This is a genomic window from Emticicia aquatica (genome assembly GCF_923079645.1).
GTDB classification, from domain to species: domain Bacteria; phylum Bacteroidota; class Bacteroidia; order Cytophagales; family Spirosomataceae; genus Emticicia; species Emticicia aquatica.
The window spans coordinates 2,125,068-2,182,738 of record NZ_CAKLPY010000001.1; the positions used below are offsets into that span (position 1 = coordinate 2,125,068).

Genomic DNA, 57,671 nt, shown 5'->3' on the forward strand with positions numbered 1-57,671 from the left:
ATTATGTTTGGTGCTGAAAACATGCAACCACTCATTACTCAAAAAGACGGTAAAAACATGATTACTCCAATCATGCAATACGGTATCAAAATGATTTCGATAGGCTTTCTGACTCCTGCTGATAGTGCAGTTGTATGGCGTGGGCCAATGGCAAGTCAAGCATTACGTCAGTTCTTTGGTGATGTAGATTGGGGCGATTTAGATTATATTTTAATAGATTTACCACCTGGCACAAGTGATATTCATTTAACATTGGTACAAACAGTACCATTAACGGGTGCAGTTGTGGTAACTACGCCACAAAAAGTGGCATTAGCTGACGTCACAAAAGGAATTTCGATGTTTCGTCAACAGCAAATCAATGTTCCGATTCTAGGAATTGTTGAAAATATGGCTTACTTCACACCTGCCGAACTTCCAGACAATAAATATTATTTATTTGGAAAAGATGGTGGAAAAGAAATGGCCGAAAGATTAAATGTGCCACTTTTAGGACAAATTCCTATTGTACAAAGCATCAGAGAAGGTGGAGATGATGGAAGACCAGTGATGATGGATGATGAACCAATTGTTAGTGAAGCTTTCAAAAATGCGGCCGAAGCTCTCGCTCGACAAGTGGCTATCCGAAATGCCTCAGGCGAAAAAACAGTTAGAGTTGAAGTGCGATAAGTACAATTTTCAAGAAATATGGCTTTTTTCATTAAATTTAAAAGCTATCTTTCAAAAAAAATACAAATGCAGAACTTTTCTGACTTTTTATTAATTTACAAATATATCTTTGCTGAAAAAGGCTTTAATGGAAAATTTAATAGAAAAAGTAGAAACAGCTTTAAATAGCGTTAGACCTTACTTACAAACCGATGGCGGAAATGTAAGAGTTGTAGAAATAACCGAAGACTTCACGGTAATGCTTGAACTGCTGGGAGCTTGTGGTACTTGCCCAATGTCATCTATGACGTTCAAAGCAGGTCTAGAAGAAGCTATTTTAAAAGCCGTACCTGAAATCAAAAAAGTTGAAGCTATAAACTTAGTTCCTGCATTCTAGGTACTAAAATATGCTTTTATTGATAATTTAAGCTTAAAAATTCAAGCCACTTGTTTTTGCAAGTGGCTTTTTTATTATCTTGCAATCGGAATCAGAATCTTGAAATATTAGACTTTTTTTGCAGTAAAAACTGCACATAAAATTAAATAATGGCAAATAAAATCAGAGTCGGTGTTTTCTTCGGTGGACAAGCACGTGAAAGAGAAATCTCGTATTTAGGCGGAAAAACTGCCTTCGAACATATAGACAAAGGAATTTTTGAGCCAATTCCTATTTTTGTCGATAGTTTAGGGCATTTCATTCAGATAAATCCAGAACTACTTTACGAAGAATCAATTCGTGATTTTTTCCCTTCAAAAAATCTTAACCGTGGTTTTAGGGTTTATATCGAATCACTTGGTGAATTGAACGAAACCCAACTTTATAAATTAATTTATAAAGTTGGTAAGCAAATTCAACCAGCCGATTTCTCTCAAATAATGGATTTTGCATTTACCATTATGCACGGCCCTCAAGCCGAAGATGGTGCGATTCAAGGTTTATTGGAATGGTACGGAATTCCATATATGGGGCCAGGTCTAATGGGTTCGTCGGTTGGTATTGACAAGCCGATGCAAAATAAACTTATTTCGCTAGTAACGGGGCAAAAAAAGAAGATGATTACTTTCACTCGTGAAGAGTGGCAAGTAGCCGACCGCTCAAAAATGTTTACCGATTTAATTAACAATATTGGGTTTCCATTTGTGGTAAAAGCTCCACATCAAGGCTCGTCGATTGGTGTGGCAATTGTAAGAAAAAGAAGCTTAGATGAGTTTACAAAAGCCATTCAACAATGTTTTTTTGAAACTACTTTCTTGAAAAAAGAATGGGAAAAAATGACCGACCGTCAGAAAAGACATTTAATGGAAAAAACATCCAATCTTGATGAAGGTATCGGATTTCCACTCACCGTTAACGGAAAAACCTTACACCATCCAATTGAATTAATGGAAGAATTGGATGCACAATTATTTACATTAGAGTCTGTAACAGCCATTTCAGCAAATGCAGAAGACCATGTGATGATTGAAGAGTTTGTGGTTGGACAAGAATTTTCTTGTGGTGTTATTCAGCATGACGATGGCACGGCAGTTGCCTTACCTCCAACCGAAATTTATGGCGAAATTCAAACATTTGACTTTAAATCAAAATACAAATCAAACGTTACCAAGAAAAGAATTCCAGTAGAAACAAGTCTTGAAAATTTGCATAAAATCCACGAAAGTTTACTCAAAACTTTCAATAATTTAGGATTTAGTGTAGTAACCCGAATTGATGGATTTCTTACACCTGATAGTCGTGTGTTATTACATGACCCTAATACATTGCCTGGAATGTCGCCTTCGTCTTTGATTTTCAAGCAAATGGCAGAAATAGGCTTGACGGTTACACAATCAATTACGTATTTTATTCGTCAATCTGTTCGAGAACGCATCAGAAGCGGCAAAAATACGGTTGCACTCCGTCATTTACTTGAAAAAATTGATAGTTTAATCGAAGAACGTGTAACCGCTAGTAGAAAAAAAGTAGCTATTATTTTTGGTGAAACTGACGATGAATATAAAATGGCTCAGAAAAAAATGGGCGAATATTCATCTTCACCAATTTATGAAGCTGTGCCAATTTGTGCTGCTAGAAATGGACAAATGTACAAAATTCCAGTAAACTTGATGTTTAAAGCTGATATTCAAGATTTCGGACAGAATATTGGAAAACCGAAACATCCATTTATTGCTGAAATAATGAGAAAAGCTGAAAAAATAACCGAAAAGTACGCAGGAAGTTTTGATTGGCAAGTAAGAAAAATCTCTGAATCTGATTTAGCAGAAAGTGTTCAATTCATTTTTCAATGTGATTCAGAAACTTTATTAGAATTGTGAGAACGCACTATTAACATTTTATAAAACAAAAAAACTCCGCCTTCCGACGGAGTTTTTTTATAAATATCATTCTACTATTAGTTACAATATTCACGGATAACATTATAAGCGGCAGAATAGCCTAACTCACCTGCACGGCTTAGGTCATAGCATCCTGCATTTTCATCGCCTAAAGCATGTTTGATAATTCCTCTTACATAATATGCTTCGCCGTATTTAGGATTCAATTTGATAGCATTTGAACAATCTTGCAAAGCTTCTTTTTGTAATCCCATTGACGAACGCACTAAACCACGAGAGAAATAAGCTTCAGCATAAGTTGGATTCAATTCGATTGATTTATTCAAATCTGAAATCGCTCCTTTTCCGTCGCCAGTTTTAAATTTAGAAATTCCACGGCTATAAAAAGCCTCAGAACGGTCATCAGAAAACTCATTGATTCTGCTTCTTTCTTGAACAACATTGCGTAATTCATCCAAAGTATTTTTAGTCATACGACCAGTATAATACACTTTAGAGTCAATATTAACATTATTAACTTCGATAGCTTTTGTTAAATCGTTAACTGCATCACGTTGACTTCCTAATTTACTATTACAAAATCCTCTTCCATAATAAGCACGAACATTTTGCGGGTCAAGCTGAATCGCCTTATCATAATCGTTCATTGCACCACGGAAATCTTCAATTTTTGTTTTTGCAAAACCACGGTTAAAATACGACTCACTATCTTCTGGATTAAGTTTTACAGCTTCATCAAAATCTTTAATTGAACCAGTAAAATCATTAATTTTTAAACGGCTAAAACCTCTACTAGCAAATGATTGTGAACGTTTTGGATTCATATCAATGGCTTTAGTAAAATCTACAATACTACCTTGAAAATCATCTAAACGTGATTTACACGCACCACGAGAAAAATAAGCTTGGTATTTTTTGTCATCTTCAGTATTCAAATCAACAACTTTCGTAAAATCTTGAATCGCACGACGATAATCTAATAATTTAGCTCTTGTCATTCCACGGTACAAATACGCAAGTGCATCTTCTGGATTTAATTCAATGGTACGATTGTAATCCTGTAAAGCCGAACGATGATCATCTTGGTCGCTTTTGCTTTTTCCACGGTACAAATAAGCCAAAGCATTTTTTGAATCTAAATCAATTGTACGGTCAAAATCCAAAATCGCACCACGATGGTCTTTCAATTGTTGTTTGGCTAAACCACGGTTATAATAACTGGTTGAGTTTTCGGGGTTCATTGCAATCGCAGTACTATATGCTTGCGAAGCTCCGATATAATCACCTGCTTTACTTTTATTAACACCAATATCAAAGAATTCAGAAGCAGTTTGTTGAGCCTGTGTTTGTAGTGAACAAATGGTTAAGCAAAGTGCAAAAAAAGGGTAAAATACTTTTCTCATAAGTTTTTAGATAATTTAGATTCATGCGTTTACATGAAATTACTTGAATATTGCTTTGGAAGAAAAAAACGTTCATTTTTTATTTAGCAAAGATAAATTTTATGCCTGTGTACTCAATACTTTTTACCAAAAAGTTTTTACTAAAATATTAATTATGATACCGTTTGATAATTTTTTAACCAAATAGCTTGCCAATTACATTTTTTTTTTGCCAATTTTACACATTAATTATTTTGCTTTCAGCAAAGTTATTTACTTACGTTGCTTATAAACCTTCTTGTCGTATGAAATTATTGCGTCTATTCGCAGGGATTGCCATTTTAATGGCTCTGCTTGTTTCTTGTAATTCATCAAAAAAAATTACCAAAAACGAAAAAAATAATCGTAAAAAAAATCCTGCTGCTGCTGAAGCTGCCGTTAAAATAGGAAAAATGCTCGACCAATTGGCCACCGATTTGATTGGAGCGACTGCCAATAAAGCCGAAATCGTTCGTACTGCCGATGGTATTAATATTACTTTTCAACCTGATTTTTATTTTGAGTCTAGCTCTGAAAGTTTAACTGTAGATGCCAAATCTACTTTAGATGATATTTCGAGTGTTCTTAACCAATATCCGTACACCGAAATTTTTATTGAAGGTCACGCAGACAGTAGCGGAAATCAATTAAATAATAAAAAACTGTCCGAATTGAGGGCAAAAACGGTAGCGTTATACTTCAAAAGTCATGGAGTTGTTGCTGAAAGATTGGCTATTGCTGGCTATGGGGCAACTCGCCCAGTTGAGACCAACTCAACTCCAGAAGGACGCAGAAAAAATAGAAGAGTGGTAGTTAAAATACGAGCAAATGAAATGAAATTTTTGGAAAGCTTGAAACAAAAAAACATTAAATAAAACATTTTTCCACAAAAGAAATTGAAGCAAATTTCTTTTGTGGATGTAGATTAAAATAACTGAGTTACTCCAAAAACGATTACAAAAACTAATGTTGAAAGGGCCATTTGTTTAAGCATCGGGTCAGGATTTGGCAAACGAGAAACTTTAAATCCATTCATTAAAAACAAAGGAAAACATATCATATATTGAAATTTGTATTCACCTTGTAAAATACTAAAAACCAGTATACTACTCATTCCTAAAATGAGTAAAATCCAATGATAAGCAACTGCACTTTGTCTACCTAACCGTGCTGGAATAGTCTTTTTGCCTGCACGTGTGTCAGATTCAATATCTCTTATATTATTAATATTTAAAACTCCTGTTGCAAAAAATCCACAACTCAAAGCAGGCAAAACATTCATCCAATCGAATGTTTTAGTGAATAAATAATTACTTCCCAAAACCCCAACTAATCCAAAAAATATCAAAACTGAAATATCTCCTAAACCTGCATATCCATAAGGTTTTTTCCCTGCAGTATAGGTATATGCTGCAAGCATTGACAACAATCCAAGTGCAAAAAAGCCTAAAAATTCATTTTTTGAGGCATCTTTAAAAGAAAAATACAACAATGAAATGCCAAATAACAAACAAAGTATTGCCAAGAAAATAATGCCATTTAACATTTGTTTAGGTGTAATTGCACCTGATTGTACCGCACGTTCTGGGCCAACTCTTCCAGCCAAATCAGCTCCATTTTGGGTATCGCCATAGTCATTGGCAAAATTAGAAAGTATTTGTAAGGCAATAGTGGTTAAACAGCATAAAGCAAATATCAACCAATCGAATTTGGCAACAGATGCCGCCAAAAAACTACCCATAAAAATACTCGCCAACGCTAATGGAAGCGTACGTGGGCGAGCTGCGGAAAGCCAATGCTTCATAATTTCAATGATAAAATAGGTGAATGATGGTAAAATATATTACCATCATTCAAAATAGATTATAAGCCGACTGCATTCAAAAATTCAGGAGAATTTGGTTTTACACCTGAAGCAAAAAAGTGACTCACTTCACCTTTTTCATTAATAACATATTTACAAAAATTCCAAGTTGGAGCTTTGTCATTCCAACCATTTAAATCTTTGTTAGTCAACCATTTATATAAAGGATGTTGGTCATTTCCTACAACACTTACTTTTTCAAGCATTTGAAATGTAACACCATAGTTTTTTTGACAAAAAGTAGCAATTTCTTTGTTACTTCCTGGTTCTTGTCCACCAAAATTATTAGCAGGAAAACCTAAAACTACAACTTTATCGCCATGTTCTTTATGAAATTTTTGCCAATCCGCATATTGTGGCGTATAACCACATTCGGAAGCAGTATTTAAAACCACTACTTTTTTGCCTTTATATTTAGCAAAATCAATTTCATCTTTACCATCTAAAGATTTCAATTTAAAATCATAAAAAGAGCCTTTTCCCATAATTCTAGCTGGTTTTACTAATACCATTTTCTTGTTAGAAAATAAATGTTTGATAATACGAAAACTCATAAGACTAGTCGCTGCTAAAATGGAAATAGTTGTAAAAACAATAATTTTTTTCATCTGTTGTAATGTTTACATACGAGTTGGAACCTTTACACCTAATAACTCCATTGCTTTGCTAATTGTTCCAGCAACAGCCTTAATTAATGATAGCCTAAATTGTTGTTTTTCAGAATCAGTTTCATTCATAATTGAAACCTCAGCATAAAATTGATTGAAGGTTTTGGCTAAATCATAAACATAATTGGCAATAACAGCTGGTGAATAATCATCTCCTGCTTTTTTAACCGCTACTGGATATTCATTCAAAATATAAATTAATTCAGATTCAGGTTTCAATAAATCTACAGCTTTAACTTGCTTATTTACAGGCACTTGAATCGATTCTGCTTTACGCAAAATTGAACAAATACGAGCGTGAGTATATTGAATGAAAGGCCCAGTATTTCCTTGAAAATCAATTGATTCCGCAGGATTGAACAACATTCGTTTCTTTGGTTCTACTTTAAGTAAAAAATATTTTAATGCACCTAAAGCTAACATTTGAAACAGATTTTCGGCTTCTTCTTTGCTAAAGTCATCAATTTTACCACGTTCACGGGTTGTTTCAGCGGCAGTTTCAATCATTTCAGCAACCAATTCATCGGCATCAACCACCGTTCCTTCACGAGATTTCATTTTCCCAGAAGGCAAATCAACCATTCCGTAGCTTAAATGATAGCAGCCATCAGCATAGGCACGTCCAAGACGTTTCATGATAGCAAATAGCACTTGAAAATGATAATCTTGTTCGTTTCCTACTACCCAAATTGATTTGTCATTGTGATAATCATTAAATTTCAAGTCCGTTGTACCTAAATCTTGCGTGATATAAACAGAAGTCCCATCAGCACGCAAAACCAATTTTTCGTCCAATCCTTCTTCTTTTAAATCAATCCAAACGCTACCATTTTCTTTCTTGAAGAAAATACCATTGGCTAAACCTTCATCTACCACATCTTTTCCAAGCAAATACGTGTTTGATTCGTAATAAACTTTATCGAATGAAACACCAATTTTTTGATACGTTTCGGCAAATCCAGCAAAAACCCAATCATTCATTTTTCGCCATAAAGCCATCGTTTCTTCATCACCTTGCTCCCATTTTTGCAACATTTCTTGGGTTTCAAGCATCAATGGAGCTATTTTTTTTGCTTCTTCTTCAGTTTTTCCTTCAGTTATTAATTGAGAGATTTCGGCCTTATATGCTTTGTCAAATTCTACATAAAACTTGCCTGCTAAATGGTCACCTTTAATACCTAAAGACTCTGGCGTTGCACCATTACCAAATTTTTGATATGCCAACATTGACTTGCAAATATGCACTCCACGGTCGTTCACCAAGCAAGTTTTAGTTACGTCAAATCCTCCTGCTTGAAGAATATTTGAAACGGCAGCTCCTAAAAAATTATTACGTAAATGTCCCAAATGGAGCGGTTTATTGGTATTTGGCGAAGAAAACTCAACCATCACTGATTTTCCGTTTGCTGGCAAAGTACCAAAATTATCGTTTGCTAAAATGGCATTTAAAGTATCAATCCAAACTGAATCATTCAATACAATATTCAAAAAGCCTTGCACAACGTTAAATCCATTGACAAAATCATTTTTTTCTTGCAAATATTGTCCAATCGCATTTCCTATTTCGGCAGGATTTTTTCGCAATGATTTTACCAAAGGAAAAACTACATACGTATAATTCCCTTCAAAATCCTTTTTAGTTGGTTGTAAAACAACTTCCTCATCAACTTGATACAATGCCAAAAGTGCTTCTTGAATGGCTTTTTTTAATGATAATTCGATATTCATTTGGTCAGATATTGGTCAATCGTTTTTGTAAATTAACTTTTTGATTTACACTCTATTCGTTTGAAAACTAAACTGCAAAAGTACGGTTTTTTAAGAGAAAAGCCGCCAATAATTTGGAAATAAGACATTACTAAAGCTAACTTTACAAGGCTCAACCTTATTTATGATGAAAAAATATATACTTTCGCTCATATTCTGTTTTCTATATATTCGGCTCATCGCACAACGACTTAATTCAACAGCTGAGTCGATTTTGACGGCAGCACGCCTTTCAACCACAAATCTTAACCCCAAAAGTCATATCAAACAAGGTGGACAACCGACAACAGAAGAGTTCATTTTTAGGCCTATTCAGCAAAGTAATATTATTCCAGTTGGTGCAAGCGGAACAATCATGTCGGATTTGAATTCAGACGAAAAGTTTACTTTTCTACGAACGGAAGGATACGATAAAAATGTAAAAAATATTTGGAAAAATGAGTTCAAGATTGAGTCAAAATATGATTTCATTGGCGAACAAACTGATTCTGTTTTCCATTATGCTCTGTTTAACCGTTTTTTACCAAAAAACAAAACGGTTCTCCTCCGAACATCAATCAAAACTGGTATTCAAGAAAAAATAGAAGGTTCTTTACCCGAAGGTATCAAAATGTTTACTTTTCGTGTGGTAAATGAAGATTGTTTTATTGCTTGTAAATACAAAGAACGCCCCGTTGTAATGGTATTTCATGTGAAAGACGGAACGGTTAAAGTATTACCAAATTTGCTCAACAAAAATGCTCAATTTTTGTCACTTTATGCTGATAATGAAAGCTTTACGGTTATTTTGAAGCAACAAAAAGGCGGAAACCTTCTCATAAAAAAATACTCAAAAGAAGGTAATCAACTTAATAGTTATACTATTTTGAATGATAAAAAGCAATTCAACGAAGCAAAGACTATCAGGATTGGTGATAAATTATTTGTCATTGGCACTTACACAACTGGACTTTCCTTCCGTGTGAGAGGTTTATATGCTGCTTGCTTAGATGAAAACTTTTCTCCTGAAAAAGTTAAATATACCGAATTTTCAGCATTCACAAATTTGTTAAATAAAAATCAAAAAACACCTCCTTATGCGATTGTTCATCAATTAAAACAAGTTGATAATGGACTAATGTGTGTCTTTGATTTCTTCGATGCAGCAATTTCTAACCAAGAATATACTGGTAAAATTAAATATGATTACAGCATGGTTTGCAAACTCGACTATGAAGCAAATTTTGTATGGAACTCGGTCATTGTTTTAGATGGTCTAACCAATTTTATTAATACACTACGTTTACGCACCCAAACTTCAAATAAAATTGATATTTTAGAATCAAACGTAAAACCTGCTATGCGTTTTTTAGTGACTAAAAATCGAATTATGGGTGCTTGTCAATTTGGAAATGTAATCTATACAAACCTGCTTGATACAAATACTGGTGAAATTGTAGCTAAAGGCGTTTATGAAGAATTAGGTAATGAACAAATTACAGGTTTTTTGCCTTGGTTTGACGAAAATTTCTTGGTTTGGGGGCGAGAAAGGAAAAATTTATTGGCTCGTCCGACGCTTTATATGAGAAAGATTAAGATTCTTGAACAGTAAAAAAGTGTTCATAAAAATTAGTTTATGAACACTTTTTCTATAAAATTATTCTTTAACCCAAATATCAATCCAACCATCGAAACCGTCTTTTAGTACTTTTTCTTCGTATTCATTCAAAGATGTTTTGCGAGATTTTATATCGTTGATTTTCACAACATTTACTTGCAAAATACGGTCGGCTGAAAATTCGTTAGCTGTTTTTGCATCAATAATTTGACGATTATTTCCAACTTTCAAAGTATAAAGCTGTTTCCCTTTTATGGTAAAACTTGGTTCATCTTTTAGTTGCGAAGCCTTTTTTGATGTTACTATGATCACACCATTTTTCCCTTTTTCACCATAAATTGCTGTTGCAGTAGCATCTTTTAAAACTGAAATGGACTCAATATTTTCAGGTTTTAATTGTTTAATTTCGCCATTATTCACTATTACGCCATCAATTATCCATAATGCGTCATTTTTTTCTTGAACCTTAATATTAATCGGATTTTCGGCTGCTTTGCTAACAGGAATTGAAGAATTTGACAAATCATCTTTTGGCGTGTCTCCATTTTTTGTTTCATTCGCTAAAATAAAATTAACAGGAAGTGTAAAAAACACATTGACAGGTTTGCCATTTTGCTTGCCTACATTCCACTTAGGCAAAATACTAATGATTCTTACAACTTCTTCATCACAACCAAATCCAATTCCTTTCAAAACCTTAACATCAGAAGTTGAACCATCTTTTCGAACCACAAATCTGACAAAAACTTTGCCTTGAATACTTTTATTTCTTGCTTCAGTTGGATACCTTAAATTTTGTCCAATAAATTTGAATAATTCGGTATTCCCGCCAGGAAATGTAGGATTTTCCTCCACCATCGTAAATACTTCTTCTTGAGTATTTGATTTTAATCCAACAATAACGGTTTCTTCCAAACGAGTTGTATTTTGAGATTCAACGATGTTTGTATCTGCATTTATGCTTAATATTTTTGAGGTTGTCAATTCCAGAACAGGCATTTTTGCTGACGTTTCAATGATACTTTCAACTTTTTTAATACTTTGGTGTCGAGCAATACTTGCCGATGCAATCACGAGCATCAAGGCAAATAATGGAGCAGTAAAGCCATATTTTAATAAGGCTATTTTGCGTGAACGTGGTTTTTGAAGCATTTCGATTCTGCGTTTTAAGGTTGAATGATTAATAAATTGATTGGTGAGTTGGTGTGGATTTAGACCAAATTGCTGTGAAAAAAGTAGCATTGCATAATCTGCCTTCGTTGGTTCTAATCGGCTAGCAATGTCATCGGCAATAAATTCATGGATATTTTTGACTGATTTTTTGTAGAAATAAACAATCGGATTGAACCAAGAAAGTACAGCAATCAGCTCAAAAAGCATCACATCGGCCGAATGTAACTGCCGAATATGTACAAACTCATGTTCCAAAACTACTTCTCGCTTTTGTAAATCTTTATCCACGAAAACAAAATTAAAAAACGAAAAACCTACTCCTTGCTCTTGATGAGCGTGTGTATTATCTAAAAGTTTTTTCAATTGTAAAAGATTAAATACTAGCTTTATAGCTAAAAAAGTAGTGCATAAAATGTAGTTTATTTTCAATAAATCATACCAAGTAATCGGATTTTGAGAACTTGGTCGCACCTCAAAAACTGTCGGACTCAAAACGGAATAAAAAACTTCATTGATTTGTTGAGTAAAGAAGAGCGATTGAATATAATCAGAATACCAAAATGGAATACCGAAACTCAATACCGCTGAACCAACCAAATAAGCTCGATTAAGTGTATAAAAAGTTTCGTTGTATAACAGCAAACGATAAAAGCCATAAAACAGCACCAAGTATAAATTGACTTGAACGAGATAATGTAGTAAATTCATTTCTCAGACCCGCAATTGGGTAGTTTAATAAATGATTATCAAATATTTATTCTTATTGAAATCTCTACGATTTTGATTCTTTCATTTTATCAATCATCTTCAAAATTTCGTCGGCTTCTTTCACATCAATTTTCTTTTCTCGCACAAAAAAAGAAAACATTTCTTCGACTGAATTTTCAAAGTAACTTTCCATTAGTTTGCCTGTTGCAAAGGATTTATATTGTTCTTTACTCACCAAAGAAAAATATTGATGCGTCTTTCCATAAGCTTTATGTCCAATAAATCCTTTTTGTTCAAGAATTCGGACAATCGTTGAAACAGTATTATAAGCAGGTCGAGGTTCTGGAAAATGTTCAAGAATATCTTTCACAAATGCGGGTTCTTTTTCCCATAATATTTGCATGACTTCTTCTTCTGCTCTGGTTAAATCTCTTAATTCCATTTTTAGTGGTATTTAATTTCGTTTCAAATGTATAACTAAATATTTAGTTTCAAAACTATTTTTATAGTTTTTTTTCAATACTATTAATTTCTTGATAAAAAAACATAAAAAAACGTGATAAATTCGCTTTGACGAACTTATCACGTTGTGGATTTAACACTAATATTTCTTAATGAATTACCTAGAAATTTTAATTTTTTGGCGTATTTGGCTGTCCGCCACCTTCTGGGCGAGGGCGTGGTCCTTGTGGACGTGGGCCATCGTGCGGTGGTTCTTTCATTTCGTTGTGACACGAGATACAACCCATCGTAACAGGCTGGCGAAAACCTTTCATTTGCGATAATAAATCACGGTTGAGGCGGTCATTCATCACAATCATTTCACGGGTACGAAGGTGATTACGGCTTTTTTCTGATGCCCAGTTGTTCATCTCATGGCAAAATTTACAGGTTACACCCAGAGCGTGTCCCCAATTATTCATAATACTTAATAATTGTTCGGTAGATTTTCCTTTCAAAGATTTGATATTTTTAAAAACAGAATCGGCAGGCAAACTTTCTTTACCTTTCAATGAATCCTTTAGAAATGATAGATACTTTTCTCGGTCAAGCATTAAAGTATCTTTTAAAACCACAGAAGCTGGCTGATTACTTGTCTGATTATTCATCGAAATAAATGAAGTGATACCGATGAATACAAACAAAATTGGTACAAAAATTTTCATAGATTTTGGTTGTTTTTATTATTAAATAGAAGAATGATGCAATATATAGAAATCAATAAATAAACACAAAAAAAGCCCCACTATTAGTAGGGCGTTTTAAACATAGATTCTAAGCAAAATTAAAACCTATTCAACCTTAATACTTAATTATTAAACCTATTAAAAACAAAGACAAAAATTCATCTTCAAAACTAAATTGGGCTTCCAGCTAAGATTTCATTATCTGCAAAATCAGCATATTTAACAAAATTTTGTTGAAACATCTCTGCCAATTTTTTCGCCGTAGTGTCATAAGCGTCTTTGTTTGCCCAAGTGTTTTTTGGATTCAAAATATCAGCAACAACATAAGGGCAATTTTCAGGAATCAACATTCCAAAAATTGGGTGCCTCGTGAAACTTACTTTATTCAAATCACCATTCAAAGCAGCGGTAATCATTGCCCTCGTATTTGCTAATTTCATTCGTGTACCAACTCCGTAGCTTCCACCTGTCATTCCAGTATTTATAAGCCAAACATTTACTTTATTGTGATGAATTTTTTCACCTAACAATGAAGCATATTTTGTTGGATGTAATGGCAAAAATGCCGCTCCAAAACAAGCTGAAAATGTTGCTTGTGGTTCTTTTACACCCATTTCAGTACCAGCAACTTTTGACGTATAGCCAGAAATAAAATGGTACATTGCTTGTCCAACTGTTAGCTTTGATATTGGAGGTAAAACCCCAAAAGCGTCATAAGTTAGAAAGAAAATATTTTTTGGAATTCCTCCTATTGATGGCTCAACCGCATTCGGAATATAATGAATTGGATAAGCGGTTCGTGTATTTTCAGTAACTGAATTATTATGGTAATCTACTTCACGCGTTCCTTCATAAAAACGGGTGTTTTCAACGATTGACCCATAGCGTATTGCATCAAAAATTTCGGGTTCTTTTTCTTTACTTAAATCAATGACTTTAGCGTAACATCCTCCTTCAAAATTAAACACACCAGTTTCTGACCAACCATGTTCATCATCACCAATGAGTCCACGATTTGGGTCAGCAGAAAGCGTTGTTTTTCCTGTTCCAGACAAACCAAAAAATATTGCGGTATCATTTGAACTACCAATATTTGCCGAACAATGCATTGAAAGTACGTCGTTTTCTTGCGGAAGTAAATAATTTAAAACCGTAAAAATCCCCTTTTTCATTTCACCCGCATACCCAGTTCCGCCAATTAATAATATTCGACGAGTAAGGTCAACGATGGTAAAATTAGCTTGTCTAGTACCATCAATATCTGGATCAGCTTCAAATTCGGGTACACAAATAATTGTAAAATCTGAGTTAAAATGCACTAAATCGTCTTCTGAAGGACGAATAAACATATTATTACAAAACAAATTATGCCAAGCTTGGGTATTAATAATATCAAGACTCAATCGGTATTGAGAATTAGCTCCTGCAAATGCTTGACGTACATAAATTCGTTTGTTTTCAATAAAAGCAAGCATTTTTGCCAAAAGGGCATCAAACTTTTCGGGTGAAAACTTAAAATTTACATCGCCCCACCAAACTGTATTTTCAGTTTTTTCGTCACAAACCAAAAATTTATCTTTTGGCGAACGTCCTGTAAATTTTCCTGTATCGCACATCAAAGCACCAGTGTCAGTCAAAACTCCTTCTCCATTTTGAAGTGCTGCCTCAATTAGCTCTGCTGGACTAAGATTATAAAATATTTCTTTGGCTTTGATAGACAATTTCGTTGGTGCAATGTCAGTTAAAAGTTCCATTGAATTAGTTAGTTTTATTGATGAAGTATAATTGTGAAACAAGTAACAAAATATTGATTTCTACACAAATGACATTTGTCATATTGACGTAAATCATTAATTATAAGTCAATTAGTTGATCAAAAATGTAACAATAAATCTTTCACCATTTTTGCATCAATGTATTATCGACTTCTTTTGTGTAACTCATGGGGTTCTATTTCCAATGTATGTTATTAAGTATAAATTGCAGATGTTCCCGCTTTTTCGACCATCAAAGCGAATCGATGCACAAAAGTATATTACAAAAATTTGCGAAACAAATGTTTTTTGCGAAATTTCGCTAATATTTATTAATTCTTTGAAAAGTGCAATTTTTTGATAAATAAAATATTATTTTTAAAAACCAATATATATGGCACTTTTGGCATTAATTACTCAATTAATCACAAAAAACTCTGCTTGCATACTATTTCAAGTGGTTATCAAGTAAACAAAACATATATATTATTGTGTAGATTTATTGGAATAATTCAAAATCAAAATTCAAAAAATGATTTTTATCATAATTTCTAGTCTCTATAAACCTTACATTTGTATTTAATTATCATCAAATATTATTTTTCTAATGGTTATTTTAGCTTTTTTTGTGTTTCACTGGTATTTCTCCATTTTGATGCAAACATTCTTTTTGCATCGCTATGCTTCTCATCAAATGTTTACGATGAGTAAAAACTGGGAAAAAGTATTTTACACACTGACTTTTATTGCTCAAGGCTCATCATTTTTAAGTCCAAGAGCGTATGGCATCATGCACCGTTTGCATCACGCTCATGCTGACACCGAAGAAGACCCACATTCGCCAAGTTATTCCAAAGGAATTTTTGATATGATGTGGAAAACTAGAATGATATATAACAATATTTTACATAATCAAGATAGCGTTGAAGCTAAATTCAAAAAGGGTGTACCTAATTGGGAATTTATGGAATGGTTAGGTGATAGATGGGTAATCAGACTAGCATGGGGCATTTTATACACCTTATTTTATATAAAATTTGCCACTGCTTGGTGGATGTTTTTACTTTTACCTTTCCACTATTTAATGGGGCCAATCCACGGAGTAATTATCAATTGGTATGCACACCGATATGGTTATGTGAACTTTAAAGTAGATGATACTGCTAAAAATCTTTTACCGCTTGATTTCTTAATGATGGGCGAGTCTTATCACAATAACCACCATAAATATGGCGGCAGAGCAAATTTTGGTATCCGTTGGCATGAATTAGATTTCACTTATCCATTAATCAAAGCATTAAACGCAATGAAAATTATTAAGCTGAAACTCAATAATGATTTGAAATACATGTAATTTATCTCAATACTCTGAAAAACAAATAATTTAGGTGATGCACAAAGTTGTGTATCACCTTTTGTTTTGATTTATTTTCAAGAAAATAGTATTTTTTTTTGTTTACTTACACATTTTTCTTCATTTTGCCGTTAGTGAAGTCAATTTCATGTGTAATTTTTGAAAAATAGGCATTACATTTGACAAACACATTACAAAAACCATCATTCTAACTAAACTAAACCTTAAATGCAAGAAAGAAAATTCTTTGGACATCCCATGGGTCTCATGGTATTATTCCTAACAGAAATGTGGGAGCGATTTGGCTACTACGGCATGAGAGCCATTCTACTTTTATTCCTAATCAGTCCAACATCAATAGGTGCAATGGGCTTGGCCGAAAGCGAAGGAACTTCAATTTATGCCCTTTACGTTGCTTCTGTTTACTTACTTACACTTCCTGGTGGTTGGATTGCTGACAATATTTTAGGTCAGAAAAAAGCCATTCTTTACGGTGGGATATTGATAACCATCGGTTATGCCGTTTTAGCTATTTCACATTCAAGTAGTATATTTTATACAGGTTTGGTACTTGTTGCTTCAGGAACTGGGCTTTTAAAAGCAAATATTAGTTCAATCGTTGGGGAATTATACCCAGAAGGTGGTCGTCGCCGTGATGAAGCATTTTCTATTTTTTATATGGGTATCAATGTAGGTTCTACATTAGGTATTGCGATTGTTGGTTTTATTGGCGAAAAAATTGACTGGAATTTAGGCTTTGCAGCAGCATCACTTGCCATGTTTTTGGGCTTAATTGTTTTTGGTGTTTGGGGAAGAAAATATTTGGCTGGATTTGGAGATGTTCCTTCTGCTAAATTGAGTACGAATGAGAACAATCAAGAACCTGTTGCGGGAATCAACAAAAATGTTGGTTATGCTATTTTGGCTCTTTTAGTCATTTACTTTGCTTATTTACAATTGACTGGCAATATTGATTTTTCTTCTGCTTCTGGATTAGCTGATGCAGCAAAAAATATCATTGTTTCAGTGACAATCGCCTATTTTTTACTCATCTTATTTGGTGGTGGATTAAACTTAGTTGAGAAAAAAAGAGTGCTAGTTCTAGGTGTATTTTTCTTTGCGGCGGCATTATTTTGGTCAGGTTTTGAGCAAGCAGCCACCTCTTTTCAAATATTTTCACAACGTCATAGCGAACGAACTTTTTTTGGATGGGAAATGCCTTCGAGTTGGTTTCAATTTTTTAATGCCGTGTTTATCGTTGCTTTAGCACCAATTGTAAATGCCATTTGGGCAGCACTCGAAAAACGTGGAATGAACCCATCAATTCCAGTAAAATTTGGATTAGGTGTTTTATTAATGGGAATTGGTTTTTACGTAATGGTAATGGGTGCAAAAGTAGCTGTAACAGGCGTAAAAGCATCGTTTTTGTTTTTATCAATCACATACGTTTTACATACAATTGGTGAACTTTGCCTTAGTCCAGTCGGATTAAGTGCCTACACAAAATTAGCTCCTAGACAATTTGTGAGCCAATTTATGGGAATTTGGTTCGTTGCAGCTTCATTAGGAAACCTCATAGCTGGTATTTTTGCAGGAAGTTTCAACGAAGAAAATTTACAAGAAATGCCCAATTTATTTCATCAAGTGTTTTTGTTTGGAACAATTTCGGGTGTTGTACTTTTAATATTAGCCAAACCGATTGAGAAATGGATGGGAGGAGTTAAATAATAATCCTTTGTTATTTCCGATAAAAACGTTTTTTTTGCTGAATATTTCTTTCTAAAACCTTACCTGATTCGTAAAATCAGGTAAGGTTTATAGCTTTCAAACCCAATAAAATGGCAAAATTTAGCACAAATTCAAAAACTGATATCATTACACACATTGGCATTATCATTGCCTTATTTTTAGTGTTTTTCTTCGGGTTTTTCTTTATTTATTTACCTTGGAGTACCAATCATGGTCAATCAATCACTGTTCCTGATTTGAAAGGATTGACAATGGAGGAAATGGAAAAATCACTTGACGACCGTGACCTTGACTATGAAGTAAGTGATTGTACGTTTGTGGCTGGGGCAAAACCTTTATCAATTTTGACCCAATATCCAAAGGCAGGTTCGAGTGTAAAGGAAGGAAGAAAAATTTACTTGACGATTGTAACCGAAAAAGCACCAATGGTAAAAGTTCCTGATGTACTTGGGCGTTCGACATCAAGTGCAAAAAATCAGCTTTTATCAGCCCAATTGGTGGCAGGTCAATCAGAAATAATTCCAGCTTTAGAAGAAAATACAGTATTAAAAATCAAATTTAACGGTCAAGAAATCAAACCAGGAACGCTCATTCCGAAAGGCTCAACGGTTGTTTTTGTTGTAGGCGATGGTCTTGGCAATCAAATGGTGGAAGTGCCAAATTTAGTTGGTATGGCCGCAGATGAAGCAGAAATATTGATTTCTGGTCAAAATTTAGTTTTATCTAAGCGTTATGTAGGGGTTGTAGATGGTTTTGCAGACGGAACAATCGTTAAACAAAGACCCTCAGCCGAAGGAAATAAAATTCACATCGGAGACGTTATTGATGTAGAAATCGCTGGAGATGCACCTTCGGATGCTGTCCTAGACAATAAATAACGTACAAAAGAATCGTTTCAATATGACTATCTTTATATTCAACAGACCTGTAATTACTTGCAGGTCTGTTATTTTATTACTCCTATTTTCCACACAAATAGCATTCAGTCAAACATCCATTTCACTGCCATTTTTTGATGATTTCTCTCAAACAAAAGGAGCTAATCCAAGTCCAAAACTTTGGATAAATGGCGGCGTAAATATCAATAATACATTTGCTATCAATCAACCATCAGTAAATGTGGCAACATTTGATGGTAGAAATGCACAGGGAATACCTTATAATTTTTCTAATAAGTTTGCTTATGGAAATACAGATACGCTCACTTCTCGTCAAATAGATTTATCAAATCTTGCTTTATCAGATTCAGTATATTTAAGTTTTTTTTGGGAAGCAAAAGGTCTAGGAGATTTACCAGACAGTGATGATTCGTTGGTAGTTTCTTTTCTAAATTCAGCCAATGAATGGAAAACTATCTGGCGTCAAGAAGGATTAAACACAACAGATTTTCAACAAAAACTATTAACTATCAATAAAACAGAATTTTTGCATAAAAGCTTTCAATTTAGGTTTACAACCAAAGGCCGTCAATCAGGGCCATTTGATATGTGGCACGTAGATTTTATCTATCTGAATAAAAAAAGACAGTTAAAAGATATTTATACGCAGGATATTGCTTTAAGAGGCTTCAAAAATAACTATTTAAAGAGATATAGTGCAATGCCGATGAATCAATATTTGGTCAATCCAGCGGCAGAAATAAATAGTACCATTGAGGTATATATCAATAATCTACAGCGAAATGCACGGCTTGTCAATTTTAATTGGCAAATAATTGATACACTTTCAAAAACTTCGTTAGTTAACATTAAAGGAGGCAATGAGACAATTACGACGCCAAATACGTTGAATAAAAAAAATGAAGTACCTATTCTTTCAAGTTTTAAGCAAAAAAAAGCTGTTTTAAAGTTTACACAAAAACTTTCATACGAAGGTTCAGGAGTAATAATTATACCTGATTCAACTAACAACATTCCTGATGCAGAGTTATTAAGTAATGACAGTATTTCCATTTTCACGCCATTGCTCGATTATTATGCTTACGATGATGGAACTGCCGAAATTGGAGCCGATACTGACCAACGACTCGGTAAAGTTGCAGTAAAATTTGTTTTAAACAAATCAGACACAGTTAATGCTGTAAGATTTAACTTTAGTCCGTATCTAAAAGATATTTCTGGTCAGTTTTTTTTACTACAAATCATGGAAAGTTCCAATGGAAAACCTACAAAAGTACTTCATCAACAAAATGTCAAAGTGAAATATCCTTCTGAGATAAACGGATTTGTTGAATATCCGTTAGATTTGAATGTTGCAGTGAAAGACACCTTTTTTGTTGCTTGGAGTAAAGTAAATGAAGATGTAATTGCCATTGGAGTAGATAAAAATAGTCCTCAATTTGCCAGTCAAATATATTATAGCAATGGCAATGATTGGATTCAAAATTCTACGTTAAAAGGTAGTCTGATGGTTAGACCAGTAATGGGGTTCAAAATCAATGATAACGGCCAGAATGGGCTTCCACTTGCTAACGAAGAGCCTATTAATCAGCTATTTTTTGTATATCCTAATCCTACAACAGGGGTTTTGCGATGGAATTTTGAAAACATCAAAACCATCAGTATCTTTGATTCTTCGGGTAGAGAGTTTTTTTACAAAAGTGCTGATAAACAAGAACTTAATTTAGAAAATCTGCCAACAAATATTTATTTTATAAATTTTTCGGATGGAAAAAAGAATTTTATTCGTAAGATAATGGTTGTACATTAACCTACATTTAGGTTGAATTGTATCAATCATTGTTAATCATTAGAAATAATAATAATACGCTAAGACAAAAAAAATATGGACAAAAATTACGACATCACAGTTGAGCAACTCAAAGAATTGCTTGAAGGCGAAAATCAAATTAACCTTTTTGACGTACGTGAAGAATATGAATATGAAGATGATAATTTAGGAGCAAAATTAATTCCATTGGGCGAAATCCCTGATCATTTAGATGATTTTAAAGCGTTGAATGGACAAGATATTTATTTGCATTGCCGTAGTGGTGCAAGAAGTGGTAAAGCAAAACAATTCCTCCTTGCTCAAGGTTTTGAAAATGTTCATAACGTAATAGGTGGTATTATGGCATTTCGAGAGTTATAAAACTGAATTATTAAATAAAAGTGTATATTTTGTAATTCATCAATCAAAAATATGTTATCAGATTTTGGCATTGTTTTATTGGCTATCATTTTATCGGCAATAGCGGTTTTGGCGGTTTTGGGAATTTCGTGGATGCTTCGTCCATCAAAACCTAATGAAGAAAAACTGACAACTTACGAGTCAGGAGAAGACCCAATTGGAAATGCGAACGTACAATTTAATGTCAAATTTTATATTGTTGCCTTAATCTTCATACTTTTTGATGTAGAATTAGTATTCCTTTTTCCATGGGCAACCGTTTTTGGAAATAAACAATATATTCAGCAAACTAACGGTCTTTGGGGCTGGTTTACTATTGCTGAAATGTTTATTTTTATTGGAATCTTAGCTCTTGGTCTTGCCTATGTTTGGGCGAAAGGATATTTAGATTGGGTAAAACCTGAATATCGTACCCCCAAATTTAAAGGGAAAGTTCCGATTGAAATGTACAATCAGGTCAATGATAAATATACCGACAAATGAATTTTGATACCCTCGAAAAAGAGACACATATAAAAACTGGTGAAAGCGAAGTTATTTTAACCTCACTTGACGAACTTACTAATTGGGCAAGAGCAAATTCTCTTTGGCCATTAGGTTTTGGATTGGCTTGCTGTGCCATTGAAATGATGGCAACTTATGCTTCCAATTATGACCTCGAACGCTTTGGTGTTTTTCCGCGAAACTCTCCTCGTCAGTCTGATGTAATCATTATTTCGGGAACTGTTACATTTAAAATGGCCGATAGAATTCGTCGTTTGTACGAGCAAATGCCTGACCCAAAATACGTTATTTCGATGGGAAGTTGCTCCAATTGTGGAGGCCCTTACTGGGAACATGGTTACCACGTTGTCAAAGGTGTTGACCGAATTATACCGGTTGATGTTTATGTTCCAGGTTGCCCACCTAGACCTGAAGCTTTGATCGGTGGAATCTTGAAACTGCAAGAAAAAATCAAGACACAATCTCTTTCTGAAATTAAATCAAATAGTTAATGAGTTGTTTATAAGCTTATTACAAATATAAAATTGAATTACCAAAAAGCGATTTACACATCATGTAAGTCGCTTTTTATTTTTGGCAAAATCATAATAAATTGTTAATCATTAAATAAGACGAATGAAAAACCAATAGAATTATATTATATTGCGAAACAATTTATCTAAATACAAAATTATAACTTCATGAAAATCACGCTTAAATATTGGATAATCGGTTCGATATTATTTACTCTCTCTTGTTCAAAAAGTGGTACAAAAGCCCTCGAAAAAGGAAATTATTATGAAGCCGTTTTACAATCAGCAGAAAAACTCAAAAAAGATTCTGATAATAGTAAAGCATTAGAAGTTTTACCAATTGCCTACAGAAATGCACAAGAAGAATTTACTAGAGATATATCTCGTGTTCAAAATGCAAATCAGCAATTCCGTTGGGAAGCCGTTTTGGATTATTATAATAAATTAAACGCAATGCAAGAGGCAATTGAAAGATGTACTGCCTGCCGACGTATTGTAACACCTCAAACTTATTATCAACAAACCGAAATTGCTCGTGAAAATGCGGCAGCAGAAAGATATGCTTTGGGTATAGATTTACTACGAAAACAAAATATCAACAAAGAAACTGCCAGAGCTGCCTATGAACATTTTGAGCAAATTTCTTTTTTTGCTCCGAATTATAAAGATTCTCGCAATCTAATGGAAGAAGCCCTAAATTTAGGTTCGTTTCATGTGGTGGTCGAACAACCAAAAGTTAATTCTCGTCTTTATCAATATAGTAATGAGTATTTTCAAGGGAAAGTGGACGAGTTTTTAAGAACTAACCGCCGAATGAATAAATTTATTCGTTTCTATTCTCCAGAAGAAGCAAAAACAGTTAAACTTCGTCCTGACCATATTGTAAGACTTGAAATCATTGATTTTGTAGTTGGTGAAACAAATATCCAGACCGACCGCCAAACTGTAACTAGCAGAGATAGTGTAAAAACAGGTGAAGTAACAATCAACGGTAAAAAAGTGCCTGTTTATGGAAAAGTCAAGGCACAAATCGTAAAGTCTCATAAGGCTGTTCGTTCAAGAGGATTGCTTTCTATGGAAGTTTTTGATTATCGAACAAATAAAGTACTTTCTCGTGAAGAAATTCCTGGTGAATATACTTGGGTAAATGAATGGGCTAGCTTCAACGGGGATGAAAGAGCTTTGACAAATGATGAATTAAATTTGACACGTAATCGAGAGCAATTACCGCCACCACCACAACAATTATTTATTGAATTCACGAAGCCAATCTACGACCAAGTTACTTCAAGAATAAGACGTTTTTACGACAAATATTAACTTATTTTTTAATCATTTGGAAGTATCCTGTTTTGGGGAAATAATATTACAGAACCTTTAAATTTTCATCAAATGCACAATCGACGTGAAGCCCTTAAATCTTTAGTTATTGGTAGTGCAACTGCCCTTTTTTCGCCTAATGTTTTGTTGGCAAGTACTTCAAAAAAGAAGGAAAAGCTAGGCATTGCATTGGTAGGTTTAGGGTATTATAGTACAGATTTACTAGCTCCTGCTTTACAAATGACTGAAAAATGTTATTTAGCAGGAATAGTGACTGGTTCACCTGAAAAAGCAGAAAAGTGGAAACAAAAATACAATATTCCTGATAAAAATATTTACAATTATCAAAACTTTGATTCCATAGCCAACAATCCTGACATTGATATTGTGTATGTAGTGTTGCCGCCTTCGATGCACAAAGAGTATTCAATCAGAGCAGCAAGAGCGGGCAAACACGTTTTCTGTGAAAAACCAATGGCTCCGTCGGTCAATGATTGCATGGCTATGATAAAAGTTTGTCGAGACAATAAAGTAAACTTAGCGATTGGCTACCGCTGCCAGCATGACCCAAACACGCAAGAATATATGCGAATTGGTAGAGAAAAATTGTATGGTAAAGTAAAAATGATTTCTTGTGGAGCTGGCTATTTTGATGCACGAACTACTCATTGGAAACAAAATAAAGCACTTGGAGGCGGTGTAATGGGCGATATGGGCGTTTATGCCTTACAAGGAGCTAGATTGGCAACAGGCGAAGAACCAATAGCCGTAACAGCTCAGGCAAGTACAACTCGCCCAGAAATTTATAAAGAAGTAGAAGAAACCATGATGTTTCAGCTACAATTTCCGAGTGGAGCGTTAGCGGCTTGTCATTCGAGTTATGGTATAAACATGAATTATTTGCAGGTTAATTATGAAAAAGGTTGGTTAAAAATGGAGCCTTTTTCGGCTTACTTAGGCAACAAAGGAAGCCATTCTGGTGGAATAATTGATTTTCCGATAAAAAATCAACAAGCTAAACAAATGGATGAAGATTGCGTAGCATTGATGAATTCAACGCAATTAATCGCCCCTGGAGAAGAAGGATTACGTGATATAAAAGTAGTGGAAGCCATTTATCAAGCAACAAAAAATGGTGGTACAGTTACAATCAATTAATTAAAAAGGGTTCGGTATTTTTAGATACCGAACCCTACTACTCAAAAGCAAAATTTCCTCAAGCTTCAACCATTTTCTCTCCCGAAAAATAGTGCTGCGGTTCTTTAAACAAAATATTAAACGTTGTCATTGAGCCATAACAACGAGTAATATATTGTTGAATATTAACTTTTTCTTCGTCGTCCATATTGCTAGCGTTTACTCGTTGCTCTAAAACCCGCAAACGGTCACGCATCATCACAATTTTATGAAAAAAAACATCAATTGGGACTTCTTTAGGCTGTAAATCTCGGCGAGCAGGTTGTAAAATCATCTTCCCTCCTTTCCACCTCTCTCCTAATGGAACAATTTCGCTTGCATCCATCCAACGTTGGAGAATCTTTGAAAGATTTCTTTCGACATCAAACAAACTCACCATATCATTCGCTGGCTCAACCACTTCTAAAATTTCAAATGGATAATCAACCTTAATGTTTTTTGTACCAATTTCCACAAAAGTAATGATATAAATATCTGATTTAAAGTTAATTACGACTCCAACCCCATATTCTGGGTGGCGTACCCGTGAGCCAATTCCAAGTATTACGTTTGCCATTTTATAAAACGAATTTAAAATTCGCTAAAAGATGAATAATTAATTACCCTATTTCATACAAACTAAATGCCAAATTCATTTAGTTTGGCATTTAGTTTTTTAGTCTAACCTAAAAATATATTTAGCTTTACTTTGAATATTAATTTTATTAGTCAAACTTTGTATCATCAACTACATAGTTATGAAAAAAACATTTATACTATTTTTACTAATTCTTTGTTATAAAACAACCATAGCTGGTGAAATTCATGGCGTCGTTATTAACAAAGACAAGGGCGTTAGTTTTGCGAGCATCACTTTTTTGGGAACTAAAATTGGTTCACAGGCTGATGAAAATGGAAAATTCATTTTAAGAAATACACCAAACGGCAAACAAACAATTCAAATTTCGAGTGTTGGTTTTAAAACTAAACAGTTAATTATCAATATTTTAGTTGATAAAGTTACTAATTTGAACATAGAAATTGAAGAAGAAAATGCCCAACTTCGTGAAGTTGTAGTTACTGGAACAATGAAGGAAACGACAATAAATGAATCGCCAGCACCTATTCAGATTTTAAATCCAACTTTTTTTCGTAAAAATCCTACACCAAGTCTATTTGAATCGCTTTCCATGGTCAATGGCGTACGTCCGCAGCTTAATTGCAATGTTTGCAATACAGGCGATATTCATATAAATGGTATGGAAGGGCCTTATACAATGGTGATGATTGATGGTATGCCAATCGTTTCAGCTTTATCATCGGTATATGGCTTGAGCGGAATCCCGAACTCAATGGTTGAGCGAATTGAGGTAATGAAAGGCCCAGCATCAACGCTTTATGGTTCGGAAGCAGTAGGTGGATTAATCAATGTCATTACTAAAAATCCCTCAAAAGCACCAAAATTTAATTTTGATTTTAATTCCAGCACTTATCTTGAAAATAATTTCGATGCTAGTACAAAAGCTCAAATCGGCAAATTTGATGTGCTATTTTCAGGTAATTATTTCTTATTTAATAGACGGTGGGATATTAATAATGATAATTTCACTGATATTACTCTTCAAAATCGAATTTCATTATTCAATAAATGGTCAATGCAAAGGCCGAATAATCGAACTTTCAATATTGCCGCTCGATACATTTACGAAGATCGATTTGGCGGTGAAATGCAGTGGAGCAAAACCAATAGAGGCGATAGCAAAGTTTATGGAGAATCAATTTTCACTAAACGCATTGAAATGTTGGGTAATTATCAATTGCCTATCAAAAACCAGAAAATTACATTCAATTTTTCATTCAATCAACATCAACAGAATTCAGTTTATGGCAATACGATTTATCTAGCTACCCAACGAATTGCGTTTGGGCAATTACTTTGGGATAAAAAAATAAGTAATAATCACGATGCTTTATTCGGAGCTACTCTTCGCCGAACTTTTTATGATGATAACACGCCTGTAACACAAATATCAACAACACAAAACGCTCCCGATTTAATTTGGTTACCAGGTATATTTGGGCAAGATGAAGTAACAATAAATGCCAAAAACAAATTGCTTTTAGGCATCAGATACGACTACAATTCAAAACATGGAAGCATTGCCTCACCTAGAATTAACTGGAAGTTTTCGCCAAATAAAAGCAACATTATGAGGTTAAGTTTGGGCAATGGTTACAGAGTTGTAAACTTATTTTCTGAAGACCATGCCGCACTTACAGGTTCACGTAAAGTATTAATAATAAACGATTTAAAGCCCGAACGCTCATACAATTCTAATCTTGATTATCAACATTTTTTTACATTTGGAAAAGGTTATGGCAACATCCAACTCAATGGCTTTTATACTTATTTTGCAAATAAAATTATTGCTGATTATGACCAAAATCCTGAGTTAGTTGTTTTTGATAACCTTAAGGGATATGGTATTTCAAAAGGAGTGGCTTTAAATGCCGAATTTTCATTTATTTCTGGACTTAAATTATTTGCTGGAACAACTTTTATGGACGTTTATCGGGTAGAAAATCATCAAAAAATCAATCAAATTCAAACACCCCATTTGACTGGAAACTACGCTTTTAGCTATGCACTCAATAAAATTCAACTTACTTTTGACCTCACAGGAAATTTTTATAGCCCAATGCGGCTACCAGTTGTGAGAGCCTATGGCGATACTCGCCCAGAATACTCACCTTGGTTTGGAATCCATAATATTCAAGCAACCAAACGTTTGCCAAATGGCATAAATATTTATGGCGGTATCAAAAACTTGACGAATTTTTTACCTAAAGACCCAATTTTTCGAGCAGATTCTCCTTTCAGTCAACAATTTGACCCAAGTTATAACTACGCACCTATGCAAGGAATTCGTGGATTTGTTGGAATCCGTTGGAGCATATTTTAATTAAATCTAAGAAATTGATTGAAATTGAATATCATTAGATTGATTTTGCATAAAACAAAGTTTTTGCTGTAACTTTCTTAGAAAAAAATATACATCAACAAGTATTCTTCAAGTATATTTGTACACAAACTAATAAAGTATGATAAATAAAGTAATTAGTGGTGCCGACGAAGCGGTGGCTGATATTCCAGATGGAGCTATACTTATGCTGGGTGGATTTGGGCTTTGTGGAATTCCTGAAAATTGCATTTCGGCACTTTTACGAAAAGGTGTAAAAGATTTAACCTGTATTTCAAACAATGCTGGCGTTGATGATTTTGGCATTGGTTTGATGCTAAAAACGCACCAAGTTCGCAAAATGATTTCTTCGTATGTAGGCGAAAATAAAGAATTTGAGCGACAATTATTATCGGGTGAATTGGAAGTTGAATTGACGCCACAAGGAACGCTTGCCGAGCGAATTAGAGCGGGTGGAGCAGGCATTCCAGCCTTTTTTACTCCTGCAGGCGTAGGAACTGAAATAGCCGAAGGAAAAGAAGTGCGTGAATTTGAGGGGAAAAAATATCTCATGGAAAAATGGTTAAAAGCTGATTTTTCAATCATAAAAGCATGGAAAGGTGATACCGCAGGAAATTTGATTTTTAAAGGAACTGCTCAAAATTTTAGTCCAATGATGGCAGCAGCAGGTAAAATAACTATTGCAGAAGTTGAAGAATTAGTGCCAGTGGGTAGCCTAAACCCAGCACAAATTCATACACCTGGAATTTATGTGCAACGAATTTTTCAGGGAAAAGACTACGAAAAACGAATCGAGCAACGAACTGTGAGCCAGTAATGAGGGTTGGTTTCTTGCAAAAAATGCTAAATGCTTCAAAAAATGTTAGATAAAAATCAAATCGCAAAAAGAATTGCCAAAGAGCTAAAAGATGGTTATTACGTTAATTTAGGAATCGGAATTCCAACTTTAGTGGCCAATTTTATTCCTGAAGGTATCAATGTAGTTTTACAATCCGAAAACGGTTTATTGGGCATTGGCCCATTTCCAACCGAAGAAAACGTAGATGCTGACCTCATCAATGCGGGCAAACAAACTGTCACAATGGTTGCTGGCTCGGCCTTATTTAGTTCCGCAGAAAGTTTTGCAATGATTCGTGGTGGACACGTTGACCTTACAATTTTGGGAGCAATGGAAGTTTCAGAAAATGGCGATATTGCCAATTGGAAAATTCCTGGTAAAATGGTAAAAGGAATGGGCGGTGCAATGGATTTGGTCGCTTCTGCTGAAAACATTATTGTAGCCATGCAACACGTCAATAAAGCAGGCGAATCAAAACTACTTAAAAATTGTAGCTTACCAATAACTGGTTTGGCCTGCGTTAAAAAAATTGTAACCGAACTAGCAGTTTTAGAAATACTGCCTTCTGGTGGTTTCAAACTATTGGAAAGAGCTCCAGGTGTAAGTGTTGAAGAAATAAAACAAGCCACCGAAGGAAAATTAATTATTGATGGCGAAGTACCAGAAATGGATGTTTAGTAACCCATTTCTGTTAGAGCGGCACGAGCTTTATTGTCAATCGACGTTTTATATTCGTGCCGTTTATAAGCAAGAGACTTTTCAAAATAGCGTTTTGCCTTTTCCTTATCACCATTTTTTTGATAAATATAACCCAATTGTAAAGCAGAAGTTGGAGCAAAATACCAATCATTCTCTTCTGTTAAAGTTATAGCACGCTTGAAAAAACCAATCGCCTTCTCAAGCTGATTCAACTTTTGAAAAATTCGGCCTGCTCTATAATTAAATTCGGCCTGTTCAACTGCATTCAAAAAACTTTTTTCTGAAAGTTTTGCTAGTTCTTTTTTCCCTTCTTCAAAATTTCCAGCATCAAAAAGTAACCGTAATTTTAGCAATGTTTTATTGGGTAAAACACCATTTTTTATAAAATTTTCATAAAATTTCTGAGCCGCTTTATCTGATTCGGCTACAATGCTTCCTGCTCCATTAATCTTTAATAAATACAATTTCCCTTTCTTTTCATCACCTAAAAGCCAATGGCAAATAAACAGTTTATAATAAGTATCTTTTACAAAAGTTTTACCTTTAAAATTTCGAAGATAAGTTAAATAAGATGCTATCGCCTGTGAATAGTTTTCTTTAAATAATTGTGTTTCAGCTTTGTATAATTCTAATATTGGAAAATACAAATAAACAGAATCTTGAGGACTTTTTTTCAATAATTCAATTGCTTGTTCGGTACGATTATCTTTTAAAGAAATTGCAATTAACAGCAAAGAAATATTCAAGTTATCAGGTTGATTTTCAAGCAATTGCAACATTTCTTCATTTTGTTTCGAATCAAATTTTAATACATAAGCTTGAATAAAAATTGTACAAAATTTGGCTTCTAATCCCCAAATATTATCTTTCGATGCCTTTTGTAATTCTTGTAAACCTTGTTGTATATTTCCACGAAGTCCAATCAAATTAGAAATCCACTTTTGATTTTCAGGAACTGAGCCAATCAACACATGCAAACATCCAAGTGACTTTTGATTTGGTAAAAAATTAGGGAATAGTTGCTGATTTTCTTCTAATAATCGATAAGCCTGAATAACATTATAACTTGCTTTTATTTCATGGCCAAATCTTATTTTTATCAATGCCCAATGTAATTTTATTTCTGCCCGTAAAAATCTATTATAAGGTGATTTTTTTTCAGACTCTTCAATCAATTCTAGTCGTTCATCTTCTTTATCCAGGAATTTTTGATATGCTTTTTGATTTTCAGAATTGAGCAATTCAACCATATCCGCATAATCTTCTAAATAAATTTTAAACGGATTATTCGGTGCTTCTTTGGCAAGTAATTCTCTGCCAGAATGAATTTTAAGTTTAAAAATTTCAGAATATGCTTTTTGAAGATTTGGTGTAAAATCGAAATTATTAGCAGTACATTGAGTGCTTATCAGTAAACAATAAACAACAAGAACCTTGATAGTTTTAGCTATTTTAAAAACTGAAAGGCTTATTTGAAGCACTGATTTTTTCGAGTTAAATATTTTTTTAGCAAACGAAATCATCAGTTTTTGGATTTATTTGGCATAAAAATAGCCAAGATTTCGATTTTATTGAAATCTTGGCTAAAGTTACACAATTTGCTTAATTATCTTCTTGAAATCTCGATTGCATCAACATCGGCTAAAATACGGCCACAATGCTCACAAACGATTATTTTCTTTTTATCTTTAATATCAGCCTGACGTTGTGGTGGAACGATGTTAAAACATCCTCCGCAAGCACCACGTTTTACCATTACAACTGCCAAACCATTTTCAGCATTATCACGGATACGGTTGTAGGCTTTTACTAAACGTTCTTCAACATTAGCAGCTGCTTTATCACGGCTTACTGAAAGTTTTTTCTCATCTTCTTGACTTTCTGCCACCAAAACGTCTAATTCTTTACGTTTTGACTCCAAGTCTTTTTTGCGGTTTATCATTGCTGAGTCCACATCTGAGATTTCAGTATTTTTGTTTTTAATCTTAAATTCAGTTTCTTTGGTACGTTTTTCGGCCAACTGAATTTCAAGCTCTTGCAATTCTAATTCCTTTGCAATTGCATCGTATTCACGGTTATTACGAACATTCATTTGTTGGTCTTTGTACTTCTGAATGAGCTTTTCAGCCTCTTTCTTACTCGCACGATAACCGTTTACTTCATGGTCTAAAGTTTCAATTTCTCTTTTGAATTTCCCGATACGAGTTTCAAAACCGATTACTTCATCTTCTAAGTCACGTACTTCGTCAGGTAAATCGCCACGAAGTTTTCTTAACTCGTCTAATTGAGAATCAATTGATTGAAGTTTAAGCAGTGTTTCTAATTTTTGTGCAACTGTTAATTCCATAATATCTAAACCGCTGCGGCGGACCGTCTTGATTTTCTTTTATTGAAATGATATATTCACATGGTCATTTGAATAAAAAAACTGTCTCTATTCTTGACAATAACAATGTTCTAATAAAAATATTTAATTGGATTTGTTGGTGTACCCGACAAATGGACTGCAAAGTTAATGATTTTTTTGCAAATATAATCTTTCAACAACTCTTTTGTATATTGTTCTGATTCATAATGTCCAATATCTGCAATAATGACGCGGTTATCAGCATCAAAAAACTCATGATATTTATAATCTGCGGTAATAAAAATATCTGCTCCTTGTGCAATCACATCATTTAGTAGGAATCCGCCTGCTCCGCCACAAACTGCTACTTTTTTAATGGGTTTATCCAAAAACTGTGTATGTCGAATAACTGACACATTCATTCGTTGTTTCAAGAAATGCAAAAAATCTTTTTCATTCATCGGTTCTGCCAATTCACCAATCGCACCCGAACCCACTTCTTGGTTTTGATTTTCTAGTAAAATTATATCGTGAGCAACCTCTTCATAAATATGTGTTCGATACATGGCTGCCAACACTTGATTTTTCAGATAAGCAGGAAAAATGACTTCTACTCTATTTTCGTGTACTTCTTCATCTATATTTGCTGCACCAATCGTTGGATTTGCAAATTCATTTGGTCGAAATCTTCCCGTTCCTTCTGCTCTAAAACTTACATGACTATAATTGCCAATAATTCCTGCTCCTGCTTCGTGCAGAGCCGCCAAAACCGTTTTAGCATTTTCTACTGGCACAAAAACCACTAATTTCATCAAGCTTTGGTTCTTCGGAGATAATATTTTAACTTGATGTAAATCAAGCATTTGAGCAATTTTGAAATTTACGCCTCCAACTACATTATCAAGATTTGTGTGCGTAGCATAAATTGCAATATCATGTTTGATTGCTTTAATAATCGTTCGTTCAATATAGTTTTTGCCGTTTAGTTTTTTTAATCCTTTAAAAATAATCGGATGGTGAGCAATAACCAAATTACAGCCTTTTTCGATGGCTTCATCAATGATTGCTTCGGTAGAATCCAAACAAATCAAAACACCTGTAATTTCTTGATTAGCATTTCCAACAATCAACCCAGCATTATCGTAGCTTTCTTGATAGGATAAAGGTGCGATAAGTTCGAGCTGATTTGTAAGTTCTTTTATTGTCATTTTATTTCTCCATTTTTATCAAGAAAACCCTTTCCAGAAATATTCATTAAAACAGTAATACTCTTGATAGAATTTTCATAAGTTTGATACCGTAAAATTACGCTAAATGTTTATCAGTACAATATAATTTTTCAAAACCCTATTCTATCTATTAAACTTAAAACTCACGCTAACATTATGAAAAAAGTAATTTATTTTTTGTTCTCAACCCTTATAAGTTTGACTATTTTCGCCCAAAAGCAAGCTGACAAAGAGGAATGGCAATCGCTTTTTAACGGAAAAGATTTGACTGGCTGGGACTTAAAAATATCGGGCCATGAAATGAATGACAATTATAAAAACACGTTTTTGGTTGAAGATAAAATGATGCGTGTCAATTATAAAGAATACCAAAATTTTGATGCAAAATACGGCCATATTTATTACAAAACTCCTTTTTCACATTATAGAGTACGTTTTGAATACCGTTTTCAAGGAAATCAAGTGCCAGGCGGAGCAACTTGGAATGTACGAAACAGTGGAATTATGCTACATTCTCAGTCGGCAATTAGTAATGGAAAAGACCAAGATTTTCCGATTTCTCTTGAAATGCAACTTTTAGGCGGTTTAGGAAATGGGCCTCGTGCAACAGGAAACCTTTGTACTCCAGGAACAGTCGTTGACATGAATGGACTATTACAAACGGCTCATTGTATTGATTCAAAATCGAAAACCTATGATGGCAACCAATGGGTAAAAGCCGAAGCTATTGTAATTGGCAGTAAAGTTGTTTATCATTTGATTGAAGGTGATACAGTTTTGACCTATCAAAACCCTAAAATTGGTGGTGGTTTCTTAGGAAAACCTTATGATTTTGCAAGTGACAAAGTAAAAGATGGAGAAGATTGGGCCAAAAAAGATGGAACACTTTTGGGGGAAGGATACATTGCTTTGCAAGCTGAAAGTCATGCGATTGATTTCAAAAATATTGAATTATTGAATTTAAAAGGTTGTATGGATAAAAAAGCTTTGAACTTCAAATCTTATTATTTAGAAGCTGACAACAGCCTTTGTAAGTACAAAAAGAATTAAAAACTGAGATTCCAAATACAAAGATTTTCATAGAATATTGTTTCTTGAAAATCTTTGTATTTAGAGCCGTAAAGGATTCCACAAAAAATTATTTAGTCAAACGATAAATCAACAAAGCCGTACGCTGCGTAAGAGCAGGATATTCTTTCAGATTAATTGTTTCACCTGGTGCATGAGCTCCTCTTCCCGAAGCACCAAGTCCATCCAAGCAACTTACGTATTGAGCAATGTAAGAAATATCCCCTGCCCCTCGAGAACCTGGGTCACCAGCTTTTACAGGCCCTAAACCCATATCTCGACTTGTTTTATCAAGAACTGATAAAAGTTGATTATTGGCTTCGGTTGGTTCCATTGCTGGAATTCCATCAGAAAAGCGAATTTCTGCACTCGTAGCATTCAGATTTTTGCCAACAATTTCACGCATTTTTGCACTTGCCGATTCTTTCTGAGCTTCGGTCAAGAAGCGTAAATCGCCAGTTACGACAACTTTTTGAGAAACAATATTTGTTTTCCCAACGGCAGTTCCTTTTGCTTGAGTTGGGTCATAATTTACTTCAGTTCCACCGACAATTACACCAGGATTGAAAGTCAGGTATTTTTCTTGGCTCAGAGTTTCACGAAATTCGTCCAAAATGCGAGCTGCTTCATAAATCGCTCCGTAACCCATTGATTTGTTGAATACCCCCGACGAATGTCCAGTCTTTCCATGTGTAACCAACTCCCAACCACTTGCTCCACGACGAGCCGTTGCGGCAATATCAAAACTCATGGCAGTTTCATACGCCAAAGCGACATCACACTGTTTGGCACGTTCAATAAAATCTTTTCGGCTAATGCTAGTGGGTTTTCCTGCACTTTCTTCATCACCTGTGAAATAAATGGTAATGCTTGTATCATCCAATAAACCTTGTGCATGAAGAGCTTTGAGTGCTGCAATTACCATCACATCGCCACCTTTCATATCGTTTACACCTTGCCCTGTTGCGGTTGAATCATTGAGTTTAGTAAAAGGCCCTGCTGTCATAGATTTCTCGAAAACCGTATCAAGATGCCCAATCAGGAAAAGTTTTTTTCCTTTATTTCCTTTGCGAAACGCCACCAAATGACCTGCACGATTGAGCGAATCAGGCAACGAAACCCATTCTGTTGTAAAGCCCATTGCATCAAATTCTTTTCTGAAAAGCTGCCCAACCTGACGCACGCCTTCGTGGTTGAGCGTACCACTATTGATATTTACAGCATCTACCAAAAGTTTTTCGGTTTGTGGCATATTTGTTTTTACATGCTCAATTATTTTTTTCTCGATGGAAGTTAAAGACTGAGCGTTTGAATCAATAAAGAAGCTCGTATAAAAGATTAAGAATGTGATGAGTGTTAATTTATGTTTCATATCAGATAAATTTTAGAGATAACGTTCTTTTAAAATAGCAAGGTGATGTAATTCATGCCCAGCAATCAACCAAGCCATTGCACGTGCCGAATATGAAATATTATTGGCTTTGCCGATACGTTTAAATTCTTTTGAAGACAGTGTTTTAAAGAGCAAAAGATTAGCTTTTCTGACCGCTTTATACTGTTGTAAAAGATTTTTAAGTGATTGTTTATCAAAATTTGTTGCCTTTACATAATCATCTTCTTCAAAACCTGGTAGGGATTGTTTTTCGCCACGAGCAATACACAAAGCACGATAAGCCAAAATTCTTTCTGTGTCAATGATGTGCCCAAGTACCTCAATCGGTGTCCATTTTCCATCAGCATAGCGAAAATGGAGCTTTTCGGCAGGGATATTTTTGTAAAAGTTTTCCACAATAGAAATATTTTCACGCAATATTTTGAAGGCATCTTCACCCGTAACTGCCTGAATATAACGGTATTGAAACGAACTAACATTGTATTCGTTTTCGGTTGGTCGAGAAATTTTCATGTTTTTTTTGTTTAATACTTGACACACAAATATAATAGTTGTACCTTTGCACCACGTTAAACAAACAGAGAAATATTTTCAATGTTAATAAACGAAACGGTTTGGTAGTTCAGCTGGTTAGAATACCTGCCTGTCACGCAGGGGGTCGCGGGTTCGAGTCCCGTCCAGACCGCAAAAGCACTTAGCAATAAGTGCTTTTTTTATCAAAGTTTTATAGTACAAGTACATTTTTGGTTTGGTAGTTCAGCTGGTTAGAATACCTGCCTGTCACGCAGGGGGTCGCGGGTTCGAGTCCCGTCCAGACCGCCGAAAACAAAAAAAGCACTCAGAAATGAGTGCTTTTTTTGTTTCTAATTATATCAGCAAACATAGTTAATTATAGTATGTTTTATCAATTTATTGCTACCAATTTGAAATCATAATTTACAAGTAGATTTATGCCATTTCTAACTATAAACCGAAATAAGATGAAGGTATCCTACTCTTTAATTTTTGATAGAAAAAACTACTCCTGCAAATATTACATTTTCAGCCCTTTATAAACTACAGCTCAAAAGTAGATTCTCTTAAAAAAATTACTCGAACAAATCAAACTAGTAAATAACAAAAATTTAAAGTAATAATTGGTTTTGAAGATTTAAGCTATTACTTTATTTGAGATTTTTCTCAGATATCCTAAAAAATTATGAATCAATTCCGTTGAACAATATGAACATTATTTAAGTAAACATATCAATCTTATAGTTAAACAAGATATGATTTCTTAAAATAAGCATCTACACATACACTTCAAACTAACAGTATAAGTAACATATACATTATTCCTTTTCTTTAAAGAAATAGCTAGGGTTGAATAATTAGTATTCTCTTCTGAAATCATGAAATATCAATATCTTAAACTCTAAAGAGATTTGTTTCTTTTTGGATGCTAAACAGAAGTTCGATTTTCGGACAAACCTTCTACATTCTCAAAAAACACTGTATATCTTATATTAGTCCACTTTTATTTCAATTTAGCATCTTCCAAGAGAATATCATATTTATAACCTGCTCCAAAATCTTTATTCAGAATCACTTTTCCTTCAAATGCTACATTAGCACCTAGAGGTAAATTGTCCGTTGTTGTAATTGTAAAATCACAGTTTTTCCCACCCAACTTTGTACCATCTTGGATATGGTACCAATTTTTATTCATAATCCCGTAATTGGCTTTCACACATTTACCAACTACAGTTACCACCTTACCACTGTATTTTTCTTTATTATTAAATAGGTCTTTTAATTTAATTGCTCCCGATACACTATTAAAGTCTTTAGCACTCACTGGCATGGCTGCACTTGTTTGGTTAGCTTCTACATTTGTACTAGGATGAGCTTCTGCATCAATAATTTCTGAGACTAAGAAAATTTTATCAAAGACCCTATTATATTCTTGACTTTCAAAGTTGGTTTTCAATAAACCTCCCCTATAAAAATACTTGTTACCCACTTTTGCCTCAAATTTGGAAGTTGCAATCCAAAATAGTTCTCCATTTTCATTTACTTTTAAGTAGGTATATCTATCTGCTTGTAAAATTTCGACAGCCGAAACTTGGTGCATATCCGTAGGTGATGTTTTTGCTTCAAGTACAGTTGGATTACTATTCACAGTTTGAGCAGTTGAATTGTCAGTTGATGGTGTATCTTCGACAATCACTTTGGGTTTTGATTTACACGAAAAAAAGGTCAGAATTGCTAATACAAGAGTAATATTCAATAGTTTCATATATAAAATTATTTTTAGTATAATTAAAATTGATTAAGTAGTTTATTCTATTTTTTACTCCTAAATCTCTGAGATAAAGTAATATAATACCTATTATAGTTTTGATTTGGTTCAAATGTTCCTTCATAAGAAAACATCAATGATGTTCTTTTTTTACCATAAATATTAGCAGAGAAGCCAACAATATCTTGTTTTAAACTCGGCTGTTCGGTATTTAAAAAGGTATAATCAACTTTCCTATAATTTAATTCGGCTGATAATCTACTTTTAAATAAATCTTTATTTAACCTTGCACCATAGATATTTCCATTAAAATAATATGTTTGCATCGCATTTACATTCAAACTTAACGAAGCATTTATACTCGGTATTTGGGGGAAAGTTAGATTTACTACATAGTTTTTAGTTGGTTCGGGTTTACTTTCTTGATACCTATAAAAGCCTGAAGCGTTAAAATGGACAAATTTCGAAATATTATAATTTACATTGAGTCGTACACCCTGTCTGGTTTCTTGATTTAATAATTGGTCAATATAAGTTCGATAGGTTTCATAGTAAATAACATTTCGTCGATTATCATACGATGCCGTTATGTTCATTTTTTTATATGGTTTGTATCGAAGTGAAATATACGTACTTGTGAGATTTATTTTGTTTGATTTTACACCATTTATATTCTGAAAAAGGTCCAACTCTATTGAATAGAATAAATTTAAGTTTTTAATGATTGCGTTTGTATGCTGTAGATAAATAAATCTTCTATCTGTTCTTAAATTATTTTTTTGTTCTGCAAAAGCCAAACTTGTTTGACTTTGTCCTTTTCCAAATTCTGTTTCATGTGCAACAAAAGCTCCAAATTGTAATAATGATGCATTGAAGCTGTAGTCTAAATCGTCAGGACGAAATCCACCGAATCCGCCTAAAATAAGTTTCTTATATTTATGTTCAATATGAAGTCCATCAATGGCTCCCATATTGGCCATTCGATTGTTTATTTTTCTTCCAATAGAAAGGTTAGTATTTTCATTAATATCATAAGTTGTTGATAACGAATAAATTTTAAAGTCATTTTTAAAATTCCTTTGTGTTTGCTCAACACCAAACCTTTGTGAATAGATAAAATAATTTTCAAATGAAAATTTACCTCCATTAATGTTATTAATATTTAATGCAAATGCTGTTCTAATCCGATTAAAACTTTTTTCAGCTTGATTCATACTACCGTTAGTCGATACTGAAAATCTTCCATTAAAAGATTGTTTTTTTGCCTTCGTATCAACTCTAGCGGCAATAGTTTTGGATAAAGGAATGGAATCTTTTTTTATCTCAACAATACTAGGCTTAATAATCTTTTCTATATTAGTTTCGTCTATTCTTTGATAATAACCTACCTTAAAACCTACTAATATTTCATTGCTTACAAAAGAGGTTGTAATACAAGATTTTGACGAAACCGTTTGTACAACCAATGATTTTACCCATCTTTTGTTTATAAAAACCATAAGAGTGTCTTTTGTTGTTAGATTTTTTGTATTCTCAAATCTAACATAAACACTATTATTATTTACATATGAGACCGTACCTTCTACCAATCTATTCTGTGCATGAGCTACCGAAGCAGTCAAAATCAAAAATATTAAAAGTGTTTTTTTCATAGCATCAACTTTTTCCATCTGGGTGACATGCAAAGCATGAATTACTATCGTAATTGTAGTTTCTTACACCTTTATGCTCTTTATCTGTACTTGTTTTTTTATGACAATTTAGACAGTTAAAAATGCTAAAATTACCAGCATTTGTATGGCATTCATTACACTTATTCCATTCGCCTCTATGTTTACCACTATAAATCGGAAAATATTGTGCATCATGATTAAAAGTTGAGGGTCGCCAATCTGGGTTTGTGGTATGACAAGTTGCACAATCTGTTGAAAAACCAGATGCGGCATGATTTGGATTCTTTGCAGTTTGATATGCTCCATTATGACACGAGTTACAATCGGTTGGCGTATTATTAAAAATACCTCCTGCGTGACACTGGGTACAATTTGAAGCAATATCAGCATGAGCTCCCGTTAGTTGATAATAATCATTATGGTTGAATGTCGACGGCTTCCAACCCGGGTTTGTAGTGTGACAAGTTGCACAATCTGTTGAAAAACCAGATGTTACATGATTTGGATTCTTTGCAGATTGGTATGCAGCATTATGGCATGAATTACAATCGGTTGGCGTGTTATTAAAAATACCTCCTGCGTGACACTGGGTACAATTTGTAGCAATATCAGCATGAGCCCCTGTTAGGGGATAAAAATCAGTATGATTAAAGGTCGATGGCTTCCAACCTGGGTTTGTAGTGTGACAACTTGCACAATCTGTTGAAAAACCAGATGCGGCATGATTTGGATTCTTTGCAGTTTGATACGCTCCATTATGACATGAGTTACAATCGGTTGGCGTATTACTCACACTTCCTGCATGACATTGAACACAGTTTGATGCAATGGTAGCATGAGCTCCTGTTAAAGGATAATAAACACTATGATTAAAAGTTGACGGTTTCCAATCTGGGTTTGTAGTATGACAACTTGCACAATCTGTTGAAAGACCCATACCAACATGGTTTGGATTAGTTGTTGTTTTATAGGCACTATTATGACATGAATTACAATCGGTTGGCGTATTACTCACACTTCCTGCATGACATTGAATACAGTTTGATGCAATGGTAGCATGAGCTCCTGTTAATGGGTAATAATTACTATGGTTGAAAGTTGACGGTTTCCAACCTGGGTTTGTAGTATGACAACTTGCACAATCTGTTGAAAGACCTATGCCAACATGGTTTGGGTTAGCTGCCGTTTTATAGACACTATTATGACATGAATTACAATCGGTTGGCGTATTATTCACACTTCCTGCATGACATTGAACGCAGTTTGATGCAATAGTAGCATGAGCTCCTGTTAATGGGTAATAATTATTGTGGTTGAAAGTTGACGGTTTCCAACCTGGGTTTGTAGTATGGCAACTTGCACAATCTGTTGAAAGACCTATGCCAATGTGGTTTGGATTAGCTGCTGATTTATAGGCATTATTATGACATGAATTACAATCGGTTGGTGGATTTTTATAATTGCTCCCTGTATGACATTTGTTACAATCTTTAGCTATTTCTGCATGAGCTCCTGTCAAGGCATAAAACTTACTATGGTCAAAAATAGAGGGTGACCAACCGAGGGCGGTTGTATGGCAGGAAGCACAATCTGTTGACAGCCCCATAGCTGCATGATTCGGATTTTTAGCCGAATTATAAGAAGCATTATGACATGAATTACAATCGGTCGAAGTGTTACTTAAACCTTTTTCATGACATTTTACACAATCATTGGCTATTGAAGCATGAGCTCCTGTCAATGGATAATAATTACTATGATTAAAGGTGGAAGGCCTCCACCCAAGATTAGTAGTATGACAAGTTGCACAGTCGGTTGATATTCCTAAAGCTTCATGGTTCGGGTTCTTAGATATTTTATAGTCACTATTATGACACGACTTACAATCAGTTGGTGGATTTTTATAATTACTGCCAGTATGACATTTGTTACAGTCATTAGCTACAGTTGCATGCCCCCCTGTTAACGGAAAAAACCTATTATGATCAAAATTTGTTGGTTTCCAATCAGGTGAAGTAGTATGACAAGTTGCACAATCTGTTGAAAAACCTAATGCTTCGTGGTTAGGATTTTTAGTCGTTTTAAATGCTGCATTATGACATTCATTACAACCATTTGGTGTATTTACATAATTTCCTCCCTTGTGGCAATCATTACATTTCAGTGTGCGATGAGCCCCTGTTAACGGATAAAAATCATTATGAGCAGCAAAAGTAGCTGGTTCCCAATCTGGGTTAGTGGTATGGCACAAGGCACAATCACTTGATAAATTTAATTTAACATGATTAGGATTTGTTGTTTTTTTATAATCTGCATTATGACATGAATTACAATCATTTGGCGTATTATTATAATCGCCTTTATGACATTCTACACAACTATTGGCAATAGCTGTGTGAGCTCCTGTTAGTGGATAAAAATCATTATGTACAGGAAATCTAGCTGGAGACCAATTTGGTGCTGTTGTATGGCAAGAAGCACAATCACTTGATAAATTTAATTTGGAATGGTTTGGATTTGCTGCTTGATTAAAATCAGTTTTATGACAATCAACACATTCGGTTGGTGTATTATTATAATTTCCTCCAACATGACATTTTTCACAATCTTTGGCAATGGCTGCATGAGCTCCTGTTAATGGATAAAAATTATCATGATTAGGAAAAGTTGTGGATGTCCATTCGGCAACTGTTGTAGAATGGCATGAGGAACAATCTGTTGATAAATTTAATTTAACATGATTAGGATTCACAGATGATTTAAAATCCTTAGTATGACAATCTATACAAGTTTGGCCAATAGGTTTGAATCTAATGTTGGTTTCTGATTGATGGCATTGATTACAATCAACAGTTTTATGCACTCCAGCCAAAGGAAATGACGTTTGTTCGTGTATTGTTGTAATATTTTCTACAATCCAAGATTTTGCACTATGGCACCTAGCACAATCATTACCAACTGTTTGGTTGTGCATATCAGTATGGCATGAGACGCAATTAGGTGACGTTTTTACAAAATCAAATTTGGTGTGACAAACTTTACAATCTATACTTTTATGACCACCACTTAGTTGAAAACCTGTACTTCCATGCTCAAATTTACTTTTTGAACTAAACTTCCAACTACCCGAATCGTGGCATTTTGCACAATCCATCTTAAACCCTTTCCCATGGGGCGATTGTGCATGAAGTCCAAATGCAATCAACACCAAGAATGCTATTTTAAATGACAGTCTATACATTGGTATTTTGCTATTTTAAATGATTTAATATTATTATTTCCTGCTAAAGTTGTTATGTGACATTTGGCACAAGCAACATTTTTGTGTTCTCCGTCTAATTTATAATTAGTATTGTCGTGGTTAAAAAATTTCGGATTCCACGATTCACTTCCATGACATTTTGCACAATCTGTTATCCCATTTTTCTCAAATTGCCTACCATGAATATCCTCATGGCAATTTGAACATTGGTGAGATAGGCCCTTAAAGATTTGATTTGGTGGATTTGACTTTTTATCAATGTGACAATCACTACATTTTGCCTTTAAATGCCCCCCAGCCAAAGGGTATTTTGTCGTTTTATGGTCAAAATTTACCACCTTCCAATTTTCTGTACTGTGACATGTACTGCATGATTGTTCTCCATAATATTTTTTGTCGATTACTCCTAAATGAATATCCTTATGACAATTTATACATTCGGTTCCTATATTATTAAATACCCATTTTTTGTCAGCCAAATGGCATGAAAAACATGGTTGTGCAATGTGAGCTCCCTCGAGTTTGAACTTGCTTTTATTATGTTGCTCAATTGTAAACTGTGAAGGTGTAAAACCAGATACACTATGACAACTGGCACAATCAGGATATTTATCTTTTTTGGTTTCAAAATCTCCATTATGTTTATCATTATGGCAACTCATGCAATCTTTATGAGGAAGTGGGTCTGTAAAGTCACTTTTATGGCACGTTTTACAATCAACCACAGCGTGTTTTCCTTCAAGTGGGTAATCTGTTTTTTCGTGGTCAAACTTACCTGTATAAGTTTTATTTTTCAGTAAAAATGACTGCTGATTGTGACAAGACTTACAGTCATTCCCCAATTTCCCTTCATGAATATCTTTATGGCAGGTTAAGCAAGTAATGTTATTTTTCTGAGCAAATTCTTTGAAATTTCCTACTGAGCTCTCATGACATTTTTTGCAGTTAATATCTCGGTGTTTACCTTCTAAAGTATAACCAGTTACAGTATGATTAAAACTCCTTGATGGACTAATTTTTGTAAATGATTCTTCGTTGTGGCATGTCTTACAGTTATTGCCATATTCGCCTTTATGAATATCTTTATGGCAACTCGTACAGTTTGAAAATGATAATCCTGCATATTTTACAAATTTTTTACCGTTCCGAATTTCTTCTTTGTGACAAGACGCACAGTTTTCTTTTTTATGAGCTCCAATTAAGGTAAAATTAGTTTTATCATGATTAAACATTGCTGCTTTTTTGAAATCATTAAAGTCATGGCAAGCAGTACAATCGTTAGATAGCGTTTTTTGATGGTAATCATCGTGGCATGAAAGACATTTTGTGTCTAAGCCCAAAAAGGTATTTGGCTTATTTTTTAAAGTAGCAATCGTAATATTATCTGCTTTATGACAATCATTACAATTTTTTACTTTTGTTTTATGCCCGCCTTTTAATTCATATCCAGTAAAATTGTGGTTAAATGTATTTTTGTCAAATCTGATGGCATTGAAATTTAAACCATGATGTTCGCTATGACAAGTCATACAATCTTTGCCTTTTATTTGAGCAGATGAATGAAAGCCTTTGTTTTTTGATACTTGAGCATTCAACTCCTTGTGGCATGCCAAACATTTCTGATTTGAAATTTTGTCTCCAATTGTATGGCATTGCGTACAATTAGAGAGCCCTTCTAATTTTGCGTGAGCTTTTGAAAGTTTCCCAGGTGATAACTGAGCATAAGAACTCGCAATAAATAATAATTGAAGCAGAAAAAATAGAATAGTCGCAAAGCATAATATCCTATTTTCTCCGCCTCTTTGGATAGAGAAAATGTGTTTTGATGTGTTAGTGATATGTGATTTATGCAAACTCAATTATTATGCGATTTTAAGGTATAGCCAAATCTTTGTGTAATTTCAATCCCTGATTTTTTTAAAAATTGCGTTGGTAACTCTCCTCCTGCGAAAATGTAAACCAAGTCGTTTTCGAGTCTGATTTCTGCATTGTTTTTACTCAAAACCACTTCATTTTCAGAAATAGAATTAACGACCGAACTAAACTCCATTCTAATCAATTTCTGCTCAATGGCATTTTTGATATTAACCAAATTTTTAGGCTTCAATCGGTTGAAATTTTCACTTCGATACGAAAGCGTCACGTTGTTTTCGGGAGCAAGCAAAAGAGCATTTTCTATGGCAGAATCGCCACCACCAACTACCAATACATTCTTTTCAGAGATTAATTCAGGCTCTAAAAGTCGATAAGCAACTTTCTCCATTTCTTCGCCTTTAGTATTCAATTTTCGAGGACTTCCCCTTCTGCCGATTGCCAAAAGCACTTTATTGGTTTCAAATTGTTCGCCACTTTCAGCAACTACAACAAAATTATTGCCCTCTTTTTTTATCTCGCTTACTTTGGTATTTTCTTGAATTGTGATTTTATTGTCATCCATTACGGTCTTCCATAAATTAAGCAATTCAGTTTTACTTGTTTCAAATAACTTAATTTTTCCGTGCCCAGGCAAATCCATTGGTGAAGTCATTACTACCTTTGCTCTTGGAAAATTAAAGACCGTTCCACCCAATGAATCTTGTTCCAAAGTCTTGAATTTTAGCCCTAACTTCTTTGCCTGCAATGAAGCCGAAATCCCAGCAGGGCCAGCTCCAATTATCACTACATCGTATTGGGCTGTATGATTTTTTTCTAAGCTTGCATTAATATTATCTGCTGCTTGTTTTCCTTGCTCGACACTATTTTTTATCAAACCCATTCCGCCTAATTCGCCTGCAATGAAAATTCCTTTGATGTTTGTTTCAAAGTTTTGATTGACGTGTGGCAAGTCAACGCCTCTTTTTTCAGTACCTATTTTCAATGAAATAGCTTCTACAGGGCAAGCATGAAAACAAGCACCATGTCCTACACAACTGGAAGCATTTATCAAAACACCTTTGCCGTTTACAATGCCAATAATGTCTTTTTCAGGACAGGCCGACACGCAAGCGGCTCCGCCAATACAAATATTTGGGTCGATAAATGGATACAAAGAAACAGGTTCATGTACACCTTCTTCCTTTGCTTTTTCAATCTTTTTTTCTACGATTTTTGACTTTTTTGATTTGGTTTTCACATATAAATACATCACCAAAGCACAAAGCAAAAGCCCACCGCCGTAAATCAATATTTCTTCAATTATCATTTCCATTTTAGAATATCCATTTATAACCAAAAGCAATGGTGACGCCTACATGAATCAGCATGATAACTAACATAATAATAGCAAAAGGCAAGTGGATTACGTGCCAATAATTGAACCATTTCTGCATAACTTGCAAACGCTCAATTTTTCTGTTCATATTTAGCTCGTTACTCACCAAGCTCATCACTCCATTGAGTTTTTGCCTCTCCAAATTTGTTTTTTTTAGCTGCTGCTTAATATTGATTTTCAGTTTCCAATCAGCCAAATATTGAGCAATTATATTTTTTTTACTGCTAGACCTTTTGGTCAAGGCCAAAATTTCATTTAATTTTTCGCTGCTTAATTCTATTTCTATTTTTTCGGCAAGTTCCGTTTGCATTCCTCTGATTTCATTGAGGCTCAGTTCCCTCCCTTGTATCGTTCTTGGAATTTGCAAATAAATAAATCTTCCAACCACGCCACTTGCCACCACTGCAACCATGCTCCAAAAACTAATTGAAACTAAGCCACCAAATTTGAAAGAAGTATGAAACAAAATCATAATTGGACCCAAAGTGCATAAAAAAATATGAAATTCGAGCCAATGCTTTAATACCCATACTCTTGCAAGAGACTTCATGTATTTCCGAGCTTGATAACCAAAAACACCTATAATCATTAACAATGTACCTGTAATACCTAACCCATGTCCGATTGGGCCACTTGGTTTTAGTATTTTATGGTCGACGTGGTAAAATCTTTCTTCAATTGACGTTTTATAATAAGGTAATCCTCTATAAAACAAGTATATAGTGACCAAAATCACTATTGATGTCATTGTACCGAGGTATATTCTGTGAGCTGTTTTTGTCATACTAAAATTTGTACTATGCTAATCAATTCAACATTTTACAGATATTTTACACCATTTTCTTCTTATAATTTCGATAAGCTAAACCACTCAAAATAACCAAAACAATTACTGTATAATACACGACTGGTGGAATCGGTACTGGGTCGCCTGCCGCGTAAGAGTGAAGGCCCGATAAATAGTAATTGACGCCAAAGTAGGTCATAATCACCGTTGCAAAACCAAACAAAGAGGCAAAATTGAAAGCATAAACACTTTGTAGTTTCGGGATAAATCTCATGTGAAGAATGAACGCATAAACCAAAATCGTAACCAAAGCCCAAGTTTCTTTGGCATCCCAACCCCAATATCTTCCCCACGATTCATTAGCCCAAACACCACCTAAATATGTACCGATGCTAATCATTGCCAAACCACCCAAAAGTGTAATTTCACTAATGATAGACAACTCTTTGATAGCTCTAATTATATTGTTTTTATTATTATCGTTGATAAATACCATGAGTAATAAATTAAGCATTCCTATTACCGCACCGAGCATCAAAAAGCCGTAACTTCCAGCTTCTAATGATACGTGAATTGTAAGCCAATAAGATTTCAAAACGGGAACTAAAGGCGTAATTTCGGGGTCGAGCCAACTCATGCTTGCAACCAATAAAATTGTAGCGGCGAGGGTTGCAGTTGCAGCCAAACCACCCAAAGATTTTCTTGAGAATAATGTGCCTGCCAACATGGTTGTCCAACCAATATAAATCATTGATTCGTAGCCATTACTCCACGGGGCTCTACCCGAAATATACCAACGAAGCCCCAAGCCAATGGTGTGAAAAATAAAGCCGATTGCCATAGCAAAAAGTGCATATTTTGTCCATTTAGCTAGGCTGCTTTTTCTTTTGATGGTTATGTATAAAAATCCGCCAGTCAAGAGCAAGCACAAAAGGCCATAATAGTTTTTTAGTTCATTGAAGACGTCGAGTTTATTCAATAATAATTCTGCTTTCAACTTCGTATCCGACGGGATAATGGCACTACCATTGGTTTTCTGAAAATTTGATATTTGAGTTAAAGCAGCTTCGGCATTTTGGAAATTGCCACTGTTTGAACCGTCGTTGAGTGCTTGTAAATAATTGATGAAAAGTGTTTTAGTGGCCGAATTGCTCTCATTTCCTTGATGGTCATGCAAAATTTCCGCAGGTGAAAGCCATGTATTTGTAACATCATTAACCTGTGGAAATAATTTAAAAATACTTCCTGTAAATATCATATTGACGATGTTTATTTTCTCGTCCAGTTTGATAATAGCCTTTTCAAAAACACCTTGGTCTTTGGGTAGCATCATTTGGGCAGTTTTCACTTGCACTTCTAAAATGTAGTTTCCTTCGTCATTAAAAAATGAAGCATAACTCATCATTTTTGCCTCGGAATTTAATATTTTTTGGATGTTAGGATGATTTGGAACTTGAATAATTGGTGCCTTTTCCCAAAGTGAAGGATTCAGAATCATTGACAGAATCATTTGGTCGGAAGTTTGGTCAAACAATGATTCTGTTTTGGCAACTTTTCGGAGTAATTCACCGCTATATGTATTCATTGGTTTGACTCGACCGTTGTGGTCTTGTACAACTAATTTTCCAAAATTAGCAGCATGTTCTTTTGAAATTGGATTATTTACTTGGGCGTTGGCATTGCTATAAAAAACCAAAGAAAACAATAGAAAACAGACGATATTTGCCTGCATTTGATATTCTTTTAATTTTTTAAGCAAAAATGAAAATCTACTTTTCTTATCAAAGAAATTCATTAATAAGCCTACAGTCAATAAAATATAACCAAAATATGAAATCCATGTTCCCCAAAAATCATTGTTTACACTCAAGTAAGTTCCGAGTTCGTCTTGGTCAAAAGAAGATTGAAAAAATCTGTATCCGTTATAATCAAGAATATTATTCATGAAAATTCTTTGTTCACGATTGACTGCATTTTGTGGGTCAATCAAAGTTACTTCGCTCGCATACGAGGACGGATTTTCGGTTCCTGGGTATTTTTCCAAAATAAAATCTCGGCACATCAACGAAAATGGCAAAGTCTCAACCTTTGCACCGTAGCTAATAGCGATTTTAACATCGCCGAAATCTAAAATTTTTGGTTGTCCTTCGTCGCCTTTTCGGCCAGTTACCATCGTTTTTTGGGGTTTACCATTTACCGTTACCGAAAGATTTAGTCCAACTAAACTTTCATTCTTTATTTTTCTACTACCTGATTCGGTGGTTATAACTCCTTTTTCAATAAATTCCCCAACTACAAAACTTGAGCTTCCTACTGTATATAATGACCTTAGCATTAGTTTATGAGGTACACCACCAACAAGGTCATCTACTTTTTGAGTAGCCATAACTCTTTGATTGACCAACTCTTGTGTTACAAATGTCAAAGAATCTTCATTTAAAATAATATTAAAAGCATTGGGTATTTGTTCGTTTGTAAAATTGAAGTTTACACCATTGATATTTGCTTGGTCGCCTTGTTTTACATAATATTCTTCACGACCACCAGCACCACCGATTACTACTTTTATCATCGGCAAACCATTTGGGTCAGGGCTTACCTTTTCAGTTGGATTAGGAATAAAATCATCGACATTTACATCAACTAGAGCTTTGCCAATTTGATAGGAATTTGAAAACTTATTACTTCCCAAACTCGAAAAATAAACTGGTTCTTCAAATGAAAATGTCTTACCATTTTGCAAAACTTGAAATTTTAAGAAACTTTCAGTAGAAAGATATTTATTGCTCGTTTCGCCTTCTCTAATGTGCATCATGCCTTCAGTGCCGTAATATCGAGTAACACCAGCCCCCAAAACAATGACAACAACCGAAAGGTGAAAACAAAGCGAAGCCCATTTTTTTTGTTTAAAGAGTTTAAAACGCCAAACATTCATCACAATGGTTGCACAAAATAAGATCAACAAGATTTCAAACCATAAACTTCTGAAAATAACATCTTGTGCCGAAGTCGTACCAAAGTCATTTTCTACGAATGTTGCCACTCCAATTGCCAATGCAAACAAGAGAAAATACATTCCTGCAGCTCTTGTAGAAGTGAGTTGATTAAGAAATTTTGTAATTTTTTGTAGTATCATGGTTAGAAACAATAGGTATAAAATAATTTTAAAACCAAAATCTTTTTATGAGTTAATTTACTGCAAATATTTTTTTATTTAGCTTTTATAGTGGGTATGTTTCCTGATAGATATATTATATTTATATTGGCTTCCTTGTTTATGTAAGCCTTTCAATTAAACTATTGTGAGTCAAACTATATCATACATTTTCAATATTAAAAGTTTTTTTTGCCATAATAGCTAAAAATCAAAAATGCGACAATATATTCTCCATTTTATTTTGCGACATCTCTTGTTTTTGTTCTTACATACCCGTCAATACACATTACTTCCCATTGCTAAATCCAGTGTAATAAAGTACTCATTATCCAAATTTATTCAATTTAGTCTTCAAATAAGAAAAGTCGAGCATAGTAGTTTTTTTTAAGTAAAACAATTTAGCAAATTTTATTTTTATTATAAAATAACTCATTCTTCAATTTTAAAGTACGTACGTCTCCCTATATATGCTTCCTCTGATACGTTATTTTTTATTTTAAATATATGGCGAACTATATAACTACTACCTTTTGTAAAAAATTAGGATGATAGAGGAAGCATAAATCAATTAATATCCGTAATATTAATTTGTAAACTAACCGAACCCCTTTCAGCGTGTTATTTAGACGACGAAATAAAAACTTTAACTTACTTAAAATTATTGAAGGCTGTGTACGGCGAAAACCCTTGGCTCAAAAGGAACTTTTTGACGCTTTTTCCCATGCCTCTAAGAACATCTGCCTAAGGTATTCTGCTAATGAAGTTGAGGCTGAAGAAATGGTAAGTGATGGCTTTTTGAAAATTTTCAATAACATCGAAAAATACGATACAGTACAACCATTTGATGCTTGGTTTCGTACCATTATGATAAATACTGCTATTGATTATTTTCGTAAAAATCACTCAAGAATTAATTTTACCGATTTGGAATATGCCCAAGAAGTGGTTAATAATGAAAATGAACTTGATTTATTATCAACTGAGGAGATAATGGCTTTTATTCAAAAGCTTTCACCCGTGTATCGTATGGTTTTCTCACTTTATGCAGTTGATGGATATTCGTACGCAGAAATTTCGCTAATGTTAGGAATTACTGAGGGGGGAGTTCGTGCAAATATATATAAAGCACGAGTAAACCTACAACAATGGATTAGAGATTATTTAGCACGACAATCTACAATTTAAAGCTTATGTCAAACGATTTATTCGATAGAAAAATAAAAAAACGACTGGAATCAATCAATAGTCCAGTGAGTCTGAATGTTTGGACTAAAGTTGAAAAACAGTTGGCAATACCATGGTATAACAACTTTTGGCGTCGATATGCTTTGCCTATGTATTCGGTTCTGACAACAGTACTGTTATTTCTAAGTCTTACGGGATTTTTAATGAATAAAGAACAAATAAATTTATTAAATGAGAAGATTGCTACTATTAATAAAGTAAATACCCAACCAACTACAAAAAAAACCATTGTTTTGAGAGACACAGTATTTATAGAAAAAATTTTATATGTACGACAAGGATCAAATAATACGATTCAGCCGAATTTATATTTGAATCAATTAAATGAAAAAAAAATTAACAAATTAATTGTTAGTGGGTTAGATAAATACAAGTCAGAAAATGAATTTAAACAAGTCGGCAGATTAAGTCGTCCTGAAAAACCAATTTCTCAAATTTTAGGCCCAGACACTTCTAATCAAACTCAGATAGATAAAAATACTATTCTAACTAATATGGTTAATACAGTTACTAAAGTTGAGCCTAAAAAAGATACGACTAAAGAATTAGCATTTTCCAATCCTAAGCCTGATATAACGCCTACATCACCTGCTAAAAAGGTATTTAAGTTTCCTAAAATTAATGCTCGTTTTGGTCTATCAAGTTCAATTGGTACTGAAGGAGATATAAATTTAGGGCCTGTTGTTGAATTATTTTTAAACCCTAATTTGAGTTTTTCAACAGGACTAGGTATAAATAAATATCGTAAGCTTGAATACGGTTCAAGTAAACAGTTCAATTTAAATACTGGACAGGATTTTCTGGATTTATACAGTTCAAAAATTCCGAAGAATTATGATTTATTAAGCGAGATAAATATTAATACCTCAATTTTAGAACTTCCACTCATTCTAAACTATTATGTACCAATTAAAAGGAATTTTGATCTAAAATTCTCTTTTGGAACACATATAGATATGGAATTATATCAAAATATTCAATTTGAAACCTATCAAAATGGAGAGGAGATATATACAGAATTCAATACATTAGCAGCCAAAAACAGTTGGCACAACATGATATTAGGAGTTGGAGGGCAATACCGACACAAAAATATTGTTTTTCAGGTAAGCCCTAGTTATTTGTATAATTATAGAGAAGTTGATTATATCAAATCGGGGGGGGCTTTTAGAATAATTGGAAGTGTTTTACTAAATATTAGTAATCAGTGATATAATTGGAGGATTCACTGTGCTACTTACATGGCTTGTGATAGATTCGCCTCACCATATAATTGCCTGATTATTAAATAGTTAACAAGTTTTTTAAGTGTTTAATTATTCAGAAAATCAAGAGTTTGATAATTATTATAAGTATTAATTACTTGTGCATTTGCAACTTATGTCTCATAAAAAGGAATAAAACCATACTTGAGAACAAGCTGAAGAATATGCTCATAATGCATTGTATAATTTGTATTCTATTCAGCAGAAGAAACGTATGATTCATGTTGGGAGTCTGAGTTGATAAAACGAATCGAAGCACAAAAAACAGAATAAATGAAGTATAATGATTAAAATTCTATCTCTAAACTTGCTGAAGTCCATCAAAACTTAGGTAAACAAGCTTTTACAACCTATAAAAAACCAGTCGAAAATCTAATTAGCAGCAAAACTATAGACCAAAAACAAATTGAGCATTTATTAGATGATATGCTCAGTTTTTGTTTTGATGAACATATACTACAATTCTATAAGCAGCTTTGTAGGTATTTCTATACGTTAAATCCAGCAGCAACTGCCTATCATGTGTATTCTTACAGAGATATGTAAGACGAAAATAATTGGTAAAAGTAGATAAAAGAAATACACTACTTCAATATATGTAGGCTAAAACGCAACCAATTTCTTTATTCTGGCAATGTATATTTCACTACGAAGTTAGATTTTTTTCCAGCGGTGAGTATTTTAGACTCAAGGCAAGTATGCTGCCTATTTTTCTTTTGTCATTACTTCTTTCATTTTTCTTTCGGAAGTACTAATAACTAATATATCATTGAACGCTTTCAAGTTTGTAACCGCAAACTTTGTCGGTAATCCTTTGCTTGACAATTCCCACAAATTGTTGCCATTGGTTCTTCTATAAATACCGTCCCATTGGCCGGCAAATGTCAAATCATAGTGTTGAAGTACATTGAAAGTATAAAGATCTTTTGGTAAACCATTTTGCAGTGATTGCCAAGTTTTGCCGTCTGCTGAAGACAATAATAATTCATTATATGACATTGCATATAATTGGTTTGTGTCTGAACTAATATTGTGCATACTAAATTGTGGAGATGAATTTATCCAAGATTTGTCCGTTTGTTGTGAAAAAATACCATGGTTGGTTGCTAAATAAAAACTCCCTTTATAAAGAGTTGCTCCATTTGTTTGCAAAGAATTTTGTCCAAATTCTAACGTCCAATTGTCTGATATTTTGTTGAATGAATAAAAACCGTCATTAGTACAAACGTATAGGACGTTGTTGAATTTACAAAAACGTCTAATTGTCAAGTTAGTTAATCCATTATTTAGGTTTTTCCAGTTTTTTCCATTGTCTGTCGTATAAAAAATACCTTTAAATTGAGTTCCAACGAAAATTTCATTATCAATAATTGATAATGCCCCAATATTTCCTTCTATTATTTGTTTGTCGGTCTGAATGCTATCCCAAATCTTATTTTCAAAATTATAGATATATACACCATTATCCTTTGTTGCAACGCCAATGAATTGATTGGAAGTGTCTATTCCGCCCAAGCCAATTGTAATTCTTTCTGGTAAGCCATTACTTGAATTTATCCAACTAAGTCCGTTGTCAAACGAAAAATAGATAATGCCTTTTGAAACTTCTTTTGACAAGGAATCAATATCATTTGCTTTTGAATCACTACTTTTTTGTGAATTGCAGAAATTCAAAATAAGTGTCGTGAAAATTATTAGAAATATTCTAATCATCTGTCAGTTTGTTGTTAATGATGGTCATCATTACGATGCAAATAAAGGCTAGGAATTGCCGATGGTGGAAAGTTTTTTATTCATCCGCCGAAGCCTTACATGGCTTTTTGATGATGTTAGATATTAAGAACTAAAGCTGGGCTTTATTTATCTCCTGCAAAAACCGTCAAGAGAAACTCCGCTATCAAATATTATTTTGCACATATCTCAGTTTATATTTGTTGAATTCATTATTATTTCCCCGTCATTTTTTTAAACTTCTCAATGTCAAGAAATATTATTCCCCAATTATGTCCGTCTAAATCTTCAATATTTCTAATTTGCATAAAGCCTTCGTCAACAATTTCAGTTGTTTCGGTTCCTCCTGCTTTTAAACCTTTCTCCATAATTTCATTCACCTTGTTAAAACTTTCTACTGGAAGTGTAAATGTTGCAATTCTATTTTTTTTAGGGTCAGCTATATTTTTCCTATTTCCTGTTTTGGTCTTCTCGAGTGTCTGAAGCATAACATATATTTGGTCAGTCCAGACCATACATTTTTGGTCATCAAATGTGAATAATGGGTTAACTGTAAATCCTAATTGTATGTAAAAGTTCATTGAGGCTTCCACATTTTTCACTGGTAAGTTGATAAATATTTGTCTCATTGTCAATTAAGATTCAGTTATTTAAATTTTCTCTACTTTAAGAATGATAGTTGTAATCATAAAAATATAAAATCTAACCAAAAGAATATACATTATTTATCTTTTAAATAAAATAAGTTAAACTGACTTTCGATATTTTCTATTGTTCGATTACTCACATAATTGTATCAATGCGTGGTTGTACTTATAGTTCTTGAATCAGTAGGCTCTGGAGATACGCAGTTAAGTTTTGGAGTTGTCGTAGCCCCTTCGATTACAGCTTCTTATACATGGCAAGAAGTGGGTGGTACAAATGCTACTGGTTCGAGAACTTTTAGTGGTTCTACACTTACCATTACAGGTTTACCTTTGCATGCTACCATTGATTTGAGCATCAGTCCGACCAATACATAGCCATAAAAACAGATTTTTGCTACATGAAATGATTTTACAAGTCATTTCATGTAGCATTTTTCGGAATAGTCATTCTCCAAAACTGTACAAAAATGGGGCTTTATGAGCTTTTCCTGAAAATTGCTTTTCATGCCGTTGTAAAATACCTAAACTTAATATTTTTCTTTGAAAAGTACCTCGATGTAGTTTTTCACCCAAAATCGCTTCATAAACTTTCTGCAAATCGTTCATTGTAAAAAAAGGCGGCAGTAAATTCATTCCGACTAGCTTTCGTTCCAAATTATCTCGAAGTGTTTGTAATGCTTTTGCTACAATTTCGGCGTGGTCAAGCATCAAAACGGGAAGTTTATCAATATCATACCAATCACAAGAATCAGATAGAGCGTCGGGGGTTGGCACTACATCATTATAATTTATTAAAGCATAATAAGCTACCGAAATAAACCTATCGAGCATCCAAGTAAATTCTGTCAAATCATGTTCATTAGATTCTAGAATCGTTTGCATGATTTCGGGTTTGTATCGAGCTACATCACCAAAAGTATAAAACTGCTCCAAATAAATATTATCTAGTCCTGTTCGTTCTTTCAACCCTCTCCTAACTGCATCATTCAGGTTTTCATTTCGATTCACAAAACCACCTGGTAGAGCAAATAAACCAGTATTGTGGTATTTCGTAATTAATATTTTTAGTCGTTCGCCCGAAAAACCAAAAACTACAGAGTCGAAAGCTATATGCCGCAAATATCCTTTTTCTTCCACTTATTTTTTAGTTTATGATGAAATAACTATAATTTTTTCAAAAATAAATAGGATTATTTTAAAAAACCAATTATTATTGTCTCAATTTGCGACAATAAGTAATTTAATCTAAAAAAATGAAAAGAATCATCTCATTATTCGCCTTAATTATGTTGTATAATTTTAATGTAAATGCACAAAACAATAATGCGTTTGCAATACAGGCAACCATTGAAAACGGCGTAATTGAAGGCAATTACGACACAAAAACTGGAATTCAAACATATTTTGGTGTTCCGTTTGCCAAACCACCAATCGGTGAATTACGCTGGAAAGCACCACAAGCACTCGAAAACTGGAAAGGTGTGAAAGAAACCAAAAAGTTTGGCCCAAGACCAATGCAAAAATTAATTTGGGGTGATATGAACTCCCGCTCAAATGGCGTAAGTGAAGATTGCCTTTACTTAAATGTTTGGACTCCAGCCAAACGAAACACCAAAGATTTACCTGTTTTAGTGTATTTTTATGGTGGAGGAAACGTTGCAGGCGATGGTTCTGAGCCTCGTTATGATGGAGAAAGCATGGCAAAAAAAGGAATTGTGGTTGTTACTTGTAATTATCGTTTAAATGTTTTTGGAAATTTCGCTCATCCTGAATTAAGTGCAGAAACATCTTATAAAGGTTCAGGAAATTATGGCTATTTCGACCAAATTGCTGCACTTAAATGGGTACAGAAAAATATAGCACAATTTGGCGGAGACCCTAAAAAAGTAACGATCGCAGGCGAATCTGCTGGTTCAATTTCTGTTAGTTATCAAATGGCATCGCCATTAACAAAAGGTTTGATTGCAGGTGCAATTGGTGAAAGTGGTGCTGGTATTAATCCAACAATGGCTCCAGTAACATTAGCTGAAGCTGAAAAAGAAGGACTTACATTTGCTAAAAATGCGGGTGTTCCTACACTAAAACAATTAAGAGCGTTATCTTCAAGAGATGTGTACGAAATTTATGACGAATCAAAACGTTTTGGATTTCCAGTAGTACTTGACGGCTATTTTCTACCGAAAACGCTTCCACAAATTTTCAATGCAAAAGAACAAGCACAAGTTCCTCTTTTATTAGGTTGGAATTCGGCCGAAATACCTGGGCAAGCATTCATGTTCGGAATGCCTTATACAACCGAAAACTTTATCACAAGAGTAAAAAAAGAATATCCAAACGATGCTGATGAAGTATTGAAATTATATCCTCATTCTTCAGAAAAAGAAGTTGAACTCTCAGCAACTGCTTTAGCGTCCGACCGTTTTATTTCTTATAGCACGTGGAAATGGTTCGATTTACACAGAAATAATAGTTCACAACCAGTTTACCGATATTTATATAGTAAACTTCGCCCAGCATTAGTAGATAATTCATTAGCTTCTGGTTTGGCTGGCGGAACGGTAAAAAAAGACGCCAATACACCTGAGCCACCAAAAGCTGTTGGAGCTCCACATGCTTGTGAAATCGAATATTGTATGGGAAATCTTCACTTAATTAAAGACTACGCTTGGACACCAGACGACTATAAAGTTTCGGAAACTATGCTTAATTATTTCGCTAATTTTATTAAAACTGGCAATCCAAACGGAGCGAAATTACCAGAATGGACGGCGGCAAAAGCTGGCGATACAAATCCGCCTGTTATGATTATTGATACAGAATCTCGTACAGAAAAAACACAAAATGATGCCCGTTATTTGTTTTTAGATAAGGCTTACGGCAATAAATAATCTTTCAAAACTATTCAAAACTACTTTTAAAATTCATGAAAAAAACAATCATCTCGCTATTC

The 57,671-nt window shown here is 34.0% G+C and carries 47 protein-coding genes and 2 tRNA genes (2 of these 49 cut by a window edge); 25 read left to right on the forward strand and 24 right to left on the reverse strand.

All coding sequences use genetic code 11. The features are described from left to right. From MJQ71_RS09115 to MJQ71_RS09125, 3 genes are all read left to right on the forward strand, one after another. Positions 1-669, forward strand: partial view of an Mrp/NBP35 family ATP-binding protein gene (locus tag MJQ71_RS09115; protein ID WP_238806267.1) — the 3' portion only. It extends 435 nt beyond the left edge of the window; 669 of the gene's 1,104 nt are visible here — the last part of the coding sequence; its start codon lies off the left edge, out of view; it ends in the stop codon at positions 667-669. 127 nt (positions 670-796) lie between these two features. Then, entirely contained in the window at positions 797-1,045 is a 249-nt protein-coding gene (locus MJQ71_RS09120) for a NifU family protein (protein WP_238806420.1), read from the forward strand. A 149-nt stretch (positions 1,046-1,194) separates the two neighbouring features. Further along, positions 1,195-2,964, forward strand: coding sequence for a D-alanine--D-alanine ligase family protein (locus tag MJQ71_RS09125; RefSeq protein WP_238806268.1), 1,770 nt, complete (start codon positions 1,195-1,197; stop codon positions 2,962-2,964). Positions 2,965-3,041: 77 nt separating this feature from the next. On the opposite strand, the gene MJQ71_RS09130 is transcribed toward MJQ71_RS09125, so the two are convergent. Next, positions 3,042-4,388, reverse strand: coding sequence for a tetratricopeptide repeat protein (locus tag MJQ71_RS09130; RefSeq protein WP_238806269.1), 1,347 nt, complete (start codon positions 4,386-4,388; stop codon positions 3,042-3,044). Between the two features lie 284 nt (positions 4,389-4,672). Here MJQ71_RS09130 and MJQ71_RS09135 point away from each other — a divergent pair, with 284 nt between their 5' ends. Then, positions 4,673-5,281, forward strand: a complete 609-nt coding sequence (locus MJQ71_RS09135; RefSeq protein WP_238806270.1) for an OmpA family protein — start codon at positions 4,673-4,675, stop codon at positions 5,279-5,281. Positions 5,282-5,331: 50 nt separating this feature from the next. Here the strand turns inward: MJQ71_RS09135 and MJQ71_RS09140 are convergent, their stop codons facing one another. Genes MJQ71_RS09140 through argS form a run of 3 tightly spaced genes read right to left on the reverse strand, consistent with a single transcriptional unit; the run spans position 5,332 to position 8,666 of the window. Next, complete coding sequence (locus tag MJQ71_RS09140; RefSeq protein ID WP_238806271.1) at positions 5,332-6,210, reverse strand: 1,4-dihydroxy-2-naphthoate polyprenyltransferase; 879 nt, start codon at positions 6,208-6,210, stop codon at positions 5,332-5,334. A gap of 59 nt (positions 6,211-6,269) precedes the next feature. Further along, the gene (locus MJQ71_RS09145) at positions 6,270-6,878 is read right to left on the reverse strand and encodes a glutathione peroxidase (protein ID WP_238806272.1); all 609 of its coding nucleotides are present in this window, start codon (positions 6,876-6,878) and stop codon (positions 6,270-6,272) included. A gap of 12 nt (positions 6,879-6,890) precedes the next feature. Next, positions 6,891-8,666, reverse strand: coding sequence for an arginine--tRNA ligase (argS, locus tag MJQ71_RS09150; RefSeq protein ID WP_238806273.1), 1,776 nt, complete (start codon positions 8,664-8,666; stop codon positions 6,891-6,893). A gap of 166 nt (positions 8,667-8,832) precedes the next feature. Here argS and MJQ71_RS09155 point away from each other — a divergent pair, with 166 nt between their 5' ends. Further along, the gene (locus tag MJQ71_RS09155; RefSeq protein WP_238806274.1) at positions 8,833-10,296 is read left to right on the forward strand and encodes a hypothetical protein; all 1,464 of its coding nucleotides are present in this window, start codon (positions 8,833-8,835) and stop codon (positions 10,294-10,296) included. Between the two features lie 45 nt (positions 10,297-10,341). On the opposite strand, the gene MJQ71_RS09160 is transcribed toward MJQ71_RS09155, so the two are convergent. From MJQ71_RS09160 to pckA, 4 genes are all read right to left on the reverse strand, one after another. Further along, a complete protein-coding gene (locus tag MJQ71_RS09160; protein WP_238806275.1) occupies positions 10,342-12,183 on the reverse strand; it encodes a M56 family metallopeptidase in 1,842 nt (613 codons plus the stop codon). A 64-nt stretch (positions 12,184-12,247) separates the two neighbouring features. After that, positions 12,248-12,625, reverse strand: a complete 378-nt coding sequence (locus tag MJQ71_RS09165; RefSeq protein ID WP_238806276.1) for a BlaI/MecI/CopY family transcriptional regulator — start codon at positions 12,623-12,625, stop codon at positions 12,248-12,250. Between the two features lie 190 nt (positions 12,626-12,815). After that, positions 12,816-13,349 carry a photosynthetic reaction center cytochrome c subunit family protein gene (locus tag MJQ71_RS09170; RefSeq protein ID WP_238806277.1) on the reverse strand — a complete coding sequence of 178 codons (534 nt, stop codon included), beginning with the start codon at positions 13,347-13,349 and terminating at the stop codon, positions 12,816-12,818. Positions 13,350-13,540: 191 nt separating this feature from the next. Then, positions 13,541-15,124: a phosphoenolpyruvate carboxykinase (ATP) gene (gene pckA / locus MJQ71_RS09175; protein ID WP_238806278.1), complete on the reverse strand. Its 1,584-nt coding sequence runs from the start codon at positions 15,122-15,124 to the stop codon at positions 13,541-13,543. Between the two features lie 607 nt (positions 15,125-15,731). On the opposite strand from pckA, the gene MJQ71_RS09180 reads away from it, so the two are divergent. From MJQ71_RS09180 to MJQ71_RS09220, 9 genes are all read left to right on the forward strand, one after another. Then, entirely contained in the window at positions 15,732-16,478 is a 747-nt protein-coding gene (locus MJQ71_RS09180; RefSeq protein WP_238806279.1) for an acyl-CoA desaturase, read from the forward strand. A 228-nt stretch (positions 16,479-16,706) separates the two neighbouring features. Next, positions 16,707-18,206 carry a peptide MFS transporter gene (locus MJQ71_RS09185; RefSeq protein WP_238806280.1) on the forward strand — a complete coding sequence of 500 codons (1,500 nt, stop codon included), beginning with the start codon at positions 16,707-16,709 and terminating at the stop codon, positions 18,204-18,206. A 110-nt stretch (positions 18,207-18,316) separates the two neighbouring features. Continuing rightward, the gene (locus MJQ71_RS09190) at positions 18,317-19,105 is read left to right on the forward strand and encodes a PASTA domain-containing protein (RefSeq protein ID WP_238806281.1); all 789 of its coding nucleotides are present in this window, start codon (positions 18,317-18,319) and stop codon (positions 19,103-19,105) included. A 22-nt stretch (positions 19,106-19,127) separates the two neighbouring features. Continuing rightward, positions 19,128-20,936 carry a T9SS type A sorting domain-containing protein gene (locus tag MJQ71_RS09195; protein ID WP_238806282.1) on the forward strand — a complete coding sequence of 603 codons (1,809 nt, stop codon included), beginning with the start codon at positions 19,128-19,130 and terminating at the stop codon, positions 20,934-20,936. 75 nt (positions 20,937-21,011) lie between these two features. Next, on the forward strand, positions 21,012-21,317 hold the full coding sequence (locus tag MJQ71_RS09200; protein ID WP_238806283.1) for a rhodanese-like domain-containing protein: 306 nt from the start codon (positions 21,012-21,014) through the stop codon (positions 21,315-21,317). A 51-nt stretch (positions 21,318-21,368) separates the two neighbouring features. Next, a complete protein-coding gene (locus tag MJQ71_RS09205) occupies positions 21,369-21,839 on the forward strand; it encodes an NADH-quinone oxidoreductase subunit A (RefSeq protein WP_238806284.1) in 471 nt (156 codons plus the stop codon). After that, positions 21,836-22,351: an NADH-quinone oxidoreductase subunit B gene (locus MJQ71_RS09210; RefSeq protein WP_238806285.1), complete on the forward strand. Its 516-nt coding sequence runs from the start codon at positions 21,836-21,838 to the stop codon at positions 22,349-22,351. The genes MJQ71_RS09205 and MJQ71_RS09210 overlap by 4 nt, the downstream gene beginning before the upstream one ends. A 189-nt stretch (positions 22,352-22,540) precedes the next feature. Beyond that, positions 22,541-23,692, forward strand: a complete 1,152-nt coding sequence (locus MJQ71_RS09215) for a hypothetical protein (protein ID WP_238806286.1) — start codon at positions 22,541-22,543, stop codon at positions 23,690-23,692. A 72-nt stretch (positions 23,693-23,764) separates the two neighbouring features. Next, positions 23,765-24,850, forward strand: a complete 1,086-nt coding sequence (locus MJQ71_RS09220) for a Gfo/Idh/MocA family protein (RefSeq protein WP_238806287.1) — start codon at positions 23,765-23,767, stop codon at positions 24,848-24,850. Between the two features lie 58 nt (positions 24,851-24,908). Here MJQ71_RS09220 and MJQ71_RS09225 read toward each other — a convergent pair whose 3' ends face one another. After that, positions 24,909-25,445, reverse strand: coding sequence for a DUF8685 domain-containing protein (locus tag MJQ71_RS09225; RefSeq protein WP_238806288.1), 537 nt, complete (start codon positions 25,443-25,445; stop codon positions 24,909-24,911). 181 nt (positions 25,446-25,626) lie between these two features. Between MJQ71_RS09225 and MJQ71_RS09230 the strand changes: the two genes are divergently transcribed. The 3 genes from MJQ71_RS09230 (at position 25,627) to MJQ71_RS09240 (ending at position 29,365) form a co-directional block, all read left to right on the forward strand. Further along, a complete protein-coding gene (locus MJQ71_RS09230; protein WP_238806289.1) occupies positions 25,627-27,831 on the forward strand; it encodes a TonB-dependent receptor in 2,205 nt (734 codons plus the stop codon). 139 nt (positions 27,832-27,970) lie between these two features. Next, on the forward strand, positions 27,971-28,666 hold the full coding sequence (locus tag MJQ71_RS09235; protein ID WP_238806290.1) for a CoA transferase subunit A: 696 nt from the start codon (positions 27,971-27,973) through the stop codon (positions 28,664-28,666). A gap of 42 nt (positions 28,667-28,708) precedes the next feature. Then, a complete protein-coding gene (locus MJQ71_RS09240; protein ID WP_238806421.1) occupies positions 28,709-29,365 on the forward strand; it encodes a 3-oxoacid CoA-transferase subunit B in 657 nt (218 codons plus the stop codon). Here the strand turns inward: MJQ71_RS09240 and MJQ71_RS09245 are convergent. The 3 genes from MJQ71_RS09245 to MJQ71_RS09255 all read right to left on the reverse strand — a co-directional run bounded on the left by MJQ71_RS09245 (position 29,362) and on the right by MJQ71_RS09255 (position 32,941). Then, positions 29,362-30,867, reverse strand: a complete 1,506-nt coding sequence (locus MJQ71_RS09245) for a tetratricopeptide repeat protein (protein ID WP_238806291.1) — start codon at positions 30,865-30,867, stop codon at positions 29,362-29,364. The genes MJQ71_RS09240 and MJQ71_RS09245 overlap by 4 nt on opposite strands. Before the next feature lie 125 nt (positions 30,868-30,992). Further along, positions 30,993-31,733, reverse strand: coding sequence for a zinc ribbon domain-containing protein (locus tag MJQ71_RS09250; RefSeq protein ID WP_238806292.1), 741 nt, complete (start codon positions 31,731-31,733; stop codon positions 30,993-30,995). A gap of 110 nt (positions 31,734-31,843) precedes the next feature. Then, positions 31,844-32,941 carry a Nif3-like dinuclear metal center hexameric protein gene (locus MJQ71_RS09255; RefSeq protein ID WP_238806293.1) on the reverse strand — a complete coding sequence of 366 codons (1,098 nt, stop codon included), beginning with the start codon at positions 32,939-32,941 and terminating at the stop codon, positions 31,844-31,846. 177 nt (positions 32,942-33,118) lie between these two features. Here MJQ71_RS09255 and MJQ71_RS09260 point away from each other — a divergent pair, with 177 nt between their 5' ends. Further along, positions 33,119-34,012, forward strand: a complete 894-nt coding sequence (locus MJQ71_RS09260; protein WP_238806294.1) for a 3-keto-disaccharide hydrolase — start codon at positions 33,119-33,121, stop codon at positions 34,010-34,012. A gap of 88 nt (positions 34,013-34,100) precedes the next feature. Here MJQ71_RS09260 and MJQ71_RS09265 read toward each other — a convergent pair whose 3' ends face one another. Both MJQ71_RS09265 and MJQ71_RS09270 read right to left on the reverse strand, forming a co-directional pair. Beyond that, positions 34,101-35,402, reverse strand: a complete 1,302-nt coding sequence (locus MJQ71_RS09265) for a M20/M25/M40 family metallo-hydrolase (protein ID WP_238806295.1) — start codon at positions 35,400-35,402, stop codon at positions 34,101-34,103. A 12-nt stretch (positions 35,403-35,414) separates the two neighbouring features. Next, positions 35,415-35,936 (reverse strand): DinB family protein, encoded by a 522-nt coding sequence (locus tag MJQ71_RS09270; protein ID WP_238806296.1) that lies wholly within the window; start codon positions 35,934-35,936, stop codon positions 35,415-35,417. 98 nt (positions 35,937-36,034) lie between these two features. Here MJQ71_RS09270 and MJQ71_RS09275 point away from each other — a divergent pair. Both MJQ71_RS09275 and MJQ71_RS09280 read left to right on the forward strand, forming a co-directional pair. Continuing rightward, positions 36,035-36,108 (forward strand) — tRNA-Asp (locus MJQ71_RS09275). Between the two features lie 60 nt (positions 36,109-36,168). Next, positions 36,169-36,242: transfer RNA gene (locus tag MJQ71_RS09280), tRNA-Asp, on the forward strand. A gap of 697 nt (positions 36,243-36,939) precedes the next feature. Here the strand turns inward: MJQ71_RS09280 and MJQ71_RS09285 are convergent. From MJQ71_RS09285 to MJQ71_RS09315, 7 genes are read right to left on the reverse strand one after another with little or no spacing between them, the layout of a single operon-like run. Beyond that, positions 36,940-37,701 carry a GW dipeptide domain-containing protein gene (locus MJQ71_RS09285; protein WP_238806297.1) on the reverse strand — a complete coding sequence of 254 codons (762 nt, stop codon included), beginning with the start codon at positions 37,699-37,701 and terminating at the stop codon, positions 36,940-36,942. Between the two features lie 47 nt (positions 37,702-37,748). Beyond that, positions 37,749-39,356, reverse strand: coding sequence for a TonB-dependent receptor (locus MJQ71_RS09290; protein ID WP_238806298.1), 1,608 nt, complete (start codon positions 39,354-39,356; stop codon positions 37,749-37,751). A gap of 4 nt (positions 39,357-39,360) precedes the next feature. Then, positions 39,361-42,618, reverse strand: a complete 3,258-nt coding sequence (locus MJQ71_RS09295; protein WP_238806299.1) for a hypothetical protein — start codon at positions 42,616-42,618, stop codon at positions 39,361-39,363. Next, positions 42,594-44,498: a cytochrome c3 family protein gene (locus MJQ71_RS09300; protein ID WP_238806300.1), complete on the reverse strand. Its 1,905-nt coding sequence runs from the start codon at positions 44,496-44,498 to the stop codon at positions 42,594-42,596. The genes MJQ71_RS09295 and MJQ71_RS09300 overlap by 25 nt, the downstream gene beginning before the upstream one ends. Beyond that, positions 44,495-45,826 (reverse strand): NAD(P)-binding domain-containing protein, encoded by a 1,332-nt coding sequence (locus MJQ71_RS09305; RefSeq protein ID WP_238806301.1) that lies wholly within the window; start codon positions 45,824-45,826, stop codon positions 44,495-44,497. Before MJQ71_RS09305 ends, MJQ71_RS09300 begins: the two co-directional genes overlap by 4 nt. A gap of 1 nt (position 45,827) precedes the next feature. Beyond that, on the reverse strand, positions 45,828-46,673 hold the full coding sequence (locus MJQ71_RS09310) for a hypothetical protein (RefSeq protein WP_238806302.1): 846 nt from the start codon (positions 46,671-46,673) through the stop codon (positions 45,828-45,830). A 46-nt stretch (positions 46,674-46,719) separates the two neighbouring features. After that, on the reverse strand, positions 46,720-49,812 hold the full coding sequence (locus tag MJQ71_RS09315; protein ID WP_238806303.1) for a cytochrome c biogenesis protein CcsA: 3,093 nt from the start codon (positions 49,810-49,812) through the stop codon (positions 46,720-46,722). Positions 49,813-50,448: 636 nt separating this feature from the next. On the opposite strand from MJQ71_RS09315, the gene MJQ71_RS09320 reads away from it, so the two are divergent. Beyond that, positions 50,449-51,018: an RNA polymerase sigma factor gene (locus tag MJQ71_RS09320; protein WP_238806304.1), complete on the forward strand. Its 570-nt coding sequence runs from the start codon at positions 50,449-50,451 to the stop codon at positions 51,016-51,018. A 5-nt stretch (positions 51,019-51,023) separates the two neighbouring features. Beyond that, entirely contained in the window at positions 51,024-52,289 is a 1,266-nt protein-coding gene (locus MJQ71_RS09325) for a hypothetical protein (RefSeq protein WP_238806305.1), read from the forward strand. A 759-nt stretch (positions 52,290-53,048) separates the two neighbouring features. On the opposite strand, the gene MJQ71_RS09330 is transcribed toward MJQ71_RS09325, so the two are convergent. After that, a complete protein-coding gene (locus MJQ71_RS09330; RefSeq protein WP_238806306.1) occupies positions 53,049-54,056 on the reverse strand; it encodes a WD40/YVTN/BNR-like repeat-containing protein in 1,008 nt (335 codons plus the stop codon). Between the two features lie 233 nt (positions 54,057-54,289). Beyond that, a complete protein-coding gene (locus MJQ71_RS09335) occupies positions 54,290-54,703 on the reverse strand; it encodes a VOC family protein (RefSeq protein WP_238806307.1) in 414 nt (137 codons plus the stop codon). 174 nt (positions 54,704-54,877) lie between these two features. Here MJQ71_RS09335 and MJQ71_RS09340 point away from each other — a divergent pair, with 174 nt between their 5' ends. Beyond that, positions 54,878-55,096 carry a hypothetical protein gene (locus MJQ71_RS09340; protein WP_238806308.1) on the forward strand — a complete coding sequence of 73 codons (219 nt, stop codon included), beginning with the start codon at positions 54,878-54,880 and terminating at the stop codon, positions 55,094-55,096. A gap of 69 nt (positions 55,097-55,165) precedes the next feature. On the opposite strand, the gene MJQ71_RS09345 is transcribed toward MJQ71_RS09340, so the two are convergent. After that, positions 55,166-55,858 (reverse strand): NUDIX hydrolase, encoded by a 693-nt coding sequence (locus MJQ71_RS09345; RefSeq protein WP_238806309.1) that lies wholly within the window; start codon positions 55,856-55,858, stop codon positions 55,166-55,168. Between the two features lie 116 nt (positions 55,859-55,974). Here MJQ71_RS09345 and MJQ71_RS09350 point away from each other — a divergent pair, with 116 nt between their 5' ends. Together MJQ71_RS09350 and MJQ71_RS09355 are read left to right on the forward strand one after the other, a co-directional pair. After that, positions 55,975-57,609: a carboxylesterase/lipase family protein gene (locus MJQ71_RS09350; protein WP_238806310.1), complete on the forward strand. Its 1,635-nt coding sequence runs from the start codon at positions 55,975-55,977 to the stop codon at positions 57,607-57,609. 35 nt (positions 57,610-57,644) lie between these two features. Further along, positions 57,645-57,671 carry the start of a carboxylesterase/lipase family protein gene (locus tag MJQ71_RS09355; RefSeq protein WP_238806311.1) on the forward strand. It continues 1,575 nt past the right edge of the window, so the window shows 27 of its 1,602 coding nt (coding positions 1-27); its start codon is at positions 57,645-57,647; its stop codon lies off the right edge, out of view.

Excerpts from the sequence above, each read along its gene's own strand:
- MJQ71_RS09205 (WP_238806284.1), top strand. The coding sequence starts at position 21,369 with ATGTTATCAGATTTTGGCATTGTTTTATTGGCTATCATTTTATCGGCA.
- MJQ71_RS09260 (WP_238806294.1), top strand. The coding sequence starts at position 33,119 with ATGAAAAAAGTAATTTATTTTTTGTTCTCAACCCTTATAAGTTTGACT.
- MJQ71_RS09290 (WP_238806298.1), bottom strand. The coding sequence starts at position 39,356 with ATGAAAAAAACACTTTTAATATTTTTGATTTTGACTGCTTCGGTAGCT.
- MJQ71_RS09330 (WP_238806306.1), bottom strand. The coding sequence starts at position 54,056 with ATGATTAGAATATTTCTAATAATTTTCACGACACTTATTTTGAATTTC.
- MJQ71_RS09285 (WP_238806297.1), bottom strand. The coding sequence starts at position 37,701 with ATGAAACTATTGAATATTACTCTTGTATTAGCAATTCTGACCTTTTTT.
- MJQ71_RS09185 (WP_238806280.1), top strand. The coding sequence starts at position 16,707 with ATGCAAGAAAGAAAATTCTTTGGACATCCCATGGGTCTCATGGTATTA.
- MJQ71_RS09180 (WP_238806279.1), top strand. The coding sequence starts at position 15,732 with ATGGTTATTTTAGCTTTTTTTGTGTTTCACTGGTATTTCTCCATTTTG.
- MJQ71_RS09140 (WP_238806271.1), bottom strand. The coding sequence starts at position 6,210 with ATGAAGCATTGGCTTTCCGCAGCTCGCCCACGTACGCTTCCATTAGCG.
- MJQ71_RS09155 (WP_238806274.1), top strand. The coding sequence starts at position 8,833 with ATGAAAAAATATATACTTTCGCTCATATTCTGTTTTCTATATATTCGG.
- MJQ71_RS09130 (WP_238806269.1), bottom strand. The coding sequence starts at position 4,388 with ATGAGAAAAGTATTTTACCCTTTTTTTGCACTTTGCTTAACCATTTGT.
- MJQ71_RS09310 (WP_238806302.1), bottom strand. The coding sequence starts at position 46,673 with ATGACAAAAACAGCTCACAGAATATACCTCGGTACAATGACATCAATA.
- MJQ71_RS09295 (WP_238806299.1), bottom strand. The coding sequence starts at position 42,618 with ATGTATAGACTGTCATTTAAAATAGCATTCTTGGTGTTGATTGCATTT.
- MJQ71_RS09235 (WP_238806290.1), top strand. The coding sequence starts at position 27,971 with ATGATAAATAAAGTAATTAGTGGTGCCGACGAAGCGGTGGCTGATATT.
- MJQ71_RS09350 (WP_238806310.1), top strand. The coding sequence starts at position 55,975 with ATGAAAAGAATCATCTCATTATTCGCCTTAATTATGTTGTATAATTTT.
- MJQ71_RS09200 (WP_238806283.1), top strand. The coding sequence starts at position 21,012 with ATGGACAAAAATTACGACATCACAGTTGAGCAACTCAAAGAATTGCTT.
- MJQ71_RS09170 (WP_238806277.1), bottom strand. The coding sequence starts at position 13,349 with ATGAAAATTTTTGTACCAATTTTGTTTGTATTCATCGGTATCACTTCA.
- MJQ71_RS09335 (WP_238806307.1), bottom strand. The coding sequence starts at position 54,703 with ATGAGACAAATATTTATCAACTTACCAGTGAAAAATGTGGAAGCCTCA.
- MJQ71_RS09270 (WP_238806296.1), bottom strand. The coding sequence starts at position 35,936 with ATGAAAATTTCTCGACCAACCGAAAACGAATACAATGTTAGTTCGTTT.
- MJQ71_RS09305 (WP_238806301.1), bottom strand. The coding sequence starts at position 45,826 with ATGGAAATGATAATTGAAGAAATATTGATTTACGGCGGTGGGCTTTTG.
- MJQ71_RS09135 (WP_238806270.1), top strand. The coding sequence starts at position 4,673 with ATGAAATTATTGCGTCTATTCGCAGGGATTGCCATTTTAATGGCTCTG.
- pckA (WP_238806278.1), bottom strand. The coding sequence starts at position 15,124 with ATGGAACTTTTAACTGACATTGCACCAACGAAATTGTCTATCAAAGCC.
- MJQ71_RS09210 (WP_238806285.1), top strand. The coding sequence starts at position 21,836 with ATGAATTTTGATACCCTCGAAAAAGAGACACATATAAAAACTGGTGAA.
- MJQ71_RS09265 (WP_238806295.1), bottom strand. The coding sequence starts at position 35,402 with ATGAAACATAAATTAACACTCATCACATTCTTAATCTTTTATACGAGC.
- MJQ71_RS09220 (WP_238806287.1), top strand. The coding sequence starts at position 23,765 with ATGCACAATCGACGTGAAGCCCTTAAATCTTTAGTTATTGGTAGTGCA.
- MJQ71_RS09145 (WP_238806272.1), bottom strand. The coding sequence starts at position 6,878 with ATGAAAAAAATTATTGTTTTTACAACTATTTCCATTTTAGCAGCGACT.
- MJQ71_RS09240 (WP_238806421.1), top strand. The coding sequence starts at position 28,709 with ATGTTAGATAAAAATCAAATCGCAAAAAGAATTGCCAAAGAGCTAAAA.
- MJQ71_RS09190 (WP_238806281.1), top strand. The coding sequence starts at position 18,317 with ATGGCAAAATTTAGCACAAATTCAAAAACTGATATCATTACACACATT.
- MJQ71_RS09325 (WP_238806305.1), top strand. The coding sequence starts at position 51,024 with ATGTCAAACGATTTATTCGATAGAAAAATAAAAAAACGACTGGAATCA.
- MJQ71_RS09120 (WP_238806420.1), top strand. The coding sequence starts at position 797 with ATGGAAAATTTAATAGAAAAAGTAGAAACAGCTTTAAATAGCGTTAGA.
- MJQ71_RS09255 (WP_238806293.1), bottom strand. The coding sequence starts at position 32,941 with ATGACAATAAAAGAACTTACAAATCAGCTCGAACTTATCGCACCTTTA.
- argS (WP_238806273.1), bottom strand. The coding sequence starts at position 8,666 with ATGAATATCGAATTATCATTAAAAAAAGCCATTCAAGAAGCACTTTTG.
- MJQ71_RS09165 (WP_238806276.1), bottom strand. The coding sequence starts at position 12,625 with ATGGAATTAAGAGATTTAACCAGAGCAGAAGAAGAAGTCATGCAAATA.
- MJQ71_RS09225 (WP_238806288.1), bottom strand. The coding sequence starts at position 25,445 with ATGGCAAACGTAATACTTGGAATTGGCTCACGGGTACGCCACCCAGAA.
- MJQ71_RS09125 (WP_238806268.1), top strand. The coding sequence starts at position 1,195 with ATGGCAAATAAAATCAGAGTCGGTGTTTTCTTCGGTGGACAAGCACGT.
- MJQ71_RS09215 (WP_238806286.1), top strand. The coding sequence starts at position 22,541 with ATGAAAATCACGCTTAAATATTGGATAATCGGTTCGATATTATTTACT.
- MJQ71_RS09160 (WP_238806275.1), bottom strand. The coding sequence starts at position 12,183 with ATGAATTTACTACATTATCTCGTTCAAGTCAATTTATACTTGGTGCTG.
- MJQ71_RS09315 (WP_238806303.1), bottom strand. The coding sequence starts at position 49,812 with ATGATACTACAAAAAATTACAAAATTTCTTAATCAACTCACTTCTACA.
- MJQ71_RS09250 (WP_238806292.1), bottom strand. The coding sequence starts at position 31,733 with ATGGAATTAACAGTTGCACAAAAATTAGAAACACTGCTTAAACTTCAA.
- MJQ71_RS09195 (WP_238806282.1), top strand. The coding sequence starts at position 19,128 with ATGACTATCTTTATATTCAACAGACCTGTAATTACTTGCAGGTCTGTT.
- MJQ71_RS09230 (WP_238806289.1), top strand. The coding sequence starts at position 25,627 with ATGAAAAAAACATTTATACTATTTTTACTAATTCTTTGTTATAAAACA.